Source organism: Aeromonas sp. R2-4 (genome assembly GCF_040908365.1).
Classification (GTDB): Bacteria; Pseudomonadota; Gammaproteobacteria; order Enterobacterales; family Aeromonadaceae; genus Aeromonas; species Aeromonas veronii.
Genome location: NZ_JBFODO010000018.1, coordinates 230687 through 285774, shown reverse-complemented (window position 1 = coordinate 285774; position 55088 = coordinate 230687). Strand labels below are relative to the sequence as shown.

Sequence of the window (55088 nt, the reverse complement as noted above, 5' to 3'; positions counted from 1 at the left end):
GACTGGACCATGCTGGCCAAGCAGTTTCAGACCCGCCTCTATGAGCTGGTGTTTCACGATGAAGATCCCAGCGGCTATGTGCGCACCATGGTGGATGAGACCCGCGCCGGTCGTCACGACGATCTGCTTATCTACCGCAAACGGCTGCGCCAGAAGCTCGAAGAGTATCAGAAGAATGTGCCGCCCCATGTGCGGGCGGCGCGGCTGGCCGATGAGGAGAACCTGCGCCGCGGGCTGCCCCAGCGCTATCAGCATCGGGGCGCCATCGCCTATCTGATGACCCTCAATGGCCCCGAGCCGCTGGAGTACCGGCGCAGTGCCATCGATTACGAACACTATATCGACAAGCAGTTGCGACCCATTGCCGATGCCATCCTGCCCTTTATCGGCGAGTCATTCGACCGGATCTGTGGTCAGCAGCTGGATCTTTTCTGATTGGTGCAAGTTGGCACTTTACTTCCCATGAATACTGGATAAAAATACAGTTATAAATCATGGAGAAGTTTCCTATGCGTCTTGAAATCATCATCGACAGAAAACATCAGATCCCGACCTCGACCATGGAGGCGCTGCGTCAGGAGCTGCTCAAGCAGCTTGGCGAAAAATTCCCCGACATCCATGTGCGGGTCGCGCCGGGCAGTGCCATGGCCCTGACCGTCAGCCGTGCCAGCAAGGAAGAGAAAGAGCTGGCTGAAGCCATGGTGCAGGAGGTGTGGGAGAACGCCGAGAGCTGGATGCCGGAAGAGAACGTCGCCTCCTGATCCCGCACTGTCAGTGGATAACTCGGGCGTTGGATAAATGGGCGGCGGATAAACAGGCATGCCCGCTAATGCACTGCTGATACCCATACAACGAAAAACGCAGCCAGGTGGCTGCGTTTTTTTGTGGGTGGTGAGAGGCTCGCGGTGGTTTTTCTAGCTTTGGGTTGAGCCTGGCCCGTTACAACCCCGCCCAGCTTTTCAGGCTCTGCTGCTGCACCCGGCGGTTGGCTTCGCGGATCTCCCCTTTGGCGCGCAGGTCGGCCAGCGCAATGGGCAGTGCGGTGCGGATCTCGTCACTGCTCATTCCGGCTTTGAGGGCCGGGTGATAGGCCATCTTGAGCAGCACATAGTCCAGCCCGGTCAAAAAGCTGTCGATGCTGTTGTCATTGAAGATGGAGGGAAACACCTTGTCCGAATCGTTGGGCAGCCCCATCACCTGGGTGAACTCCTCCACCACGCAGTCGAGAAAGCGCCCCTTGGCCCGGCTGTAGTCTACCGGAATGATGATGGTGGCACGGCTGATCTCGTGTTTCGCATTGGTTGCGAAATTGGCAAGGCAGAGCCCCTCCTTGAGCGCCATCTTGACCGATGGATCCCCCCCCATGGTGCGGTTGGCCCAGCTCTTCATCTTGCTGTAGTCGGTCATGATCAGGGTGAGGTTGGGCTTTGCGGCCACCATGCTGATGGAGTGGCCGGTGATGCGGGCCAGATGGGCCGCCTGTACCTTCACCACGTCGGCCTGCAGCGGCTTGTCACCCGACTCGTTGATAAGTTGCAGCCGGATCGGCTGCTGCCAGCGGGCAAAACGGGTCTGCCTGGCTTCGCCATACTCCCGCTCCATGGCGATGGCCATAAAGCTCTCGACCAGATAGCTGTCGCTCTGCCAGCGCTCATCGGCACGGGCGCCGTGGCCCGCGAGCAGAATCAGCAGCGCCAGCAGCTCGCGTGACGCGCGGCGGGGACGGGCAGCGCGGCCCAAGCTGGTCATTACCAAAGTGGCAATAAAGCGGGTGGCACCAAAGGGGGTTGCGGCGAATGACATGTTTCCTCCCTGAAACGGTTGTCAGCCTAGCGGTTGGCCTTGTCGATATCACGCCAGGTGAGCCAGAGCCTGAGATCAAACTCCAGTTGATGATAGTCGGGCTCCATGTGCTGGCAGAGCTGATAGAAGCTCTTGTTGTGATCCTTCTCTTTGATATGGGCCAGCTCGTGCACCACGATCATTTTCAGGAACGGGGGCGGCGCCTCCTTGAACAGGGCGGCGATGCGGATCTCGTTCTTGGCCTTGAGCTTGCTGCCCTGCACCCGGCTGATATAGGTGTGCAGGCCGAGGGCATCCTTGATCACGTTGATCTTGCCATCGAACACCACTTTTGACAGGGGGGCCGAGCTCTTGAGGAAGCGGTTCTTCAGCTCCATGGTGTAGGCGAGCAGCGCCTTGTCGCTCTGGATCTGGTGGCTTTCCGGGTAGCGTTTGGCCAGCATCTCCCCCAGCTTGCCTGCCGCAATCAGCTGCTGTACCTGTGCCTTGAGAGGGTCGGGATAGCCGCCCAGATAAGTCAGTTCCGCCATGGTGTCACTCGTTACATCAAAAAGAGCGTCATTGTAGTTATCTCGGGCGGGCTTGCCTACTGCGGGCCGCCGCTGCAAGGCGATCTGGCGCAATAAAAAGGGCGGCCATTGCAACAATGGCCGCCCTGCGGGGCGTATTGACGATCAGCGTCGGCGATAGAGACCCGGATCCACCTCTTCGTAGTGGCTGGTCAGGTATTGATAGAAGGCGAGATGGGAAGGGGAGCTCGGCTTTTTCAGCTCCTCGCTCACCCGATCCGGCTTGGCGATGATGAACTTCGGATTTTGGCGCTGGATATCGGCCAGCACCCGCTCGCGTACGTCATAGGGCGGATTGACGTTGGCAAAGAAGAGATAGGCGGACGCTGGCTGGCGATCGGTCCAGAGATAATATTGCGGCTGGATGCCATCGACCCAGATCTTGTCGCTCGGGACTGTCTCGGCTTTGATGCGATCGACCCGTACCTGCGCCGCCGGATTGAAAGGGCGACCCTTGAGGGTGCCTTCCCAGGCGTTGTTGATCATCAGCAGCAGCATGGCCAGCGTCGCCAGCCAGGGGGTGGCACTGCGCACATCCCAGGCGCGCCAGAGGGGGATGAGGATCAGCACCGGCAGCGCCCACAGCAGGCTGGTGCCGAGCACCTCGTTGACCCGCTCGAGGGACCACTCCTTGGTGCTCCAGCCAAAGGCGAGCTGCTGGGCCAGCAGCCAGCTGGCGGTGAGTACCACCAGCGAGATGCAGAGCAGGCCGATCGCATCAGCCTGCTGTTCGCTGCGATCCAGTAATACTGCCAGCGGTAGCACTGCCAGTTGCAGATAGAGTACGTCGTAGTGATCGAACACATGGCCGGAGACCGAGTTGGCGATCAGGGTAAACAGCACCCCAAACAGGGTCGCCAGCAGGGCGGGCAGATACCACTCCTGACGGCGGCTCAGCATCAGAATGATGAAGGCGGGCAGCAGCATGATAAGGCCGGTGCGCAGCAGGCCGACGGCGCCCACCATGGGAGAGAAGCCGTTGCCGTAGCTCCCCTCGAAGAAGATGTCGAAGGCGTAGTATTTGAAGGCCGCCAGCAGATCATGCTGCTGGAAGTAGGTGTAAAGCGGGCCGCCAATCAGCGCCAGTCCCAGCAGGCTGGAGATGAGCAGCAGAATGGCGTCACGCCACTTCTCATGCAGACACCAGTGGCAGAACAGCACCAGATACCAGGCGCCCCAGAAGGCGCCGTTGTTGGTGCGCATCCAGGCGACGATGGCGAAGGTGAGGGCCGCCACCAGCGCCGGCCACCAGCGAAATCCCTTGTCCAGCAGCAGGGTAATGAAGGCCCACTGGGCGATGAGGGCGAGGTGGAAGGTCCAGTCCTCGGTCATGTTGCCGTAATAGTAACGGGTACCGTAGAGAGCCAGCACCGCCAGCATGGCGCCGAGGCGCGCCTTGAACGAGAGTCCGAGCTGGGCAAAGGCCTGCCAGCTGGCCAGCAGCCCGAGCCAGCAGAGCACCCACTCCAGCGCCCAGATCCCGACAAAACCACCCAGTCCATAGCCCAGCGCGTCGAGGGCGAAGATCATCGGCCCCTTGATGTCGATCATGTCGCGATAGAGCACGCCCCCTTCGCTCCACATCTTGCCCATCACCGCGAACAGCGAGGCATCAAACCCCGGCGCCATGGCGTGGAAGAGCGGGTTGCGCAGACAGAAGAGCAGCGCCAGCAAGGCGGTTAGCAGCACGATGGCTGGCTTGATACCCGGGTTGACGCGAGGGGTAGTGAAACGGATGGAGTGATTCATGAAGTCGCCTGTTCCTGCAGCTGGTCTTGAAAGCGGGCCTATCTTGCCGAGCTAGTGAGTGCGATGCAATGGGGCAGGCTTGTGTGGGGCAAATATTCTCGAAAAAGCCCGGTTCTTGCAGGGAACCGGGCGCTGGCTGCGGCAATTTTGGCCGTCAGGGGATGTGGCAAAGGCATCCCCCCGATATCAACAGAAGTACTCAAGCAGGGGGGGCTGCGCCTCCAGTGTCGGCAGGTGACGGGCCCAGCGGATAAAAGCGTCGGCCAGGGTGATACCGAGCTCCTGATTGTGCTGGGTCAGGGTGCGCGCCAGTGCGGTGTAACCCTCCTTGCCGGAGGCGGTATAGGCGCTCGACACCCCGCGATAGACCTGTTCGGCATTGACCGCTTGCCACTGGCCGGGGGCGGCTTCCCACTCCAGTCGGGTGATGCGCTGGCCCTTGGGCCGATCGGCCTGATAGGTGAATCGCACCCCCGCGGTGTAGGGGAAGCTGCCATTGCCATTGCCGACCACGCCGTTGTTGGTGGCGTTGTCGATGGCATTTTCCAGCGCTTCCGCCAACTCATGACCGTGCACTCGATAGAGGGTGAGGGGAATGGCAAACGGCAGCAGGCGACCGGCGATATCCGCTTCGCTCAGGGGGCCCGGCTCCAGCGAGCAGCGCACGCCGCCAGCATTGTGCAGGGCAAAGTCCACCTCGCCTACCTGTTCACGGGCGGCGGTCAGCATGGCGCGGGCCACCAGCGGGGCGAGCTGGCTGCCGTGGGGCAGGGTGGCATCCGGCAGTCGCTGATGGGGTAGGGGGGCCGCCAGTCGGGTGACGATGCGCTGGCTCATGGTTTCAATCTCCGGCCGGTAGCGTTTGGCCAGATGTTGTTCAAGCTGTTGATCCGGCTCGCAGAAGGTGAGCCCGGCGGGTGGGGTGGAGGCAAATGGCCAGGGCTGCCAGGGGAGCCACTCCAGCTGACCCTCACTTTGCACGACGCGGCCCGCCTCATCGAAGGTGAGCTCGCAGACACCGAGGCAGAGGGCGCTGTGGCCAGCGTGCAAAATGGCCACCCCGTTGCTCATCAGGGGGTAGGTACCTTCGCTTGGCAGACCCAGCGGCGCGAGATCGCCGAGCAGGCTGTGGGTGTGGCCACCGATGATGAGGCTGAGCTCGGGGAAGCGCTCGGCCAGCAGCTTGTCCTGATCCAGCCCGAGGTGGCTCAGCAGCACGATATGCTGGATCCCTTCGCGCTTGATCTCCCGCAACACTTTAGTGAGGGTCTCGGCGACCGCGTGGAAACGGGTGTGGGGATCCGGGTTGGCGATGGCGGCCATCTGGGCGAGGGTGATGCCGAGCAGCGCAAAGGGAACTCCGTCGATCATCTGACGATGCCAGGGCTGATGGGCGTCGTAGAGATGGGGAATATCCCACAGCCCAAGCGGCGTGTCGGCAGGCTCCTGACTGTTGTCCAGATTGGCGGCCAGCACCGGAAAATCGAGCTGGCGCAAGAACTCCACCAGTGGGCCGTTGCCCAGATCGAATTCGTGGTTGCCAAGTACCATGGCATCGGGGGCCAGCATGGCGAGCAGGTCGGCGTTGGCGCGCCCTTTGAAGCGGTTGAAATAGAGAGAGCCCTGAAAGGAGTCGCCACCGTGCAGAAACAGAAAACGCTGACTGGCTGCTGCGGCGTTGGCACGCAGTTGGGTCAGTCGGGTCAGGATCCGGGCATAACCGCCGCACTGGGTGCGCCATTGGCCTTCACCGACAGGGGAGAAGCTCATGGGCGCGCCATCGAAGTGGGAGTGGCAATCACTGAAATGGGCAAGTTGAACCGTAATACTCATCTCGGTCCTCCTTAGGGGGAAAATGAGCACCGAGTCTACTGCAAAGGGGGGGGAGGATACCAGCCCGGCAGGGTGCCGGGCTGGTCAATGATCAGGCGGGTACCATGATCTGGGTGGCGACGATCACCACCAGCAGGCCGACGGCGACCGGCATACTGGTGCGCTTGACCACCTCGAACGGCGAGAGCTTGCCCATCCCGGCACAGGCGACCACCACCCCGGAGACTGGAGAAATGGTCCGACCCAGGTTGGAGGCTTGCAACATCGGGATCACCAGATAGGCCGGGTTGATGCCCAGGCTGCTGGCCAGATTGGGGATCAGCTCCACGAAGGCGTAGAAGGGGGCATTGCCCGAGCCGGTGGTGAAGGCGGCCAAGGTGGTGATCACCACCAGTGACAGCATCATGATCAGGCCGCCCGAGCCCAGATCCTGCGCGTGAGCCAGCAGGGTGTCGATAAAGCCGATGGTCATCAGGCCCTGGGCAAAGACACCGGCACCGACCAACAGCATGACCACACCGGCAAAGGCGTCAGCCATGTTGCGCCAGCAGACCTGCAGACCGTCCAGCAGCTCCTTGCCATTGCGGATCCGCACGAGTTCCAGCAGGCTGGCCAGCACCATGCACATGACGATGATGGTGACGATGTCCAGCTGTGGGCCCCATTTGCCGTCAAACACCAGCACCCCGATGATGGGGGTAAAGGGCAGGATGGCGTAGAAAGCGGGGGCGGTAGTCACCAGGTCACCCGGGGCGACCGGTTCGTTGTGTTCACCGGATTTCTGGTCAAGATAACGCTGCCAGAAGAAGTGGGTCACCGCCATACAGGCGATCGCCACCAGCGAGATGGGCAGGGTCAGCTTGAAGGCAAAATCCAGCAGCGGCATGTCGGCGGCCTGAGCGGCCATCACCACGTCACCGGAGGTTGGTGCCAGAATGATGGCGGCTGGCGAGGCGCACACGGCCGCCGCCGCGCCACGGGAGATCCCCATGTTGACCATCAGCGGGAACAGGGTTGCCATCAACAACACGCCGAGGCCGGTAGCGGAGCTGACCGCCAGCGACATGGCGCAGGCCACCAGATAGGCAGCCACCAGCAGGATATAGGGGGACTTGATGATGCCGAGCGGTTTGCTGGCCAGCTTGACCAGAATGGTGTTGGCGCCGATATGGCTCATGTAGCCGGCGAAGCCGCACAGCACCATGATCAGCATCCCCAGTCCACCGCCACGGTCATTGAGCAGGAAGCGGACGTATTCGAAGATATCGGTTGCAATGTAACCGGTGCTGACCACCTTGCTCGGCAGTACCGGCTTGCCCATCATGGCGGTGATGACCAGCAGCAGCAAGCCGCCGCTCAGCAGCACCCCGGTCGCGGAGTATCCTTTGAAAATGGCACGGCCCACCACCAGGGTGACCAGGGTGCCAACGATGAGTTCCAGCATATGTTGCCTTCTGATTGGATGAGAGTGGAGGGAGTCTATTCCGATAGGGGTAGAGTGGCGACTGGAAACAGGATGTTGTGTGAGCTAAATCAACGTTTAACCCCATGAACAGAATTAAAGAAAGGTAAAGGTACTTTACCCAGCGGGTTTGGCTACCTACCCTTGCCAGCCTTGGTTGTCTTTTGAGGCTTTTATATGGTGGTTGGTGATTTTTCAGGCATTAAACGCTCTCTTTTTCTGCTTGCGATGCTATTTTCACCTACTTGCGTGTTTGCGGTAACCAATGACGGTTTTCATCAAACCGGTCCTCATCAGGCGGTCGCCATGCGGCGTCTCATGGCTCCTCACTCTTACGGCGTACTGGTGGTTGCCGAGGGGAACAGACCCCGTTTTGCCGCGCTGGCATCCAAAACCACCGAAGCAAACTGCTTGGCCCGTCATGCCATCCGGGTAGATGGGGTCGCGCTGCTGGTCACTCCGAGATTCTATGCCAAAGAGGGAAAACGGGGACTTTGCGAGCTGTGGCTCAATGAGGGGGCAGATCAGGACTTTTTTGCTAACCGCCTTAAAAATGATCATTTTATTCAGATAGATGGTCATGACATCAATGTGAAAAACTATCACCTCGACTGGCAGCGCATCAGCCGTCATGCTCAATAAAAATACAGTTTTGCCCTTGTGCCATACTCTGCTCACGCAACCTGTGAGCGTGCTCTGATTTCTGGGCGCATCATTGTATTGCGCCGCCTCGTCGTCACACATAGGCTATACCCGTCATCTGTGTGGCGGTGGGGTTCACCAAGGTTGGTACTCCGCCCGTGCAATCAAGGAAGGTAGTCTGGCATGGTCAGCAAGGTTTATGGAGTAGTGGGGGTCGGGTTGTTGCTGTTGCCCCTGATGAGTAAGGCTCAGCAGAGCCGGCCGCAAGTGGTGCCAGAGTCCCGCATCAATGTCCGTTTTTATGAGGTCAATGCAACCAGTCCGGAGCAGCTTGCCCGGGCGATTGCCCAGAGTGCTCCCAAGGTGAATGGCAAGCCCGTGCTCGGCAAGGCGAGTTATCAGGTGGACTGGCAGCTGGATACCGAGCAGTTGCCGGGTCGCTGCCAGCTCAATCGGGTGACGGTGACCACCAACGCCACTGTGTTGCTGCCCCGCTGGCGTCAGAGCACGAACAGTAACGATCCTGCCCGCCAGCGCTGGGGGCGGCTGCTCTCCAGCATGTTTGACTACGAATCCCGCTTCAAGGAGATGGTGCTGCAGGGGGCAAATCAGGTGGGTGGCGCCATTGCGGGATTACCCGGTCATGCAGATTGTCAGGCGCTGCGCTATGCCGCGTGGGCAGCAGGTAGTGGCGAGCTGAACAAGATTAAGGGACGGCTCGACGGATTCCAGCGTCAGACAGGTTACGGCGAACAGCTTGGGGTGCACTGGCCCAAGTGAGCGCTATCTCAAGACGCAATATCCAGCATCGCACGATTTGATAAATAGAATGGCCGCCCGATGGGCGGCCATTCTATTTGTTTGCAGAGTCCGGTTCAGACTAGCGCTTTGCCCTTGAGCAGCTTGCGTACCCAGTAACGGGCAGGGTGGAGCGCTTCCAGCAGATCGGCGGCCAGCGGCAGGGGATCGCCGCAGATCTCGCTGGCGAGCAGCTCACCACAGAGCGGCGCCGAGCAGAGACCCCGAGAGCCGAGCGCACCCAGCACATAGAGACCGGGGTGAAGGGGGAGCGGCTGGGCGTTGTGCTGATCATGCTGCAACTGCGCATAGTGATCCGCCAGACCTTGCAATCTGGCCACTGGCCCCACCACCGGCAGGTGATCCCGACTGGCGCAACGCACCCCAACGCGCGCCTCGTTGCCGCTCACATCCACCTCGGCGGGCCAGGTTTGCTCCGGCAGGCAGGCTTGCAGCCGTGTCTGGTTCTGGAGCTGCTCCTCAGCGCGAAACGCAAGGTCTGTCTGGTTGCGGCCATAGCTGGCACCGATGCAGTGGTGATCCTTGTGGGCCGGAGTGAGGTAGCCATCGTAGCAGAGCACGGTCTTGAGCTGACGCAAGCTGGTCGTGGTCGGCACATGGCTCACCTGACCGCGCACCGGATAGAGCGGCAGCTCGGCAAAGGGGAGCAGTGATGGCAGCTGGTGACCGGCGGCGACCACCAGATTAGGGGCCTGCCAGCGGCGGCTATCCTGGCTCTCTATGTGCCAAGCATCTGTCTGCTCGGCAATGGCGCTTACTTGGGTGTGGTACTCCACCTGAAGCAGGCCGCTGGCTTGCGCCTCTTTCAGGGCGGCTCGGGTGAGATCGGCCGGACAGAGCCAGCCTCCCAGCGGATAGCTGACGCCGCTGTGGCCACAGGGCAGGCCAACCACCTGCTCTACCTCTGCTCTAGAGAGGGGATGCATCAGTTCGGACGGGAAGGGGCCCTGGTTCATTTTCGCCAACTTGGCTGCCGATTTGTCGTCATAACCGAGCTGGGTCACTCCGCATAATTCGAAAGCGATAGGATGGCGTTCGGCCAACGCCAGCAGCCGTTGGCGGGCATAGCCAAAAGCGAGCGAATAGAAGCGTGACAGGACATCGTGCTCGCCGTTAAGCAGTGGATAGAGGGCTCCTTGGCGGTTGCCCGAGGCGCCGGTGGCCGGTTCGCCATCTGCGCACAGCAACGTCACCTTGCGACCCCGCTCCACCAGAGAGAGCGCCGTCATGGCCGAGGCGATGCCGCCGCCGATGATCACTACCTCGCCAGTGCGTCCGGCAGGACGGGCATACCAGGGGGCGATGGTCTGCTGCGGCTGCTTGTCGGTGCGATCCCCCACCAGCATCTCCCGCTTGCTACCGTGGCCCTTCACCTTCTTCATGGCAAAACCGGCGGCAATCAGGCCGCGACGGACAAAACCGGCACAGGTAAAGGTGGCGATGGAGCAATCGGGACGGGCGAGGCGAGCGAGACCATCAAACAGATCCTGTGTCCACATCTCCGGGTTCTTGGCCGGGGAGAAACCATCCAGATACCAGGCATCCACCAGCCCCTCTGCCTGGTGCGGTACCAGCGGCAGCATATCCTTGATGTCGCCAAACCAGAGATCGAGACAAATGCGGCCGCCCGCAAAGTGCAGGCGGTGGCAACCGGAAACCGGCAGCGGCCATTGGGCGACAAGATCCTGACTCAAGTGGCCAAGTTCAGGCCAGGCGGCCAGCGCCTTGCGCAGATCGTCTTGGGTCAGGGGGTATTTCTCGAAACTGATGAAGTGCAGACGGGAGCCGTTGCCGGATTGAGGCGCCTGTTCCAGGAAGGCTTGCATTGTCGCCAGAAAGTTAAGGCCTGTGCCGAAACCTGTTTCCCCTATCACGAAACTGTCACTATCGTGGTGCGAAAATCGCGCAGGTAGCCGGTTTTGCTGCAAAAAGACGTAGCGGGTTTCACTTAGACCGTTATCATTGGAAAAGTACACATCCCCGAAGTCACTGGAGACAGGAGTTCCCGCTTCATTCCAGTCCAATCGGGCATGATGTAAGGATGTTTGACTCACGTTTTCCTCGGCTCGCGTCACAAAATCGCGGGCATTCTACGTGAAAGCAGACCAGTTTGGCAGCCGAAAGCGGGTAGACTTGGCGCCAGTTTTTCCAGACGAGATGAATTAATGAGAAGAGCAGTGATCACCGGTATCGGCGTCATCTCCAGTATCGGCAACAACAAGGAAGAAGTGCTGGCCTCCCTGAAAGCAGGTAAATCCGGCATCACCTATTCCGAGCAGTTCGAGCAGCACAACCTGCGCAGCCGTGTCTGGGGTAACATCAAACTCGATCCGTCTGAACTGATCGACCGTAAAGTCATGCGTTTCATGGGCGACGCTGCGGCCTACGCCTACCTCTCCATGCAGCAGGCCATTGAAGATGCCGGTCTGGCGGAAGATCAGGTCTCCAACGAGCGTACCGGCCTGGTGGTCGGTTCAGGTGGTGCCTCCGGCAAGAACACCTCGGAATCTGTGGACATCGCCCGTGAGAAAGGGGTCAAGCGTGTGGGCCCTTACATGGTGCCGCGCACCATGTCTTCCACCACCTCTGCTTGCCTCGCGACCCCGTTCCAGATCAAGGGTGTCAACTACTCCATCAGCTCAGCTTGCGCCACCTCTGCTCATTGCATCGGTCACGCGCTTGAGCTGATCCAGCTTGGCAAACAGGATGTGGTCTTCGCCGGTGGCGGTGAAGAGCTGGACTGGTCCTCTACCATCCAGTTTGATGCCATGGGCGCCCTCTCCACCAAGTACAACGACACGCCGGAAAAAGCGTCCCGTACCTATGATGCGAACCGCGACGGTTTCGTTATCTCCGGTGGCGGCGGCATTCTGGTGATCGAAGAGCTGGAACATGCGCTGGCCCGTGGTGCTCACATCTATGCCGAGCTGACCGGTTACGGTGCTACCTCCGATGGTTACGACATGGTCGCGCCGAGCGGTGAAGGCGCGGTGCGTTGCATGAAGATGGCGATGCAGGGTGTGGGCAAGGTTGATTACATCAACACCCACGGCACCTCCACTCCGGTGGGTGATACCAAAGAGCTGGAAGCTATTCAGACTCTGTTTGGCGCCAATGGTCCCAAGATCTCTGCCACCAAGGCGATGACCGGTCATGCGCTGGGCGCTGCGGGCGTGCACGAGGCTGTCTACTCCCTGCTGATGATGGAACACGGCTTTATCGCCCCCAGCATCAACATCGAGACTCTGGACGAGAAGGCCGAAGGTCTGCCCATCGTGCGTGAGTACGAAGCGGCCGAACTCAACACCGTCATGTCCAATAGCTTCGGCTTTGGCGGTACCAACGCCTCCCTGGTGTTCAGCAAGTTCAAAACCTGATATCCGGTTGATATGAAAAAAGCGCCTCAGGGCGCTTTTTTTGTCTTCGGGATTAGCTATCAATCGTTGCAGAGCAGAGCAGAGCAGAGCAGAGCAGAGCAGAGCAGAGCAGAGCAGAGCAGAGCAGAGCAGAGCAGAGCAGAGCAGAGCAAAGCATCGGTCATTGTGGAATAGGGGTGGGGGCAGATTTCAGTGCAGATGGTGGGGGGGAGGTGACGCCACACCAATGAGCCGGATCTACATCTCTCTAGCGGCGCAGATAGCAAGAAGGGAGCCTTAGGCTCCCTTCTTTGTTAGCGGTAATGTGATGGTACTGGCTAGAACCAGAAGCCTATGATAAAGGAGCCCGCCAGGGTCAGCATCACGTTGGCCACCGCATAGGTGCCGGCATAGCCGAGCGCCGGAATGGAGCTGTTGGCTGCCTCGTTGACCACATCCATCGCCGGGGCACAAGTACGGGCACCTGTGATGGCACCGAGCAGCAGCGCCGGGTTCATCTTGAGCACCCAGACCCCGAACAGATAGCCAACCAGCACCGGCAAGGTGGTCACCAGCATGCCGGAGAAGAGCACTACCGTACCCACCTCGCTGAGGTGGTCGAGGATGCCGCCACCGGCTTTCAGGCCCGTACTCACCATAAAGACCGCCAGACCGAGATCCTTGGCCAATCTGAGCGCGCCGGGCGGCACATAGCCGACCGTCGGGTGGTTGGCCCGCAGATACCCCATCAGAATGCCCGCCAGCAGTAGGCCGACGGCGTTGCCGAGACCAAACTCGATCTGACCGAACACCAGCGAAACGGAGCCGATCAGCAGGCCCAGCACGAAGAAGGTGGTGAAAGCCACCAGATCTGTGGTCTGGCTGTGGATGCTGATAAAGCCGATCTTGTTGGCCAGCAGTTTGACCCGCTGCTTCTCGCCGCTGATCTGCAACACGTCGCCCTTTTGCAGCATGATGTTGCGATCGAACGGCATCTCGATCTGGGAGCGCACTACCCGGTTGAGGAAGCACCCTTTCTCGGTGAGGTTGAGCTCGACCAGATGGCGGCCTACCACGGAGTCATTCTTTACCACTATCTCTTCGGTGACGATCTGCAGGTCAAGCAGGTTGCGGTCGAACACCTCTTTACCGTTGCGGTAGTTGACGTCCAGCTTCTCGTGGCTCTCGGGATAGCCCACCAGGGCGATCTCGTCCCCTTCCTGAATGACGGCATCGCCATCGGGACTGGCCAGAATGCCGTTGCGGCGGATCCGCTCTACATAGCAGCCGGTGTGGGGATAGATACCGGTCTCCCGCAGGGTACGGCCACCGATCCAGGCTGCCAGCTCGGGGCCGACCCGATAGGCGCGGATGATGGGCAGGTAGGTCTTGCGACTCTCGCTGTCGGAGAGACCCCGCTCGCGGGCGATTTTTTGTGCCTCGGTATTGAGGTCGAGGCGAGCCAGCGAGGGGAGGTAGCGCACCACCAGCATCAGACCCACCAGACCCACCAGATAGGTCAGGGCGTAGCCGATGCCCATATTGTCCAGCACCGCCTGCATATCAGTTTGATGGGGCAGGTTGAGCAGACCACTGCGCAAGGCATCCTGGGCACCCACCAGCGCCGGGGTCGAGGTGAGGGAACCCGCCAGGATCCCCGCCGCCATGCCCGGCCCCAGATTGAAGAATTTGGCCAGCCCCACCGTCAGCAGCAGGGCGGTCAGCAAGATCACCAGGGTCAGGGTGATGTAGTGGATGCCGTCGCGCAGGAAGACGCTGAAGAAGTGAGGGCCCGCCTCGATCCCCACACAGAAGATGAACAGCATAAAGCCGACGTTTTCAGTGGTGGCTGCAAATTCGAAGCCCATCTGGCCGAACAGCAGGGCGGTAAACAGCACACCTATGGTGTTGCCAATCTGAAAGTTGCCAATTCGCACCTTGCCCAGCAGCAGGCCGAAGGCCAATACCACGAACAGCAGCAGGGAGTCGCTTTGATGTAGCAGTGTCACGAAATCTATGGTCATGCCCGGAAAAACCGAGGAAAAAAGTGGGGTCGATATTGTGCCGGATCTATCCCCAATAAAGAAGCGCAAGGGAGCGATTAATCGGACGTTATCGGACGCTATTTGTGGAACCTGCGGCGTGATAGGGAGACAAGCGGATGAAATCTGGCAATTTTTGCTGTAACCGTCGTTGTCAATTAGTGAAATCTGCTGCCCGCGACCGAAGTGCTCTGGCGCAGGCCGATATTTTAGATTCTGCTGTTCAGCCGCTTGGTGGGGATCAGTTTCAGCAGATTCAACCGATGGCCGCCATGGTTGGCTGAGGGGCAAGTCAGCTTGATATTTGCCCGTTTGCCCACGGGAAAAGGGTTGGCAAAAAGATGCCTCTGAAAAGTGCCAATAGAGCCTGTCACCCCGCTGTTCCTGAGGGGGCTAAAAAACAGCATAAAATCAGGTTGGCCAGCAAAATGACTCTTTGCCGGGGGCCATCAAGGGCAATCCCGCGTCCTGACAGGGCTTGCTGCACTTACCCACAGAATCTGTGGATAACCCTGTTTATGAAACTTGTTCATCGCCCTGAAAGCCGCGCCAGTACTGGGATGCAAGGGCTGTTCAAAAAATACCGGAAGAAAAATGTTTGTATAAAAATCAAATAGTTAGATGCGACAGGAGAAAACTCTGTCGAGCCGGGACGGGTAACAAAAGGGAGCGTCAGCAGCAAGAAGGATCTTGTGCATTAAAATTGGCAGGAGAGGGCACTAAAGTGGATAACTTGCACCGAGATGGTGAGGAATTGGCTCCCCCGACTGGACTTGAACCAGTGACATACGGATTAACAGTCCGCCGTTCTACCGACTGAACTACGGGGGAACATCAGGCAAGGAGGAGCATCATACAGAAGGTGTCCTGGGTGGTCAAGCCATTCGCGGGATGATGGCACGGGTGTACCGCTGCCAAACCCTCGGTTACACTGCTCCTCTGCTGTTTTGTGTCGGGAGTGTTCATGAGCAAATTGTTCAAGTTAGCCAGCCAGTTTCAACCCGCCGGGGATCAGCCCACGGCGATTGCCCAACTGCTGGATGGCATCGAGTCGGGGCTGGCCCACCAGACCCTGCTCGGGGTGACCGGTTCGGGCAAGACCTTCACCATGGCCAACGTCATCGCCACCCTGAACCGCCCGACCATGATCCTGGCTCCCAACAAGACCCTGGCCGCCCAGCTCTATGGCGAGATGAAGGAGTTCTTCCCCGACAATGCGGTGGAGTATTTCGTCTCCTACTACGACTACTACCAGCCCGAAGCCTATGTGCCGACCACCGACACCTTTATAGAGAAGGATGCCTCGATCAACGATCACATCGAGCAGATGCGATTGTCCGCCACCAAGGCGCTGCTGGAGCGGCGCGACGTGGTGATCGTTGCTTCGGTGTCGGCCATCTATGGTCTGGGTGATCCCCAAGCTTATCTGAGCATGATGCTGCATCTCAAAGTGGGGGATGTGATTAACCAGCGGGATATTCTGCGTCGCCTTGCCGAGCTGCAGTACACCCGCAACGACATGGCGTTTCAACGCGGTACCTTCCGGGTGCGCGGTGAAGTCATCGATATTTACCCTGCCGAATCTGACAAGCTGGCGCTGCGGGTGGAGCTATTTGATGAAGAGGTGGAGCGCCTCTCCCAGTTTGATCCCCTGACCGGCGCTATCGAGCAGACGGTAGTGCGCTACACCATCTATCCCAAGACCCACTACGCCACCCCGCGCGAAACCATTCTGGGGGCTATCGAGCATATCAAGGAGGAGCTGCGCAGCCGCCGCGAGCAGCTGTTGTCCCTCAACAAGCTGGTGGAAGAGCAGCGCATCAGCCAGCGCACCCAGTTCGACATGGAGATGATGCAGGAGCTGGGTTACTGCTCCGGCATAGAGAACTACAGCCGCTACCTCTCCGGCCGTGCGCCGGGGGAGCCGCCGCCCACCCTGTTTGACTACCTGCCGGGGGATGGCCTGCTCATCATCGACGAGTCCCACGTCACGGTGCCGCAGATTGGCGCCATGTTCAAAGGGGACCGTTCCCGCAAGGAGACCCTGGTGGAGTACGGTTTCCGGCTCCCCTCGGCGCTGGACAACCGGCCGCTCAAGTTCGACGAATTTGAAGCGCTGATGCCGCAGACGGTGTTTGTCTCGGCGACTCCCGGCCCCTACGAGCTGGAGAAGTCCGGCGGCGATGTGGTGCAGCAGGTGGTGCGCCCAACCGGCCTGCTCGATCCGGAGATCGAGGTGCGTCCGGTGACCACTCAGGTGGACGATCTCCTCTCCGAGATCCGCAAGCGGGTCGCCGTCGAGGAGCGGGTGCTGGTTACTACCCTGACCAAGCGGATGGCGGAAGACTTGACCGAGTATCTGGCGGAGCACGACGTCAAGGTGCGCTACCTCCACTCCGACATCGATACTGTGGAGCGGGTGGAGATCATTCGCGATCTGCGCCTTGGCAAGTTCGATGTGCTGGTGGGCATCAACCTGCTGCGGGAAGGTCTCGACATGCCGGAGGTGTCGCTGGTGGCGATTCTGGATGCGGATAAAGAGGGCTTCCTGCGCTCCACTCGTTCGCTGATCCAGACCATCGGCCGTGCGGCGCGTAACCTCAACGGCAAGGTCATTCTCTACGGCGATACCATCACCAACTCGATGAAGGTAGCCATTGAGGAGACCGAGCGGCGCCGCGCCTTGCAGCATGCCCATAACCTCAAGCATGGGATCACCCCCAAAGGGCTCAACAAATCCATTGGCGATGTGATGGACATGGGGGGTAGCCGCACGACAGGTAAACCTGGCAAGGGGATGCGTAAGGCAGCCGAGCCGCAAGGGGAATACCATGTCCGCTCTGCCAGCGAGATTGCCAAAGAGATCAAGCGGATGGAGGAGCAGATGTTCCAACATGCCCGGGATCTGGAGTTCGAACAGGCGGCGGCACTGCGGGATCAGATCCAGCGGCTGCGCAGCGAGCTGATCGAGTCATGAGCCGCAAACGCTTGTTGATTTGGCAACGACTTCGTCGTCTCTATCAGGGCTTTCGCCATCCCGGTACCCCCTGGTGGGCGAGGGGACTGGTGATCCTTATCCTGCTCTATGGCATCAGTCCGGTGGATCTTATCCCTGACGTGGTGCCCTTGCTGGGTTGGTTCGATGATGTGACCCTGCTGCTGGTGTTGCTATGGGGCTGGGAGCGTTGTCTTCCCCCCGCAGTGCGCAGCGATCTGGAACAGGCCTCCTAGTTCACCTTTTCAACACCACGCTCGACATCACTCTGTGCGCTCCCACCCTCGAAGGAAGCGGAAAAACGGTTTCATTTGAAGGTGGGCTCTGCAGGATGAAAAAGAGGCTGGCCGGTGATTGTCGCCCGAATGGCATTGGCGTAGACTCCACGCCGTTCACTTTATGGGTATGGAAAAAATGGATCTGATCCTCTTTGCAATCGACTTTATCCTGCACGTTGACGTGCATTTGAAAGAGCTGTTCGAGAACTATGGCGTCTGGGTTTACGCCATCCTGTTTCTGATCATCTTCTGTGAAACCGGGTTGGTAGTGACGCCGTTCCTGCCGGGTGACTCCCTGCTGTTTGCCGCCGGTGCACTTACCGTGGGCAGCGTGCTGGACGTCCATACTCTGGCGGCCGTGCTGATCATCGCTGCCGTGCTGGGCAACGTGGTCAACTACACCATTGGTCACTTCTTCGGCGAGCAGCTGTTCCGCAACCCGGACTCCAAAATCTTCCGCCGCGATTATCTGGAGAAGACCCATGCTTTCTACGCCAAGCATGGCGGCAAGACCATCATCATCACCCGCTTCCTGCCCATCGTGCGTACCTTTGCGCCGTTCGTGGCAGGGATGGGGGCCATGACCTATCCGCGCTTCCTGGCGTTCAACCTGGTTGGCGGCCTGCTGTGGGTACTCTCCTTCGTTTATGCCGGTCACTTCTTTGGCAATCTGCCGGTGGTGCGTCACAACTTTACCCTGCTGATCTTCGGCATCATCGGTATCTCCCTGTTGCCCATGGTAATTGGCGCGGTCAAGGCCAAGATGAGTACAGCCAGGGCATAATCAGAAATACGGTCAACCAGAACGAGAAGGGGGAGCCATAATGGCTCCCCCTTTTTATCTTCACGCGGGCATGACACTCAGTTGCAGCAGCGCCCTTTCACCAGATTGCCGATGGCCACTACGGTGAAGACCAACAGGTAAGCGGCGAAGATGACGACCAGCCACTGGGGCATGGAGTAACCGAAGAACTGCCAGGTGATCTGGGCACAATCCCCTTCTGGCATAAAGAGCCAGGGGAGCCACTGATCGAGCGGAGCCCAGCTCGGGAAGTCGGCAAACGGGCTGCAGACGTTGAACGGGGAGGGGTTAACCTGATAGTCCACATGCTTGAGGGCCAGCTGGAAGCCGCGGAAGGCACTGTAGCCCCACAGCAACATGGCACTCCAGCGAACATACCACTTATCCGGCGCCACCATGCCGAGCAGACCAGCGGCCAGCACACCCAGGGTCGCCAACCGTTCGTAAACACACATCACGCACGGGGAGAGGCCCAGCACATGCTGGAAGAAGAGGGCGCACAACTCGAGGAACAGGGCTGATGCTGCCAACAGGCCCCAAGCCAGCCGATGGGCGGCAATACGGCGGAGAAACTCGATCATCTAATTGATCTCTCAGAAAAAACAGTGGCTGAATTAGAGCAGAGCGGAACCGAAAAGAAAAGGGCCCTGAAAGGGCCCTCGGAAACCATCTCAATTGATTAATGCAGCGCCGGTTGTACCGCTGGCAGCGCACTCTCCATCACCAGCCATCCGTGCTGATAGAACCACTCGGTGGCAGGACCAAGCAGCAATTCGACAGAGAAAAAGCCGATCAGCCCCAGCACCAGGGTGTAGGGCAGCGCCATCCAGACCATGCGGCCATAGGAGAGACGCAGCAGCGGCGCCAATGCCGAAGTGAGCATAAACAGGAAAGCGGCCTGACCATTGGGAGTGGCGACCGACGGCAGGTTGGTACCTGTGTTGATGGCTACCGCCAGCAGATCGAACTGGGCGCGGTCGATGGCACCATTGAGCATGGCCGTCTTCACCTCATTGATGTAGACGGTGCCGACAAAGACGTTGTCACTGACCATGGAGAGCACCCCGTTGGCCAGATAGAAGAGGGCCAGCTGGTTCTCCGGTTTGGCTGCCAGTACCAGCTGGATCACCGGCTTGAACAGCTGCTGATCGATGATGACGGCGACTACGCTGAAGAAGACCGCCAGCAGGGCGGTGAAGGGGAGTGCCTCCTGGAAGGCTTTACCCAGCGAGTGCTCCTCGGTGATCCCGGTCAGGGAGGTGGCCAGCACGATGACCGAGAGGCCAATCAGACCAACGGCTGCCAGGTGCATGGCCAGACCGACAATCAGCCAGACCGCAATCAATGCCTGAACGATCAGCTTGGCCTTGTCTTGCGGGCTGCGTTTTGCCTCTTCGTAGCGGTTGTACTCCTCCATGATGGCGCGCACCGTGTCCGGCAGGCGGGCGCCATAGCCAAACCAGCGGAACTGCTCCACCAGCACGCAGGTCAGCAGACCGCAGATAAAGACGGGGACGGTCACAGGGGACATACGAATGGCAAATTCGGCGAAGTTCCAGCTGGCCTGCTCGCCGATGATGAGGTTTTGCGGCTCGCCCACCAGGGTGCAGACACCACCCAGCGCGGTACCGATGGCTGCATGCATCATCAGGCTGCGCAGGAAGGCGCGAAAATCGTCGAGATCCTGGCGATTGAGCTCGGCGACTTCCTTATCATCGGTATGGTCATGGCTGTGACCAAACTCCTTGCCGGACGAGACCTTGTGGTAGATGGCGTAAAAGCCGGTGGCGACGCTGATCACCACGGCAATCACGGTCAGGGCATCGAGAAAAGCTGACAGGAAGGCGGACACCAGACAGAAGGAGAGGGAGAGCAGGATCTTGGAGCGTACGCCGATCAGCAGCTTGGTGAAGACATAAAGCAGCAGTTGCTTCATGAAATAGATGCCTGCCACCATGAACACCAGCAACAACAGCACTTCGATATTGGCGACCAGCTCGTGTTTGACCTGATCGGCGGAGGTCATGCCGATCAACACGGCTTCGATCGCGAGCAGACCACCCGGTTGCAGGGGGTAGCACTTGAGGGCCATGGCCAGGGTGAAGATAAACTCAACGACCAGTAACCAGCCCGCAATGAAAGGATCAAGGTGGAAGGCAATCGGATTGATCACCAGAAATAGCAAGATGGCGCTTTTATACCACTGTGGTGCATTGCCCAAGAAGTTCTTGGCGAATGCCTGCCCTAGGCTTATTGGCATGATAATGGGTCTCAACTTTGTTGTTAGGATCTGCTTCTATGCAGTCAAGGATGATTCGACCTGTGCCTCCCGATGTTGGCCTTTATCTGTCTGATTCCTCGTGATTTTAATCAAAAAGCGTGACGATTATAAATGATAGCCGATGGATCTCTGCCCATGTGTCTGTTTTATAACCACCTTGTCGGGGTTGGCTGGCTCCCCTGCGGCGATTAGATACATATTCCCAGCACTATATTTGCCATATGTGAGCAGAGGACTGACCTTATGCTTGCCAGCCATCATCGCTTTGATATCATTCGTCAGCCTTTTTACGCATTACAACAGAGTCAATTCATGGTTATAAAAGCGCAGAGCCCAGCTGGGTTTGCCGAGGAATACATCATCGAGTCCATCTGGAACAATCGCTTTCCTCCCGGATCTATTCTGCCCGCCGAGCGTGAATTATCCGAGTTGATCGGGGTGACGCGGACGACCTTGCGCGAAGTGCTGCAGCGACTGGCCCGTGATGGCTGGTTGACCATACAGCATGGCAAGCCGACCAAGGTGAACAATTTCTGGGAAACCTCCGGCCTCAATATTCTGGAGACGTTGGCCCGTCTGGATCAGGACAAGGTACCTGATCTGATAGCTCAGCTGCTCTCAGCCCGTACTCACATCTGCACCATCTTTATTCGCGGGGCGATCCGTCACAATCCGGAACAGGCCGCCGAGATCCTGCGTGGCGCCGATGGGGTCGAGAACAACGCCCAGGCTTATGCCGAGTTCGATTATCGCCTGCACCACCAGCTGGCGTTTGCTTCCGGCAATCCGATCTACGCTTTGATCCTGAACGGTTTCAAAGGGTTGTACAGCCGGGTTGGCAGCTACTACTTCTCCGACAAGCAGGCCCGCGAGACCGCAGATGCCTACTACAAGACCCTGCTCAATCTGGCCGAGACCAAGAACCACGAAGCCGTGTTCATGACGGTGCGTCAGTACGGTATCGAGTCCGGCAAGCTGTGGACACGCCTGCGTCAGGACATGCCAAGCGATCTGTGCGACAACTGATCCCTTGCCTGTGCTGTCCAAGAAACGCGCCATCCGGCGCGTTTTTTTATTCTGCCGTGTTTGTGTCTATCCTAGATTGGTGATGGTAATTGCTTGAACTGCATGGATATTTGGCCAAAAAGCTTGATCCAGCGCAAATGAACCCTGCATTTATCACTTTGGTGGCATAGGACCCAACCGCTGATTGAGGTCAAATGGAGGCATCAAGAGCGGAGCCAATATCCGCCAGAAGGAACACACCTTTCACCGGATGAAGGACACAACAATGAGTCTTCTTGAACACACCATCTGGACAGTACTGGGATACGGGGCCATGCCCTTTATCTTTCTGAGCGGATTCGTGGCGGTGGCAGTGACCTGTTGCATGCTGCTGAACGCGTTCGGGGTACAGTCCGCCGAGAAGTGAGTCGCTTCTCCATGCCGCCAAATGCCAGTCTTCGGACTGGCATTTGTTTTTTGTGTCTTTTAAAGCACTTATCCCGGCAGGGAAGGGGAAATCTTTGGTCAGGATGGTCGAACCTGCCGCCGATTTTGATTACACTGGCGCCCGTATTTCCCACTCACCCTTCTCTTATCAGGTGTTCAAGGTTTTCTATGGCTCTCAAGGCAACCGTATTCAAGGCCCAGATCAGTTTGTCTGATATGGATCGCAATCTGTATCAGGACTTCTCCCTCACGCTGGCGCGCCACCCCTCCGAAACCGATGAGCGGATGATGATCCGGCTGGCGGCTTTTGCCTGGCACGCCGCTGAGCGACTGGAGTTCACCAAGGGATTGAGCGCCGATGACGAACCCGAGCTCTGGTGCAAGAACTACTCGGACGAAATAGAGCTCTGGATCGAGCTGGGCCAACCCGATGAAAAACGGCTGAAAAAGGCCTGTAACCGTGCTCGTCAGGTGGTGCTCTACCTCTACGGCGGTCGTGGCACCAGCGTCTGGTGGAAGCAGAACCAGGGCAAGCTGAGCCAGCATGACAACCTCAGCATCATCGAACTCTCCGACAGCCAGACTCTGCCGCTCACCGCCATGGTCGAGCGCACCATGCAGCTCACCTGCACTATCTCCGATGGTCAGCTCTGGGTAAGTAACGGCGCACTGGAAGTGACGCTGGATCCGGTGGTGCTGATGGGCAAACCGGCCCGCGAACTGTAACGGACGCCGCCCATGTTCAGCGCCTTGCTCAATATCGTCATTCCGGTGTTCGGTGTGGTCGGGCTCGGCGCCCTCTACGGGCGATTGCGACCGGGGGCCGCGCTCGGTTACGTCAATCGGGCCAATATCGAGCTGTTTACCCCGGCGCTGGTCTTCTCAGCGTTGGTCAAGTATCCGCTGGCGCTGGCGGAGCATATGCCGCTGATTGCGGCGGGGGCGCTGGTTATTCTGTTACCCGGTCTGCTGCTTGCGTTGTTCAAACTCAAAGGGATTGAGCGGGCAGCCCTGATCTTGCCCGCCATGTTCCGAAATACCGGCAATCTCGGTATCCCCTTGATGGTGCTGGCATTCGGCGAGCAGCAACTGGGGGCCATTGTGATCCTTTTTGTGCTCTCCAATCTGCTGCACTTCTCGGTCGGTATGTTTATCCTCTCTGCCAATACCTCCCGCTGGCTGTGGCTGCGCAGCCCGGTGCTGTGGTCCGCGCTGGCCGGTTTGCTGGTGGCCAACCTGCATATCACGTTGCCGGAATATGTGGTGACCACGGCCTCGCTGCTTGGCCAGATCTCGGTGCCCCTGATGCTCTTTGCGCTGGGTATTCGCCTGATGGAGGGGGAGCTTGATCACCTTGGCCTCGCGCTCAAGTGCAACCTGCTCTATCTGCTGGCGGGGGGATTGTCGCTGCTGCTGGCGATCTGGCTGTTGCCCCTCAAGACGGAGTGGATCCCGCTGTTGATGTTGTCGGTTTCCTTGCCTCCTGCTGTGTTGAATTACATGCTCTGCGAGCAGTATCACTGCCAGCCGGACAAGGTGGCCAGTATCGTGCTCGGCGGTAATGCCCTCTCTGTGCTGGTGATCCCGCTGGCGGTCTGGTTGGCACTTCATCTGCCTGGCTAAGTCAGATTGCATCGGTGCGGCGGTGCAATTCACTGTGCAATGCTTGATCGAACCGAGTCACAGTCGTTCGCATCTCATCCTTGCAGGGGAAAGTTAGCCTATCAGGATCAGCAAGCTTTTCCATGCCATCTCTGTCCATCATTGCCTCCGTAATATATCTGTCGTCCCCGTATCCGGCCCCTGAGCCCCGAGCCTAAGGGTGACAGCTATAGTATGAAAAAGAGCTGACTGACACTGTTCAACCAATGCCAGTGAGGGAAACCGGATGAGCACAAGTGAGCAATCTGATCCTGTGGGGCAGGCAAAATCGCGCTATGACCCGGCATTGCCTACCGGTTATGACTGGCGCAGACACCGCCGTTTTATCCTCAGTGGCGGTGGTTACAAGGCAGAATGCAGCCGTCGCAACTGGTTTTTGGAGTTGCTCAACCCTGTGCCCTATGTGGTGGTGCGCGACATAGCCATCGGCGGCATTGGCATTCTGGGGGCCATACGGTTGAAAGAGGGTGATGAGCTGGTGATTGCCATTCCCTCTGGCGAGAAGCTGCGCGGTCTGGTCGTGAGATCCCAGCCAGACCCACTTTTTCCCAAACTCTATCGTACCGGTATTCGTCTGCATCGTTATCCGACGGCCGAGCTGTTTGCCCGCTGGCAAAGTTACATTCAGCCGCAAGATAAAGCGGATTTCGACCATGAGTGTCAAGTCTTGAAACAGGTACGTGGCGCGTGAGCCAAACGCCATTTCAGTGGCTGTTTTTCCCACCTTCAGCATGATTTGTCGATGGATTCCGCAGATCTGCAGGCTTGGCTGTCCCGAGTGGTTTATCTTGCTGCATGTGTTTTCATCTTTATGTTTTTATTGAATTTTATCTGTGCCTCTGAAGTCGCGGAGGATGCGGATCTTTTTCCCTTTTCGTGATCCCCCCCGAAGTAGTTCCCCCTGATATCCCTTAGTATCTGGCCAGCATGACTCCCTTTAGGGGGAGGATAACAAGAACAAAAAGGAATGATGGATGAGATCCGTGAGCAACCAGTGTCTGTTGATGCAGATCCAGCCGACCATCTTGCGCTTTGCCAAGATGCTGGCGAGTGTGCTGCAGCTTGAGGTCGAGATTGTGGATGCCGATATGGTTCGGGTGGCTGGCACCGGGCCCTATGGCAAGTTCTTCGGACGTCAGCTGGAGGGGGATTCCCGCCTGCTGCGCTATGTGATTGATAATCAGCGGGAGAAGATCGTTACCCACACCAGCGATGATCCCGTGTGTGACGGCTGTACCTGCAAGGAGAGCTGCCGTGAGCGCGCCTTCCTCGGGGTGCCCATCATGGTGGACGAGCGCTGCATAGGGGTGATCAGTCTGGTGGCCTTCAGCGACGAGCAGCAGGCGCGCCTCAACAACAATCTGCAGGATGTGTGCGACTATGTGCGCCACATTTCCACTATCTTTGTGGCCAAGTTGCTCGATTCACGCGGGCTGTCGGACGGGGTCAACAAGGTGTTCCTCAATCTGATGACCAATATGGATCAGGGTTGCCTGCTGCTCGATGACAAGAGTCAATTGCTCTACGCCAACGAGGCGGCACTCCATCATCTGGGTTGCCAGCAGGAACAGCTGCAGGGGCGCGAAGTGGGGATCCGCCCGCTCACCTTCTCCCAGCAGGGGCTGAGTGGTCATCTTCAGCACATCATCACTTTTGAAGGTCGTCAGGAGCTGATCATCGGCCAGCTACATCATGTGCAGGGCCAGCAGCTCTTTCTGATGGCGTTTCACCAGTCCCACTCCGGTCAGGTTCAGGAGCCGGATCCGGATGTGCGGATCGATCAGCTGATCGGCGAGAGCAAGCCGATGCGCACCCTCAAACGACTGCTGCACCGCATCGCCCAGAGTCCCTCCAGCGTGCTGATTTGTGGCGAGAGCGGCACCGGTAAAGAAGTGGTGGCCCGCGCCGTCCATCGCCTCAGTCCGCGTCAGGACAAGCCTTTTATTGCCATCAACTGTGCCGCCATTCCCGAACAACTGCTGGAGAGCGAGCTGTTTGGCTATGTGAAGGGCTCCTTTACCGGCGCTTCCAGCGGCGGCAAGCAGGGCCTTATTCAGGCGGCCCATCAGGGCACCCTGTTCCTCGACGAGATTGGCGACATGCCGCTCACCATGCAGGCCAAGCTGCTGCGAGTGCTGGAGCTGCGGGAGGTGACCCCCATCGGGGCCAGCCGACCGGTGCCGGTGGATATCCGCATCATCGCCGCCACTCACCAGCATCTCGATCAATACATCGCCGAAGGGAAGTTTCGCGAGGATCTCTACTACCGCATCAACGTCATCCCCCTCAACCTGCCGCCACTGCGGGAGCGGGAAGGGGACGTGGAGCTGCTGACCCACTACTTCCTCAACCTGCACACCAGCCGGATCGGCATCGTCTATCCCGGTCTGGCACCCGAGGTGATGGCGCTGCTCAAGGGGTATCGCTGGCCGGGCAACGTGCGCGAGCTCAGCAACCTCATCGAATATCTGGTCAACGTCAGCCAGGCGGGCGAGGTGATTGACGCCAGCCTGCTGCCCCCCAACATCATCCGCAATCAGGAGCCCCATCACGTCTCCGCCCAGTCGATCCCGGTGACCAATCTGGATGCGGCGTTCAATGTGCCTGCCACAGCGCCGCTCGCCGCCACGCCGGAGAAACTGCCTGAACCCGTCCCTGGTGAGAGCGGCCTTGAGAGCATGGAGAAACAGATGATAGAAGAGACCCTGCAGCGGCTCGGCAACAAGAAACTGGCCGCACAGGCGCTGGGGATTGGGATTGCTACCCTCTATCGCAAGATAAAGAAGTACGAGATTGCCGTGCAGAGCTGAGGCGCTGGCGACATCTATCCGGCCCGTGTCGTTTATCAGACGACACGGGTTTTTTATGGGAACAAGGTTCTGCGCCATTGCCCGGTCGGTGATGAACAGATTGGCGGGGAAGGGGGGGGCGGACAGAATGCAAAAAGCCCGCTCGATGAGCGGGCTTTTTTAATTTGGTGCGTCCTAGTGGATTCGAACCACCGACCCCCACCATGTCAAGGTGATGCTCTAACCAGCTGAGCTAAGGACGCAGGGTACGCAATGCGACTTTTATTTCTTTATGCAGAAGTGGTGGGTTTAATTGGATTCGAACCAACGACCCCTACCATGTCAAGGTAGTGCTCTAACCAACTGAGCTATAAACCCACATCTGGAATAACTGCAAAGTTTTGAAACTGAATGGTGCGTCCTAGTGGATTCGAACCACCGACCCCCACCATGTCAAGGTGATGCTCTAACCAGCTGAGCTAAGGACGCATAATCAGTGTTCTGTAATGGTGCGTCCTAGTGGATTCGAACCACCGACCCCCACCATGTCAAGGTGGTGCTCTAACCAGCTGAGCTAAGGACGCATCACAGAAAAAGTGGTGGGTTTAATTGGATTCGAACCAACGACCCCTACCATGTCAAGGTAGTGCTCTAACCAACTGAGCTATAAACCCACTTTCTCTTACTTCACTACGCCAGCGCTGCTGACGTGGTCGGCATACTACCCATGCCCCCCAAGGCTGTCAACAGGCCATATGCACAAAGGAGACTGTTTGCCCAGTTCTTGCGCAGCCTGTTGATTTTGCAGGCGAGTTGTCGCTTGCCAAGCCCTGTTACTGAGATCGCGACAGGGTAGTGCATGCCTCCGGAGTGGCAAAACGGCCATAGATGTAGCGCAATCTCGCCCCCAGCATCAGGGCCGCACTGGTGAGGCCGACGATAAAGCCGATCCAGAAACCCTGCGGCCCCATCCGCGGCACCAGCCAGTCGGTGAGACCCAGGATCATGCCGGTGGGCAGCCCCAGTCCCCAGTAGGCGACGATGGTGACGTAGAAGATCGCCTGGGTATCCTTGTAACCGCGCAGTGCGGCGGCCGCGACCACCTGCACCGAGTCGGAGATTTGATAGATGGCGGCGAAGAACAGCAAAATGGCAGCCAGGACGATCACCTGCTGATCATCGGTATAGATGGAGGCGATCTGCTCGCGCAGCAGCACCGTCATGGCGGCAGTGGCAGCGGCGATGGCCATCCCCAGCATCAAGCCGGTGCGAGCCGCTACCCGAGCATGATGGGGCTGCCCTTCACCTATGCTGTGGCCGACCCGGATGGTGACACCCACCCCGATGGAGAGGGGCAACATAAAGACCAGGCTGGAGAAGTTGAGGGCAATCTGGTGACTCGCCACCGTCTCGGCACCGAAGGGGGCCAGCATCAGGGCCACCACGGTAAACAGGGTCACCTCGCAGAAGATCGCCATGGCGATGGGGAAGCCCAAGCGGAACAAGCGCCAGATCCGGCTGCCGTTGGGGCGAGCCAGCTGGGAGAAGAGGCGGATCTCGGTGAAGTGACGGGAGAGCTTCACATAGAGGATCATCGCCAGCAGCATTGCCCACAGCACGATGGCCGTGGCCACGCCACAACCCACCCCGCCCAGTTTCGGCATGCCGAAGTGGCCGTGAATGAAGATGTAGTTGGCGGGAATATTGACCGCCAGCCCGACAAAGCCGATCACCATGGTAGGCATGGTGTGGGAGAGCCCCTCACTGAAGTTGCGCAGCACCTGGAACATCACGAAGGCGGGCAGGCCCCACAGGATTGCGTGCAGATAACCAGTGGTCTTGGCCGCCATCACCGGCTCCACATCCATGAACTGCAACGCCAGCGGGCTGTAATAAAGCGCAATCATCGCCAGCGGGGTGACGATCAGTGCCAGCCAGAAACCCTGATGAACGGCCGGGCGAATGGCTTCGCGTTTACGGGCGCCATTGAGCTGGGAGACGATGGGGGTGAGCGCCATGATGATCCCCTGCACCAGCAGGATCACCGGTAGCCAGAAGCTGGACGCCACCGACACGGCGGCCAGATCGACTGCACTCACCTGACCCGCCATCACGGTATCGACGAAGTTCATGGCGACCTGGGCCACCTGGGCGACCAGAATGGGGCTGGCTAGACGGACGAGCTGCTTCGCCTCGGACCAATAACGTTGCACTGACACCTCCGAGTGGATCAGATAAGAGTAAAAAAGAGCGGAAATCGGGAAGAGCCTTTGCACTTTCGGATGAAAGTGCAAAGGGTGGGGGAGGCATTCTAGCCTGAAATTCAGCCAAGACGAAATAGTTGCCACCCCAAGGGGCAGGATCAGGCGTCTTCGTGATCGCTGATCAGCAGGTTGGCTGCGGCATAGGCAGCCTGTTCGCGCAGTTCGGCGGGCACCCGCTCATCGGCGGCGACCGCGTTGAGGGCACGGATGGTGGCGGCGATGGCGTTTGGCACATAGCCCTGCTCGCCGGAGCCAATCTGGTTATAGGCGATACGGATCGCTTCACAGCACTCATAAACCATCATGATTTGCTTCCTTGAAAGTAAAAAGGCGAGCAAATATAGCGGTTTTGCTCCCATTTTGTCAGTCTCACGGTTGTAATTTACGGCAAGCCCGTTAGTTTGATTACCCCCTTTTCCTGTTTCGGCCTCTTTGATGCTGCTCTCTTCGCGCAACTCACTGGCGATCTTCCTGACGCTGTTTGCACTTCTCGCTCTGACGCTTAAGGATGGCGCGGACAAATATCTGGTACTCCATGGCTACTCCGTGATGGAGATGGTCTGGTTTCGCTTCTTTGTTCCTTTCCTCGGTCTGCTGCTGTTGTTGCCAAGGCGCACCATGTCGGCGCTGCTGGCGGTGGATCGCTGGCTATTGTTGCGCTCGCTGCTGTTTCTGGTCTGTGCGCTGGTCTCGGTGATTGCGCTGGCCCATGTACCGCTCAACGTCTACACCATCATCTGCCAGCTTGGTTCGCTGGCCTTCGTGGTGGCGGGCGTGATCTTTTTCAGGGAGCGTCTGACCCGGGCCAAGGTGGCGGCCGTGCTGTTGGGGTTGTTTGGCGTGCTGGTGGTGACCCATCCTGACGGGGGCGACGCGAACCTCTACTATCTGCTGCCACTGGTCATTGTACTGGCCAACACCGGCTACAACCTCATCACCAAGCTGGTGGATCCACGTCTGACCACCCTCGATATCCTGATCGTCACCTGCTTCATGCTGGGGATGGTGGCAATGGTCGCACTCTGCTGGCAGCCTGCACTGTGGCGCTTTCCGGCGCTTGCCGACTGGCCCTATCTGCTGGCGCTACCGGTGGTGACCCTGCTCTCCCAATATTGCCTTATCAAGGCGATGCAGTATGCGCAGGCCTCTACTCTGGCGCCCTTCTTCTATTTCCAGATCTTTTTTTCTACCCTCTGCGGCTATCTGATGTTTGGTGAAATGCCGACCGTCAGTAGTATGGCGGGGTGTCTACTCATCGTGCTGGCTGGCATAGTGGTCATCCATTCCCAGCGCCGGGCTCGTGTGCAGGCGCGGTCTGAGGCGGCGGAGCAGGTGTGACAGTTTGTACGAAACGAATTGTGTAAAAAACGGATTATGTAAAAGAAGCGGCCACAGGCCGCGATAAAAAACAGAGCGTGTTACCAGAAACAAAGAGGTGATGATGTTTACCGGAATTGTGCAAGGTGTGGCCGAACTGGTCGCCATCGAAGAGAGTGCTTCATTTCGTACCCACGTGATCCGCATGCCAAGCTTGGCGTGGGGGGAAGGGCTGGCCCTCGGCGCCTCGGTCGCTCACAACGGCTGCTGCCTGACCGTTACCCGGGTCGAGGGGGAGCTGGTCAGCTTCGATTTGATGCAGGAGACCCTGCGTCTCACCAACCTCGGCCTGTTAAAGGTGGGGGACAAGGTCAATGTGGAGCGGGCTGCCCGCTTTGGTGACGAGATCGGCGGTCATGCCATGTCTGGCCATATCATCGGCATGGCAGAGGTTACCTCGGTGATCGATACGCCCAACAACCGTCAGGTGTGGTATCGCCTCGCTTCCGAGCTGATGAAATATGTGCTGACCAAGGGGTACATCGGCATCGACGGTATCAGTCTGACCATCGGCGAGGTGCGCGAGCGGGAGTTCTGCGTCCACCTGATCCCCGAGACCCTGGCCCGCACCAACCTGGGTTGGGTCAAGGCTGGCTGGCAGACCAATATCGAGATCGATCCCCAGACTCAGGCCATCGTCGATACGGTGGAGCGGGTACTGGCGGCGCGCGGGGGTCACTGAAAGGAAACGGCTCGGTTTCAATCGCCTCATAAGCAAGGGCCTGCAGTGCGCAGGCCCTTGTTATTTACATGGTGAAAATATCCACTCAACTTTTTATGACTCGCAATCAAAACAGTTGCTCGTCATCCGCATCCACAAACAGCTGCAAGCAGTCGCGGGCTTCGTCGAGGTGAAGCCGCAGGTGGATCGGATTGCAACAGGCCATGCAATCTTCGTAAAACTCCTGATCACCCTGACTGGCATCCAGCTCGACCCGGGTATGGTGGCCACAGTGAGGGCAGACGATGCGCTTGCTGGTGTACTCGATCATGATAACCTCCTCGGGCCATGAGGCCGCCTATCTACCCTGATTCTAGTCGGGCTGCAGGGGGTTAACCGCGAGCAAACGCACGTTTATGACAGAGATCAAGCCTGAGGGATGGCAAGGTGAAACCGGCTGGAGTGGTCGTGTGCGAGAAGAACAATCTGGTTGTGAATGACGAGTGAAAAGAGGGGGATTGCCAATAGTTGTTTGGCAATCACAGGGGGCTGGAGCCCCCCGCGAGTATGAGAATGCGAGCGCAACAAGGCACCGATAGGCGCTATTTGACCCAGCTGGCCAACATGTCGGCATTGAGTTCGGCCAGCGAGCCGAGCTGGTAGTTGGCGATGGCCAAGCGTGAGTCACCCACTAAAGCTGGATCCGGCACGATCAGCGCGGTCATGGAGGCCGCCTTGGCCGCCAGCAGACCGGTAAAGCTATCTTCGATGGCCAGACAGTGTACCGGTTCCACTCCCAGCTTCTCGGCGGCGTGGATGTAGACATCCGGGTGCGGTTTGCCGAAACGCTCTACTTCAGCGGAGTGAACCACCATAAAGCGATCGCGAATGCCAAGTTTGCCGAGCACCGCTTCTACCATCGCAAAGGGGGAGGAGGTGGCCAGACCCACTTTCAGGCCGCGGGCTTCAATAAGGTCGAGCGCCTCCAGCACACCGGCTTTGGCCTGACCTTCGGAGAGGATCAGGGCGTTGACCTGATCCAGAATGCGCTGTACCACCTCTTCCTGAGTCGGGCCGCTCCATGGGCGCAGGCGATACCAGTGGGCAACCAGCTGATCGATGCGCACGCCGATGGTCGATTCACAATCCTCTACCGTGTGGGGGTGGCCCAGTTCGGAGAAAACGGCGATCTGGGCCCGTTGCCAAAAGGGTTCCGAGTCGATCAGAACACCATCCATATCGAAGATCACGGCAGCTAACATCTTGTACTCCTGACAAATTTGAAGAGGGGATTATAAGCCTGACGGGCAAATGCAAAAGGGGCATTGCCATGCCCCTTGCGCCCGATCACATCGGTAAACGTTTGTTTTGCTGTGGCAAACAAGCCCTTAGAACAGTACTTCGACCTTGGCGGCCACGGCTTTGGCTTTTTCCACCGCATCCTGGCAATCCGCTGCGCGGGCCAGCGCCACGCCAAGACGGCGGCGACCGGCGATCTCCGGCTTGCCAAACAGCCGCAGCTGGGCACCCGGCACCAGCGCCAATGCCTCACCAATCCCCTGATAGCGGATATTCTGGCTGTGCCCTTCGCGCAGTACCACGGCAGAGGCGCTCGGCCCGTACTGGGTGATGGTGCCGACCGGCAGCCCCAGAATGGCGCGCACGTGCAGGGCGAACTCGGAGAGATCCTGAGAGATCAGGGTCACCATGCCGGTATCGTGGGGGCGCGGCGAGACTTCGCTGAACCACACTTCATCGCTTTTTATAAAGAGCTCGACTCCGAACAGGCCGTAACCACCGAGGGCCTCGACCACCTTGGCCGCTACCTCTTTGGATCGGGCCAGAGCCAGCTCGCTCATCACCTGCGGCTGCCAGGATTCGCGGTAGTCGCCATCTTCCTGCCGGTGGCCGATCGGCTCGCAGAAGTGAATGCCATCGACGGCGCGTACCGTGAGCAGGGTGATCTCGTACTCGAAGGGAACGAAGCCCTCAACGATCACCTTGCCACGGCCAGCGCGGCCACCCTCCTGGGCGTAGGTCCAGCTCTCATCCAGCTTGGCGAGATCGCGCAGTACGCTCTGCCCCTTGCCGGACGAGCTCATCACAGGTTTCACCACGCAGGGCAGGCCGATGGCTTCAACTGCGGCAACAAACTCCTCCTTGCTCTGGGCAAAACGGTAGGGTGAGGTGGGCAGACCCAGGGTCTCGGCGGCGAGGCGGCGGATCCCTTCCCGGTTCATGGTGAGCTGGGTAGCGCGGGCGTTGGGCACTACCTTGACCCCCTCTTGCTCAAGGGCAGCAAGGGTATCGGTGGCAATCGCTTCAATCTCGGGGATGATGAGGTCGGGTTTAACCTTGGCAACCAGGGTACACAGGGCGTTGCCATCGAGCATGTCCAGCACGTGGGCAGTGTGGGCCACCTGCATGGCGGGGGCATTGGGGTAGCGGTCGGCGGCGATCACTTCGATCCCGAAGCGTTGCAACTCGATGGCGACCTCCTTGCCAAGTTCGCCGGAGCCCAGCAGCAGGGCACGGGTGGCGCCGGGGCGGGTTGCGGTTCCAAACATACGATCTCTCCTGATGTCGATGGTCATTGTTGATGATCGCTATTACACAAATAGCGGACAAAAAAAGAGGCACGCATGGCGTACCTCAGGAAACGGGTTTGTGAGCGCGCTGCTCCAGATGGGTCAGCAAGGTAATGGCGCCAATGATGATGGCGGCGCCAAGCCACAGACGGCCGGGAGGAGCCCAGCCAAAGACCAGCCAGCCCGCCAGCACGTTCATCGGCAGCTTGGCAAAATCGAAAGGCTGCACGAAGGAGGCCTCTGCCACGCTGTAAGCGCGCGCGATGGACATCTGGGCCAGTGCCGTCAGCACACCGGAGGCGGCTACCAGCAGCCACTGGCTCTCGCTCGGCCACTGCCACTCCGGCAGGGCCAGCATGACGTTGAACGGGGTACTGAAAATAAGCAGATAGACCACGATGGTGTGGGATGATTCGTTGGCTGCCTGATAGCGCACCATCAGGGAGTAACCTGCCCAGAATAGCGCCGCCGCCACCGGCAGCAGGGAGGCCCAGTTGAATTCGTCAGTCCAGGGGGCAAGGATCAGCATGGCGCCGGCAAAGCCCGCCAGGGTGGCCAGAATGCGGGCGCGGCTCACCTGCTCCTTGAGCAGCAGGGCGGAGCCTAGGGTGGCAAACAGCGGTGAGGTCATCAGCAGGGCGATCCCCTGCCAGATGGGGACGGGGTACGCCAGTGCCCAGAGCCAGAGCTGGATGCCGATCACTGCCAGCAGCACCCGCAACAGGTGCAACCGGAACTGATTGGTCATCAGGGATTGGCGCAAGCCATGACGAACCAGCCAGGGCAACAGGCAGATCAGGGCGATCAGGTATTGATGGAAGGCGACCTGGGTAGAGGCAAGGCCGAGTTTGAAGCTGACATACTGGCTCAGGCTGTTGACGGCGGCGAAGCAGAGTCCTGCCACCATCATCCAGACTGCACCGGCCAGAGGAGAGTGCCTGCGCGAGGGTACCATGGGATCCGGGTCGCTGGAAAAAGTGCGGCGGATCATAACGGCAATCGTTTGTTCTGCCAAGGGTTGAAGCGCGGTCGCGGGGCTGGCTGGCGAGGAAGTGGCCTTGCATCAAAAATTTTGAACAAGTTGAGCATCTATTTTTGCTATCAGCAAATAAGCACAATGTTTAGAGTGACCTCCATCGACAGCCAAGCTGTTCAACCGACAACCAAATGGAGTTTCACCATGGCCAATATCCTCGTACTCAAATCCAGCATCCTGGGTCAATATTCCCAATCCAACGCCCTGATCGACGGTTTCCTGGCTGATCATCAGGATGATGCCGTCACCGTGCGTGATCTGGCTGCCCTCAACCTGCCGGTGCTGGATGGCGAGTTGGCCTCCGGCCTGCGCGGTGGTGACAACCTCAATGAACGTCAACTGGCGGTGATCGCCCAGTCCGACGAGCTGATCGCCGAACTCAAAGCAAGCGACTTGGTGGTGATTGCGGCCCCCATGTACAACTTCAACATCCCGACCCAGCTGAAAAACTGGATCGATCTGGTAGCTCGTGCTGGCGTCACCTTCCGCTACACCGAGACCGGTCCGGTGGGTATGGTTGAAAATACCCGTGCGCTGGTGATCAGCCCCCGTGGCGGCATGCACGTTGGCAGCGCCACCGATCTGGTCACTCCCTACATGCGTACCGTGCTCGGTTTCATCGGTATCAAAGAGGTGGATTTCATCTACGCCGAGGGGATGGGTATGGGCCCGGATGCGCAGAGCAAGGGGATGGAAGCAGCCAAAGCGCAGCTTGAGGCTCTGGCTATCTAAGGGCTCTCTCTATAAGGGCTCTCTATCCCGTCAGGGGTTATCTCTTCAAGGGGTTGCCCCGCCAGATACAAGAACGCAGCCATCAGGCTGCGTTTGTTTTTTGGCTTGGTGTGATTGCGACAGACGTTATTGCGACAAGACCGTAATGCTACAGAGAGTATCGCGGTAAGCGGTCGGTACAGACGTTCCGGCGGAGTCACTACTCCATCATAAAGCGGCGACAACCGCGCACCAGCAGCAATGCCACCGCGACCAGCAGGCCAAGCAAGAGAGTGGTCAGCCACTGTTCGGTACTTTGCGGCATGTGGGGCGTGAAGAGGCTGATCATCAACAGGGTACAGAGCGTGATCAACAGGCTCTGTCGGGTCATCAATATCATGGGGTCATCCTTGGTTTGCTCACCTGAAACGATTTTAATGCCCTCTTGTGACAGGGTGATGTATCCGTGCATCACCCTGTTGGGGCTCTTCAGACCATATCAGGTTTTTACCGCAGAGCCAGCGCCATCACTGGCGCTGTGATCCCGATCCCGCTAGCTCTCTTTATCTGAACTGTTTCTGCGCTGGCTGGTAGTGAAAATCGCCGCTGGCGAGCCGAGCTTCCAGTGCAGTCTGATCGATCTCCTGCGCCTTGCAGAGATCCTCCAGATCGTCATAGCGATCACGCAGCTGCATATTGACGACGCTCAGCAGCATGTTGATGTCCATGGTGGCGAATTTTTTCAAATCCATGATTATTTCTCCCGATCCAGTGATTGCAGCTGCTCGATGGCGGCGCTGACGCTGTGCAGATGCTGGCGGATCGCCTCGCGGGATTCGCTAGGCAGATAGTCGGTCAGGGTATGTTGCCAGCTGCCCGCTTCACTTTTGAGCTGCAGGAAGAGGGCGAGCCCGGCATTGGTGAGGGAGACCAGGCTGATGCGTTTATCCTGCTCGCTGCTCTCGGTAAAGATGATCCCTTTTTCGACCAGACGGCGGATCTCGCGAGAGATGCGCACCTTGTCCATGCCGCTCGCCTCGACCAGCTCTTTCTGGCTGATGGGGTAGTTGGGGCCGAGCACCATCATCAGGCGCCATTGCGGCACGGTCAGCTGGTAACGCTGTTCATAAAACTGTTCGAAGGTATCCCGTAGCATCTCGGCGGCATGTACCAACTGATAGGGCGGGTAGTGAGCGAGTAACGCTATGATTTTTGACATATTACACCCTGCTGTGACGGCTGCATCAGATGCAGTTTCTTTTGATACTTTGACATTGATGATACGAAACTCAAGCTGATTTGTCTGACCCGGTTGCGATGAAATGTGCGGTGGCGCACGCCCTCAAGGAAAAACCGGGTCTGACCGACTGGATTTTAAGCCAACGCTGTTCAGCCTTTACGCAACCAGATGAGGGCGTTCTGCTTGAGCCAGGCCTCGCGAGTGTGGATAGCGTAGAGCGCGGCCTCGTCGCGGCTGCCCGCTTGCCAGCTTTGTGGCTCCTGTTTGGGCAGCTTGCGCTGACCCAGCAGGCAGGCCGGAATGTGCGGGTTGGCCTCGATGGCGACCAGCAGATGGGGCTTGGCTGCCTCGGCACCCTCGGTAGCAAAGACCATCAGCGCCTTGTTATAGAGCAACCAGCTGGAGGCTTCATCGAAGCGCACCAGCAGGGCGGCCAACGCCTGCCAATCCCCTTGCAGTGCATAGAGGGTGGAGAGGTTGTAGCGGCAACCCAGCTCATCGGCCACGCAGATTGTCAGCAGCGCCAGATACTCCGCTTTGGCCTCGCCCAGCTTGCCAAGGCGTAGCAGGCAGTCGGCGCGGCCGGCTCTGGCGGCCAGCAGAGGACGCAGCTCGGGGGCACTCCAGCCGTGGCCGGCGATTTGCTGCCAGAAGGTTTCATCAAACAGCGGAGTGGCATCGGCAATGATCTTCTCGAACCAGCCGAGGCGGGCCTGATGATCGCGGCAGCTGTCGGCCAGCTCGAACCAGGTCTGCCACTGTTGGGCCTGCTCGCCATTGAGGGCCACATCGGCACTGGGGGTGGCCTGATACTGGTCGAGGTTGAGCAACTGGTTGAGGGCGGTTTTCATGTTCTGGCGCTGTCGTTTGCAGAACTCGACAAAGGGGAGTTCGCTGGCGGCGGCGCTATAGAGCATCTGGGCCATCTGCTTGTCGCGAAACAGGCTCAGCTCTGCGGCCAGACTGAAGCGGTACTGGGTGGTCGGGTCGTTCAAATCCTTCGGCTTGGGCCAGGTGGCAAAACCCATGCTGAAGCCATAACACCATTGACCGAGGGGGTGGCTCTGTTCGAACACCTGCTCGGGGTTATCGCTGGGCAGGCGGCACTGGCTGGGCAGGGCCAGCTGGGCGTCGTCGGCTTGGGATTCCAGCTCGGCGATCAGGTGGTTGAGGGCTTCTGCGCTTTTTTCATCCAACTCGGCATCCTGTTCCAGCAGACCAACCAGCGGGCGTTGCCAGTCAGGGCTTTCCGGCCCCACCAGACGAGCACAGAGAAAACCGTGCAGGGCCGGGTAGGTCATGTCCTGATCGCTGTGGCTCTGGATCCATTGATTAAGATGGCGGGTACGAGTGGATGGGTTCATCGACAGTTCCTCTGGATTTGAACAGCCGCGAAGTCTACCTAAAAGTGGGGTTATTTGCAGCAAATGGCCGCCTGTTTGGCGATTTAATCACCATTGGCGGATAAGATAGGGGCGAAAGGGCGGCTCGTGGTGGCTTGGGGACTAGGCCGGATCACCGCTCTTGAGGTAACATGCGCGCCCATAGGGGCCATGTTCAGTTGGCCCATCCGGGTAATGAAAAAAGAGAGCACCATGATACAGATTGGCAAGATGAACACCCTCACCGTTGTTGAACTCGAAGACCGTGGCGCCTGGCTTGCGGCCGATGAGTACGGTGAACTGCTGCTGCCCAAGCGTCAACTGCCGGAAGGGGTGAAAGAGGGGGATAGCGTGCAGGTCTTCCTCTATCTGGATGCCGATTGCGAGCCGGTGATCACCACCGACAAGCCATTTGCCATGGTGGACGAATTTGCCGGTCTGAAAGTGGTCAATGCCAACAAGATTGGTGCCTTCCTCGACTGGGGCATGAAAAAGGATCTGTTTGTGCCCAGCCGCGAGCAGAACAAGCCGATGCAGGTGGGCCACGTTTATCTGGTGCGTCTGCAACTGGATAACGAAGGGCGCATGGTCGGCACCAGCCGCATCGAGCGTTTCCTGACCCCGGCCGGCAGCAACTTCAAGGTTGGTGACGAAGTGACCGCGCTACCGGGGGAGCACTCGCCCCTTGGCATCAAGGTGATCGTCAACGGTCAGTATCCCGGCATGCTGTTCAAGAACGAAGTGTTTGGCCGAGTGATGACCGGTCGGCCGCAAACCGCCTGGGTCAAGCAGGTGCGCGAGGATGGCAAGCTCGATCTGACCCTGCAAAAGCCGGGTCTGGCGCGGGTTGATGATGCCGGTGAGCGCATTCTGAGCCGGATGAAAAAGCAGGGCGGCAGTCTGGCGGTGGGTGACAAGAGCGAACCCGAGCTCATCTACAAGCTGTTCAGCATGAGCAAGGGTACCTTCAAGAAGGCGATCGGCGGCCTCTACAAGCAGGGCAAGATCGTCATCGAAGATAACGCCATCACTCTGGTGGCCACAGAGACCGACTCGGCCGTGGATAGCGAATAAGATGCCGAGTCCCTGTGTTGGCCTCTGCAAGGCGAAAGACGGGCTTTGCCTTGGTTGTGGCCGCACCCTGAGCGAGATCGGCCACTGGTCGGCGATGGATAGCAAGGCCCAGCTGGCGGTGATGGCCGAGCTGAATGGCTCGAAAAGCACCCACCGCTGCCCGGGTTGTGGTGAACCGGCCTATTGCGCCGTCTCTGCCGGTCAGACCATTGCGCAGTGCTGGTGCAGCCAGTTGCCGGTATTGCCGATGCAGGAGGCCAGCGCTTGCTGGTGCCGCCGCTGTCTGGCCAAAGCCATCGCGGCGCAGGATTAGCAGAGAACAGCAATAAGAGTGCACAGAAACAAGAAAGGCGCCGATGGCGCCTTTTTTATGCCTGCTGCTGGCGATGCCAGCGCACATGGACTTGATCTTCGGTCAGCAGACGGGGCAGCAGGAAGGTGGCGAAGATCACCTCAAACTCATCCTGATGATCCAGCAAACCGACCCACACTTCGACCCAGCGCTCCATATCGACCGGCTCACCCAGCTCGGTCGACCAGTCGGCATTGGGCAGGGTCGCCTCCACGGCGCCACGCTGCTCAAACTCCAGGGTGATGTCGACTATTTGTTCGGGGGCCAGCATATCGGCGGCCTGCTCAAGAAACTGATCATAGGCCCATTCGACCAGCTGATCCGGGGTACGCTGTTCCATGAAATCACTCCAGATACATCGAGGTTCGCTACTGTAACAATTATTGACTGTGGCGGCCAGACCAGTACGCCGGGCGTGGCTGGCCTGTCCAAGTTGCCGTTGGGGGAGTATGGTTAAGGCGCGGATCATCTGGCAGGGAGTAAGGGGATGAAGCAGCGGGGACGGCGGCAACAGATCAAGCGACGGCGCGAGGCCTGGTGGTGGCACTATCTGCCGCTTCACCGCGAGATGGTGGGCGGCCATCTGGGCCCACCGGAGAAACCCGATGAGCCCTGAGGATCAGTCGGCCTGATGCACCCGATTGAGGGTGATCTGGCCCAGTTGTCCCATCTGGCGGCGGATCCAGACCGAGCGCTTCTGCACATAGGGTGAAGGGGGCTTGACCCGATAACGCCACGGATTGGGCAGGGCGGCGGCCAGCAGGGATGACTCGTAGCGGGTCAAGCGGCTGGCCGGTTTGCCAAAGTAGGTGCGGGCAGCGGCTTCGGCGCCATAGATGCCGGGGCCGAACTCCACGATATTGAGATAGACCTCGAGAATGCGGGCCTTGTCCCAACCCAGCTCCATCAGCAGGGTAAACCAGGCCTCCAGCCCCTTGCGCAGGAAGCTGCGATCACTCCACATAAAGAGGTTCTTGGCGGTCTGCTGGCTGAGGGTGCTGGCGCCGCGCACCCGCTCGCTGTGCTGGTTGTGTTTGAGCGCGGCGTTGATGGCATCCATGTCAAAACCGTTATGGTCGGCAAAGCGCTGATCCTCGGCGGCGATCACCGCCAGCTGCAGCTCCTTGGAGATGGACGCCAGATCTACCCATTGATGGCGCACCTGGGTGATCTTGGCGGGCGGAAACAGAGCCCGCTCGATACGCCAGCTCCACATCGGCGGATCGATAAAACGCAGCAAGGCGACCGAGCCGACCGAGCAGAGCAGCCCGGCCAGCGCAATCTTGCCTGCCCACCTCAACACCCGGCGCCCAAGCGATACAGATGGACGTTCAGGGGCCACAGAGTCAGGGTCAGACTCCCACTGATAGTGGCTGGGATCATCGGGATCAGGAATTATTGGGGCAGCCATTCGATGTGGCAGAACTTCTCGTCAACACGGCGGGAGAGCAGCATGCGGGCAAACAAGTGCTCATACTCTTGTTCTTCATTGCCAAGGCCTACCCAGATCTCGGCATAGTCGGTGTCGCTCACCGCAAATCCCACGTCCGCTTCCCAGTCATCGGCCGGGTCGGTTTCGGCCAGCAGGCCGCGGTTGTTGAACTCCTGATTGAAGCGGGCGATCTCCTGCTCCGGCAGGTTGTCAGAGGCCAGCTCCATAAAGAGTTCGAGGGCGGTATCGAGCAGCTCCTCGACGCTGTGCATTTCGTCATTCATCGACATAAGCGGTCTGTTCCAGAAAAGAGAAAAAGGTGCCAGCGCAGATCACTGCCTGCGGGGCGGCGCTATTCTAGCGGTCGGCAGCCCCCTTGGCGAGATGAGGCGAACCGCTGTGACCTGTTTTTGTGCCAATAAAAAACCGGATCCAGTGACAGGATCCGGTCTTCATTGGGGGAAGGGGTCACGCATAGGGCGTCAGCTCATCCCTTCTTGTCATCGGCGAAGGTGATGTTGAGCTCCAGTACCGACAGCTCATCACTCTTCTGATCCAGTTGGACGGTTATCTTCTCCGGATCAATGTTGACGTATTTGCGGATCACATCGAGGATATCCTGCTTGAGTTGGGGCAGGTAATCCGGCCCCCCTCTGGATGAACGCTCGTGAGCAACAATGATCTGCAACCGCTCTTTGGCCAGTTGTGCGGTGTTCTGTTTCTTGTTGGAACGAAAATAATCCAATAATGACATGTTTAACTCCCGAACAGTCGGCTAAAGAAGCCCTTCTTCTCTTCTTCCAGAAAACGAAATTCCTTGGCATCGCCCAGCAGGCGGGACACCGCATCTTCGTAGGCCTGACCGGCATCGGACTCCTTGTCCAGAATGACCGGTTCGCCGGAGTTGGAGGCGCGCAGCACCGCCTGGGACTCCGGGATCACCCCGAGCAGCGGGATGGCCAGGATCTCCTGCACATCCTGCACGCTCAGCATGTCGCCGCGGTTGACGCGGGTCGGGCAGTAGCGGGTCAGCAGCAGGTGCTCCTTGATGGGGTCTTCGCCACGCTCGGCGCGACGGGACTTGGAGGCCAGGATGCCAAGGATGCGGTCGGAGTCACGCACGGAAGAGACTTCCGGGTTGGTGGTGACGATCGCTTCATCGGCAAAATAGAGCGCCATCAGCGCGCCCGCCTCGATCCCCGCCGGGGAGTCGCAGACGATGTAATCGAACTTCATCTCCGCCAGCTGATCCAGGATCTTCTCGACCCCCTCACGGGTGAGGGCATCTTTGTCCCGGGTCTGGGAGGCGGGCAGGATAAACAGATTTTCCGAGCGTTTGTCCTTGATCAGCGCCTGATTGAGGTTTGCTTCCCCATTGATGACGTTGACGAAGTCATACACCACGCGCCGCTCGCAGCCCATGATGAGATCCAGGTTTCTCAGACCGATGTCAAAGTCAATGACCACTGTCTTGTGACCACGCTGGGCTAAGCCGGTGCTCAGGGCCGCACTGGTTGTGGTCTTGCCAACGCCACCTTTACCCGATGTAACGACTATGATTCGCGCCATTCTCGCTTCCTTGTAACTCTATTTGATACGGTCTATTCGGAGTTGTTCGTTGTCCAGCCGGACGTGTACCGGTTGCTGGATCAGGCCTGCCGGCAATGCATCGCTCAGCTGGAATGTGCCCGCGATGGAGAGCAGCTCGGCCTGTAATTGCTGGCAATAGATCCGGGCCTGGGTGTTTCCCCGGGCACCGGCAATGGCTCTGCCACGCAGGGTGCCATAAATATGAATGCTGTCGTCGGCGAGCACTTCAGCTCCCGGACTGACGGACCCCAGCACCACCAGCGAGGTGCCGGCGGCGTAAATCTGCTGGCCGGAACGAACCGGTCCCACATGTACCTTGCTCGGGATCAAGGGGGCGGGTTCGGGCTCGGGAACCACCACAGGAGCGGCTGGCGCGGGGGCAGGCTCGGGTGCCGGTTCACTCTTGCGACTCTTGCCCGAGGCCATCACGGCCAGTCCCACCGCCTTGGCGGCTGTCTTCATCTCTTCACTGCGCGCGCCCGTGATGCCGACCAGCACAAACTCTTCGGACTCCACCAGCTCCTTGAGCTGTTCGAAATCGGGAATATGTTCCAGTCGGGAAACATTGATCACCAGCGGCGCACAATTAAAAAAGTAGGGTGCCTGGGCCACTTTTTCGGCCAACAACTGACGTATCCGCTCAGGCTCGCCATCGCTGATATGCAACACAGAAATAGTGAAGGTGGTCCCTTTCAATTCGTTATCGCGCTCAACCATGAATCTTCCCCGAGGCAGAGATGCTAATCCGTTATTGTTATTCAATTCCTGATGTTATAGTTTGCCCCCATCAGAGGCAATAAACTCGTCGGATTATATCAATTTCCATGTTGTGTGCAGTCTATAAAAGTCGCAAAAAAGCCGAGACCTACCTTTTTGTTGAAAAAAGAGAGGATTTCTCCCGCGTTCCCGAGCCACTGCTGAGCGCATTCGGGCGTCCCGAGCTGGTGTTGATGACCAAGCTGGATCCGGCCAAGCCCTTGGGTCTGGCTGATGTTGGCAAGGTGATGGCCGCGCTGACCAACCAGGGGTTCTACCTGCAGGTGCCACCGCCCCCTGAGAATTTGCTGGAGCAGCACAAGGCCAGCCTGAAAAAACCAGCCTGAATATCCAGCCCCGTGGTGCGTACTGCCAAGCGGGGCTAATTCTTTGTGACTCTGCATGACGCATTCCGGCCCCGGTGAGGTTGCTTGCGATAATCCCGTGACAAGATCTGGCCAAATTAAACCCTCCCTTTGGTGATATTCACTTTTCGCTGTTTAAATAGAAAGTCAATCTGCTCCCAACACCATATCCTCAACCTTTGCTGGCGCTCACAAAAATAGCGAGTGGCGCACGCTCATATCCTCCATTTCAACGGCTATTGGCCCATTCATCGATTATTTTCAGCCCCTTCTTTGGGCGCTTTTGACCTCCACTGCTCGATGCGTTTTACATCAAATAGGGAGTAAAGAGGGCGGTGATAACTGTGCTAAAACCAGTTTGCGCGATGCGCTGTGGCCAAAATGATGAGCTAACCCCCTGTTTGTGTACTTGATTGTTTGCCCTGATCACGAAAGTGCCACATAGGAGGCAATCAATGTGGCGGCGTGATAATCCGCAGGGTGAGCGGTAACCGCGTCTTGCCAAACAAGGGTATGCCCAAAGTGGAGGGGATTGAGCTGAGGGGCCATCTCGATATCGATTAGTTGTGAAACCGTGACCGGGGCAAGATAGCGGGTAAAGGTTTCATGTTGGGGCGTAATGTCCCTTTCAATGCATTGAGAAGAGTTAATCAAGGGATGTAATTAGAGAGGCATTTAGACAAGGCAATCCGCATTGTGGTGGCGTAGCAGGGGTATATCAGCAACGCCCTACAGTGAAATGGTCGGTATGCCGGTATAAGTGCCCTGCATCCCATTCGGGCAATAAAAAAGGCGGGATATCCCGCCTTTGTTCAGATGAGGGTCGCAACCCTTATTTATTCGCAAGCAACCTGCATCACCTTGATGGCCAGACCGCCACGGGAGGTTTCACGGTACTTGGAGTCCATGTCCTTGCCGGTGATGTACATGGTCTCGATCACCTTGTCCAGAGAGACGCGCGGCTTGGAGGTACGACGCAGGGCCATACGGGAGGCGTTGACTGCCTTCATGGCTGCGATGGCGTTACGCTCGATGCAAGGCACCTGTACCTGACCGGCAACCGGATCACAGGTCAGACCCAGGTTGTGCTCCATGCCGATTTCGGCGGCTTCGCAGACGTGCTCCGGGCTACCGCCCATCAGCTCGGTCAGACCGGCAGCGGCCATGGAGCAGGAGACACCCACTTCACCCTGACAGCCCACTTCGGCGCCGGAGATGGAGGCGTTCATCTTGTAGAGGATGCCGACGGCACCGGCAGCCAGATAGAAACGGGTATACTCGTCGCGGCCAACCGGCTGGATGAACTTGTCGTAGTAAGCCAGTACGGCCGGAATGATACCGGCAGCGCCGTTGGTCGGGGCTGTGACCACGCGGCCACCGGCAGCGTTCTCTTCACTCACCGCCAGAGCGAACATGTTGACCCAGTCAACGATGTTCATCGGGTCGCTCGAGAGGTTCTCGTTGGTGTTGAGCTGACGGTAGAGCGGTGCGGCACGACGGGGTACGCGCAGCGGGCCGGAGAGAACGCCTTCGGTACGGCAGCCGCGCTCGATACCTTCACGCATGGTGTTCCAGATCTTGCCGAACTTCTTGTAGATCTCTTCCGGAGTGTTGAAGCACTTCTCGTTTTCCATCATCAGGGCAGAGATGGAGAGACCGGTTTGGCTGCAATGGGCAACCAGCTCGGCAGCGCTCTTGAACGGATAGCGTACGGACATGTCGCCGCTGTCAGCCTTGCCGAAGTTCTCTTCGTCAACGATGAAACCGCCACCGATGGAGTAGTAGGTCTTGCTGTAAACCACTTCATCTTCGATCAGGGCGGTCAGCTTCATGCCGTTTTCGTGCAGCGGCAGGGCTTCGTCGTGGAATACCATGGCGTCACGCGGGAAGCTGACGGTGTGGCAGTGCAGGCCGATCGGCAGGCGCTCGGTCTGCTCAACACGGGAGATAAACTCGGGGATGGCATCGATATCGACATTTTCCGGCAGGTTGCCAGCCAGGCCCATGATGATGGCAGTGTCGGTATGGTGGCCTTTGCCGGTCCAGGAGAGGGAGCCGTAAACATCGACATTGATCCGGGTTACATCGCGGATCTTGCCGCCCGCGCGCAGCTCGTCAACAAACTGTTTGGCCGCTTTCATCGGGCCAACAGTGTGGGAAGAAGAGGGGCCTACACCGATTTTGAAGATATCAAAAACGCTGATCATGTCACTATTACCTCAGGGTAGAAGGGGGCGGCATGCCCACTCACAGAAATTTGGGAGATCCATGGAACGCGCTTGTCAGCGCAGGTCACAGAACCAGATAACCGTAGTGTAACGGCTCCAGACCTAAAAAAAGTTGAAATAGATCTATTTTTGTTGAATCTGAGGCGCGAGTATAAAATTTATTTTTGTGCTTATCCATTTTGTTAAGCGTTTGCCCATAAAAATACCCGGCGATGCCGGGCATTTCGGAACCAAATGGAGTCATTTGCCGTTTTTTAACATTCGGTAATGTTAACGGCGAGGCCGCCACGGGCCGTCTCCTTGTATTTGGTCTTCATGTCGTTGCCGGTCTCCCACATGGTCTTGATCACCTTGTCGAGCGACACCTTGTGCTCACCGGTGCCGCGCAGGGCGAGGCGAGCAGCATTAATCGCCTTGACCGCCCCCATGGCGTTGCGCTCGATACAGGGCACCTGCACCAGTCCGCCAATGGGATCGCAGGTGAGGCCGAGATTGTGCTCCATGCCTATTTCGGCGGCGTTCTCCACCATGGCCGGACTGCCCCCCAGCAGTTCGGTCAGCGCGCCGGCCGCCATGGAGCAGGCCACGCCCACTTCACCCTGACAGCCCACTTCTGCTCCGGAGAGGGAGGCGTTCTTCTTATATAAGATGCCGATCGCTGCCGCAGTGAGGAAGTAGCGGATCAGCGTCTCGTCATCCACCTTGTGAACGAAGCGATCGTAGTAGTGCAGCACGGCGGGGATGATGCCCGCAGCGCCATTGGTGGGGGCGGTGACCACCCGGCCACCGGCGGCGTTCTCTTCGTTGACCGCCAGCGCAAAGAGATCGACCCACTCCATCACCATCAGCGGATCCTTGTTGAAGTTGGTCTCGCAACTGAGCTGGCGGAACAGCCCCGGGGCGCGGCGCCGAACCTTGAGGCCGCCCGGCAGCACCCCTTCGCTTTTGCAGCCTCGCTCGACGCAGCCCTGCATCGCCTGCCAGATCTTGCGCAGCCCCGCTTTTATCTGCTCATCGCTGCGAAATACCCGCTCATTGGCGAGGATAAGCCCCGAGATGGATAGGCCGCTCTCCTGACAGTGGGCCAGCAGTTGGGCGCCGCTGTCGAACGGGTAGGGGACAGGATGTTCGGCATCAGACTTGGCGGCCTCTTCTTTGGCGGTGGCAAAGTGGCTCTCTTCAATGATGAAGCCGCCCCCGATGGAGTAGTAGGTCTGGCTGAAGCGCAGGTTTTCCTCTTTATCAAAGGCCCGCAGAGTCATGCCATTGGTGTGGGCCGGCAGGGTTTTACGGCGGTTGAAGATGATGGCACCGGTGCGGGGAAAATGGCTTGGTTGTTCGCCTGCCAGCTGCAGGTTCTGCTCCTTTTCCACTCGAGCCAGAATGGCGGGAATCGCATCGATATCGACCGATTCCGGTTCAAAGCCCGATAGCCCCAGAATGATTGCCTTGCCGGTACCGTGCCCTTTGCCGGTCTGGCCCAGCGAGCCGTAACACTCCACTTCGACCCGCGTGACTTGTTGCAGATGCCCTTGCAGTTTGAGCTGCTGGACGAAGGCGTAAGAGGCACGCATTGGGCCGACAGTATGGGAAGAGGAGGGGCCAATTCCGATGGAAAACAGGTCAAACACGCTGATCATGACATCAATCCGGTGATGGTTTATGTCTGTTTATTCTAGGATTTTTGACGTGGATGGAAAGCGGGGATGTGCGGTGCTGTGACATGGACACAGATAATGGGGCTGGGGATTGCCCAAGACGGTTGAAGGGGCTGATCCCCTTCAACCGGCCTGATCAGTCGAGAAATTCGCACAGATAGGCAGTGGGAGTTTTCACTTCCAGTTTGAAGGAGGAGTGACCGGCCACCAGGAAGGATTCACCCTGGTTGTAGGTGTGCCACTCATCTTCATCAGCCAGCTGAATGGTGAGGGCGCCCTTGATCACTGTCATCCGTTCGGGGGCGGCGGTGTTGAACAGGTAGTCACCGGCGTTCATCACCCCGACGGTTGATTTCTCGCCTTTTTGTTCGAAACCGATGGATTTTACATTTCCGTCGAAATACTCGTTAACTTTCAGCATCTTTACATCCCTGTGTGTACGTTTGTGCAGCCAAACTAGCACAATCTTTTGCCAGTTGTCATGGGGGATGAGGTAAAAATCGCCGAGACCGCTTTGAATCTTCACTTTTTCGCAAACTTATTAATAGCCAAGGTTAATGATTTGCTGATTTAAAACAGCAATTAAATGTGAGATAACACGCGCAAACAGGGGAATGGGCAGCCGCTCATTCCCCTGTTTGGTTAATTGCACTGGGAAAAGTGTGAATTTTGCTACATAAAGGAACATATTGTGTTAACTAAAGGACTCATTAAAAACATCGGCTTCCAGGTTGTGGTCGCCATGGTACTGGGCGCAGTGGTCGGCGCGTTCATGGGTGAACAAGCCACCGTGTTTGCACCGCTCGGTACCCTGTTTATCCAGCTGATCAAGATGCTGGTGATCCCGCTGGTGGCGGTAGCCATCCTCTCCGGCGCCGCCAATCTGGGCGCCAGCCCGGCTGCGGGCAAGATCGGGGCAGCGACGCTGGCCTTCTTCCTCGTGACCTCAGCGTTGGCCGTGTTGCTGGCGCTGGTGATGGGGCAGATCTTCAAACCGGGTGTCGGGGTCGATTTCGCTTCCGTCGCCTCCATGTTTGGCGGTGACTACGCCGATAAAGGGGCGCTGCCGGATGCAGTCGCCACCCTGCTTGGCATGATCCCCACCAACGTCTTCAACTCCCTCAACGAAGCGAACATCCTGCAGATCCTGGTGTTCTGCATGTTCCTCGGCATTGCGCTGGCCAAACAGCCGCGCGAGCGGGCCAAGCCACTGGTCGATGGGCTCAATACTCTGGTGGATGCCTTCGTCTGGATGATCAATAAGGTGATGATCATCGCGCCGCTCGGGGTGTTCGGTCTGATGGCGGAAGCCATCGGTACCTATGGCTTCGACGTGCTGACCCTGGTGCTCAAGCTGTTCGTGGTTTATGTGGCTGCCATCCTCATCTTCGGCTTCGTGGTCTATCCGCTGCTGGTGATGATGTTCTCCAACACGCCGGTGATGAAGTACCTCTCTGCCATGAAGAAGCCGCAGATCGTGGCCTTCTCCACCGCCTCTTCCATGGCGACCCTGCCGGTCAATATGGAGACCTGCGAGCATGATCTGAAAGTGACCAACGCGACCGCCTCCTTCGTGTTGCCGCTGGGTGCCACCATCAACATGAGCGGCAACGCCATCTATTACGGTCTGGTCGCCATCTTCTTCGCGCAGGTTTACAACATCGATCTGAGCGTTGGTGCCTGGGCGGCCATCATTGTGACCTCCACTCTGGGGGCGATCGGTCAGGCCGGTGTGCCGGGCCCAAGCTTCCTGGTGGTTGCCGTGCTGCTGGCGGCCGGGATCCCCATTGAAGGGTTGCCGCTGCTGTTCGCGCTGGATCGACTGTTCGATATGATCCGCACTTCCCTCAATATCACCGGCGATGCGGCCTGTGCTGTCATTGTTGACCGCTTCAGCCCGGAATATGACCCAGAGCGCTGGAACAAAGCATAACTGCTTTGAGCTGGGCTGAGATATAACAGCCTCAAGCTGACATTGCGTAAGCGAGCCCCTGCCATGATGGCGGGGGCTTTTTTATATCTGCCGGACAAGTATCAGAGCAAAGGTGTGCACAAGAGATTGCTGACGGATTTAGCTGTGTTGAATGGAGAGCACAGGAGGGGAAAGCATCAGTTGTGGGCATGGGCCGTATGGCGTCAACCGGCCTGTTGTAGATGCCGGGGTAGAGGATTGTCAAACGGCGGGTAACAAAAAGGGGAGCCTTGCTCCCCTCGGATATGATCTGCTGCTGGTTCTATTCCATCCAAACAGAGTGTGGTTAAACCATCCTGGTTACACCCTTGTGGCGAAAAAAAACAGCGTCAACGTGATGAAATCATATCTATGTTGACCATCTCGGCATTATTACTGAAAAGCGCCAGTTGGTGGCGATTAAACAGACATGGCAAAGAGGGTCGGTCCGGATTGATGCCTCTCTATCCGGCTCAGAACTGTGACAGTGAGGGCAGAGAGACAGCAACCAGGGTGAAAAACACCGTGAAAACGGCAGTAACGACAAACTCTTTCATTTTTCTCTCCCTAAGTTGTTGGTTGATGTAGTCAAGATACCATAACAAGGGGGTAAAACAAGGTGTAAATTGATAAAATAGCTTCTTTGTGTGTGTGGTTAGTTGAGATGGCTATTTTTGTCATATTGAGCTGATTTTATCACCTACTCTGGTATGTCAGGCATTCAAGATTCTGCCTTCATGATTATTTCATTTAAATTCAATTGGTTGTTGAGCTGCTGGTTGGTTTGGTGATGGGCTTTGTATGGAGCTCAAGTGGCATTTTATAAGTTTTCACCCTTGTAATAGTGTCATTGAGGCCATAAAAAGTGTGCAAGACCATAGTTTGACGATTCCTGACGTAGATAGCCCATCCAAAAGAAGTCTATGGAGAGAGTCTGGTTGCCAACCCTTGTCGCACCATCACTTTATCAGTCCAGAGTCTCCGCATTTTTACAGCAAAACACTGGGGGCATAGGGAGGAGAGCCGTGCATCGGGGGGATACAGAGTAGCAGCTGGCTGTTTTATCACCGCCAATTTCCCCGTTGGCCTCGGAATAGACATGGCCGCAGCAAGAGTGAGGTGGGCAATAGGCCAGAGGCGTATTCTCTGGCTGGGCTGGGCTGGGCTGGGCTGGGCGCGAGTAGCGATTTGCGTAGCCGGTGCATCTGCGTGAGTCATGTGAGTGCAATACGAGAGCTGCGCCGGAGCATGGTTGGGTAAGATATCTGCGTCCCTTCTACAAGATTGAGATATAAAAAGCGGCGTATGACGAGGAGGCTGAACAAACTGGTTTCAGGGGCGACAGAGCACAGGTCAACGCAATCCGGTTCGCAGTGATAAAACATCCACGACAATACCGGAACTCTGTTCGTAGGCTGAAGCCGGTTGCTGTGAGGAGGGGAAGGCTGGTGATCAGTCAGATGGCGCAAGGGTTGGAAATCAGGCAACCCGTATGGTGAGGGCCACACAGCGTGCCGATGCCCCCGTTTTTGCAAGATATTAAAAAACCCTCCGATGGAGGGTTTTTGTCATCAACAGCCGGTAAAAAGCCGCGAGGCTTAGAACAGGGTGGTGGAGAGGTTGTAAAGCTCCTGATCGAACGGACGCTTCATATTCTCGATGCAGTCGATGATGTCGTGGTGGACCAGCTCGTTGCGCTGGATACCGACGCAGCGACCACCGTGACCAGCCAGCAGCTGCTCAACGGCGTAAGCCCCCATACGGCTGGACATGATGCGGTCACGGGCAGTCGGGGCACCGCCACGCTGGATATGACCCAGGATGGTGGCGCGGGTTTCACGACCGGTCAGGGCTTCGATGTCCTTGGCCAGCGCGTTCACGTCGGTAACGTGCTCGCAGATGGTGATGATGGCGTGCTTCTTGCCTTTGGCTTCGCCTTCCTTGATCTGCTTGAGCAGCTTCTCTTTGTCGAAAGCCACTTCCGGTACGATCACATATTCGGCACCACCGGCAACGGCGGCGGACATGGCCAGATCGCCACAGTGGCGGCCCATGATCTCGACCACGGAGATACGGTGGTGGGAGCTGCAGGTGTCGCGCAGACGGTCGATGGCGTCAACCACCACGTTCAGAGCAGTATCAAAACCGATGGTGAAGTCGGTACCGGCGATGTCGTTGTCGATAGTGCCCGGCAGGCCGATGCAGGGGAAACCCTCTTCGGTCAGCTTCTTGGCACCCATGTAGGAGCCGTCACCACCGATGACGACCAGCGCATCGATACCGTGTTTTTTCAGGTTTTCGATCGCTTCGGCGCGCACTGCGGGGTCTTTGAAAGCAGGGAAACGGGCGGAGCCGAGGAAAGTACCACCACGGTTCACCACGTCGGAAACGCTGTGACGCTCCAGCTTGACGATGCGATCCTGGTGCAGGCCGAGGTAGCCATCATAAATACCGTAAACTTCCAGGCCATGATGCAAACCGGCGCGAACCACGGCGCGAATGGCTGCGTTCATACCGGGTGCGTCGCCACCACTGGTCAAAACACCAATACGTTTGATTTGTTTGGTCATGAGTGCCTCTGGATCTGAGTTGTCAAATACGAATGTTTAAATAGACAAGCCACTTTTACTATATCGGCTTTCATATGGGATGCGGGGGCCACCATAGGAAAAGCGATACAAGAGAGGGGACGAGCCCCTCTCTTTGCCGTAATCAGCGATTACTTGGCTGCGCCAGCGATGATCTGGGAGAAGTCATCCACTTTCAGGGACGCACCACCGACCAGGCCACCGTCGATGTCCGGCTGACCGAACAGGTCGGCTGCAGTGGCGCCAGTGACGGAACCGCCGTACAGGATCTGTACTTTGGCAGCAACGGCGCCATCAAAACCGGCCAGGTACTGACGGATGTGAGCGTGAACGGACTGAGCGATCTCCGGAGTGGCAGTCTTGCCAGTACCGATGGCCCATACCGGCTCGTAAGCGATAACGGCGTTGTTGAAGGAGGCGATGCCGCAACGGTCGATAACAGCTTTCAGCTGGGTCTCAACCACGTTCTTGGTCACGCCGGCTTCGAACTGCTCCAGAGTTTCACCGATGCACAGAACCGGCACCAGGCCGCCTTTCTGGATGGCTTCGTACTTGGCAGCAACCACGTCGTCGGTCTCTGCGTGCAGGGTACGACGCTCGCTGTGGCCGACCAGAGAGTAGGTGCAACCAAAGGCTTTCAGCATGGAGGGGGCGTTTTCGCCGGTGAAGGCACCAGACTCGTGAACGTCAGCGTTCTGGGCACCGTAGGCAATCTTGCTGCCAGCGGTCAGTTGCTCAACCAGACCCAAAAAGATAACCGGCGGGCAGACGGCGACTTGCACAGAAGGATGAGCGGCAGCAGCCGGGGTCAGTCCTTTGATCAGAGCTTCTACAGAAGCCTTGGTGCCGTTCAGTTTCCAGTTACCCATTACCAGGTGCTGTCTCATCTTGTATATCTCCTAGGCATTTGATTGCGCGACATTATATGAATTGAACCGAGCCCAAGATAGCTGACCCGGCGGCAAATGACGTAATTTTTTTTCGCTTTCCTGATCCAAATCAGGAATGAAACGCTTGATCGCTCATTCGTTAACCTGCCCCCGCAAGCGAGCCCACCATACCCCAATCCATTCGTGGATGGCAGCTTCGGAATACATCAAATAACGCCCTTTGGGTAAATAACTGTAGAGCGGCTGGGGTACCTGGCTCTGCTTGGCGGTGTAATCGGTGGGGGCCGGCACGGCCTTGAGTCCCTGACCCTGATAGAGGGCTATGGCACGTGGCAAATGAGTGGCCGAACTGACCAGCGCCACCTCTTTTCCTTTCAGATGGCGGCTGATACTGACCGCTTCATCATGAGTGTCTTTGTTGTTTTCAAACAACGTCATCCGCGAACGGGGAATGCCGAGGCTCTCTGCCATCCGGGCATTGACCTCGGCATTGGAGAGGGTATCCCCCGACACATAGCCGGAGAACACCAGCTCGGCGTCCGGATAGGCCTGGGCGAGGCGAACCCCTTCGAGGGTGCGGGCCAGGGCGATATTGTTCTGCCAACTGCGCATCGGCACCGCCGGGTCGCTGACATGACCATTGCCGAGCACCACGATGGCCTCGATGTTGGGATGCTGGCTCACCTCGAATGGCGGGTAGGTCTGCTCCAGCCCGCGGGCCAGTTCATAGCTCACCGGCCGCATCCCCATCAGCGCCACAATGAGCAGCGAGAGGGTGGCCAGCAGCTTGCCGGTTTTCTGAAAACGGGTGAACCAGAGCAGCAGCAGGGCGAGCAGCAGCAGGGAGAGGGAGAAGGGGAGCGGCATCAACAGCTGACCAAGCCACTTTTTGAGCACAAACACGGCAGACACTTCCTTGAGTTTTCAGCAAATTCGGGATGTGACAGAATACCTCTCTTTTTTGGGATGGCCACAACCCTGTGGCGCTAATGTTGAGTTTCTCCTTGAAGCACGATCAGAGTTTTGACGGGCGCGCCGACAAGTTCGCCCGCAACATTTACGACTCCACCAAGGGGCGCATCCGCACCACCATTGTCTGGAGCGACATCGAAGCCTGCCTGGCCCGCCTTGGCAATCGACCGCTGCGCATCCTCGATGCGGGGGGCGGTTTCGGCTATTTTGCCCAGAAGCTGGCGGCCATGGGCCATCTGGTGGAGCTGTGCGATCTATCAGCAGAAATGCTGGAACTGGCCCGCAGCCAGATCGCCGAGAAGGGGCTGGAAGACAAAATTCGTCTCATCCATTGCCCCATTCAGGATCTGAAGCAACACGTGACCGGTACCTTTGATCTGGTGCTCTGCCATGCGGTGCTGGAGTGGCTCGCCGAGCCGCGCCAGACCTTGCTGGGTCTGTTCCCTTTCGTCAATGCCGGGGGCATACTGTCGCTGCTTTTTTACAACCGTCATGGCTTGCTGTTCCAGAGCCTGGTGGTGGGCAATTTTGACTATGTGCGCCTTGGCCTTCGCAAGAAGCGCCAGACTGCGCTTACGCCCACCAATCCCCAGCTGCCGGAGCAGGTCTATGACTGGATTGGTCGCGGGGGGCTGCGCATCATCGGCAAGACCGGGGTGCGGGTGATCCACGACTATATGCGTCACAAGCAGGATCAGGTGGAGAAGTTCGACGATCTGCTGGCCATGGAGCAGCAATATTGCCGTCAGGAGCCTTTTGTCTCCCTCGGTCGCTATATCCATGTGATGGCCCAGAAGCCGGCCAGCTGATTGCTCGCGGTTCACGTCGATGTGAACCATGTTTTCGATGCTACCGGATGTAGCCGCGCGCACGATTTTGCGCCCAATACAACAACGAGATGACAACATCATGATGAGTACATCCCGTACCCTGCCCGAAATGGTGGGATGGGTCAGGCAGGAGGGGTTGGCGTTGAGCCTGCCAACCGACCGGCTGGCCTTTCTGATTGCAATCAAGACCCTGTCCGAAGATGAGTCGGACCTGTCGGAAGCAGCTCTGCACGATGCCTTCGGCTATGTCAGCAGCGCCTTCGGCCAGATGGACGAGACCCTCACCGGTCGCGCCAACAACGCCATCAACGATCTCATTCGCCAGCAGCTGCTGTCGCGTTTCAACACCGACATGGTGGCGGGGGAGAGCCTCTACCGCCTGTCACGCCTGGGTGTGAGCATCGTCGACTTCTTTATGGATCAGCGTCAGGTTGACTCCATCAAGCTCTCCATTCTGCTCGAACACCTGGCTGCCGAGCTCGATACCGCCCGCAAGGCGGCGCTCGAGACCAACACCCGCGAGCAGTGGGATGCCGAGGTGCTGCCGCGCCTCACCTTCTCGCTGGAAGAGACCTTGGGGCGGATCGATCTCACCCAGCGCGCCATGGA

56 protein-coding genes and 6 tRNA genes (2 of these 62 running past the window's edge) are annotated in these 55088 nt (G+C 58.1%); 25 read left to right on the top strand and 37 right to left on the bottom strand.

All coding sequences use genetic code 11. From position 1 onward, the window contains the following. Nucleotides 1-435, top strand: partial view of a DNA polymerase II gene (locus AB5Z05_RS09760; protein ID WP_368151258.1) — the 3' portion only. 1992 nt of this gene lie to the left of the window's left edge; 435 of the gene's 2427 nt are visible here — the last part of the coding sequence; its start codon lies off the left edge, out of view; it ends in the stop codon at nt 433-435. Between the two features lie 74 nt (nt 436-509). Further along, nucleotides 510-761 (top strand): DinI family protein, encoded by a 252-nt coding sequence (locus AB5Z05_RS09755; protein WP_368151256.1) that lies wholly within the window; start codon nt 510-512, stop codon nt 759-761. A gap of 178 nt (nt 762-939) precedes the next feature. On the opposite strand, the gene AB5Z05_RS09750 is transcribed toward AB5Z05_RS09755, so the two are convergent. From AB5Z05_RS09750 to dcuC, 5 genes are all read right to left on the bottom strand, one after another. After that, on the bottom strand, nt 940-1803 hold the full coding sequence (locus AB5Z05_RS09750) for a DUF2927 domain-containing protein (RefSeq protein WP_368151254.1): 864 nt from the start codon (nt 1801-1803) through the stop codon (nt 940-942). A gap of 26 nt (nt 1804-1829) precedes the next feature. Next, complete coding sequence (locus tag AB5Z05_RS09745; protein ID WP_201992114.1) at nt 1830-2333, bottom strand: M48 family metallopeptidase; 504 nt, start codon at nt 2331-2333, stop codon at nt 1830-1832. Between the two features lie 144 nt (nt 2334-2477). Further along, complete coding sequence (locus tag AB5Z05_RS09740; protein ID WP_368151251.1) at nt 2478-4121, bottom strand: hypothetical protein; 1644 nt, start codon at nt 4119-4121, stop codon at nt 2478-2480. 186 nt (nt 4122-4307) lie between these two features. Then, nucleotides 4308-5954, bottom strand: coding sequence for a bifunctional UDP-sugar hydrolase/5'-nucleotidase (locus tag AB5Z05_RS09735; RefSeq protein ID WP_368151249.1), 1647 nt, complete (start codon nt 5952-5954; stop codon nt 4308-4310). A 91-nt stretch (nt 5955-6045) separates the two neighbouring features. After that, the gene (gene dcuC / locus AB5Z05_RS09730; protein WP_159163704.1) at nt 6046-7398 is read right to left on the bottom strand and encodes an anaerobic C4-dicarboxylate transporter DcuC; all 1353 of its coding nucleotides are present in this window, start codon (nt 7396-7398) and stop codon (nt 6046-6048) included. 195 nt (nt 7399-7593) lie between these two features. On the opposite strand from dcuC, the gene AB5Z05_RS09725 reads away from it, so the two are divergent. Together AB5Z05_RS09725 and AB5Z05_RS09720 are read left to right on the top strand one after the other, a co-directional pair. Next, nucleotides 7594-8058, top strand: coding sequence for a hypothetical protein (locus tag AB5Z05_RS09725; RefSeq protein WP_139433042.1), 465 nt, complete (start codon nt 7594-7596; stop codon nt 8056-8058). Nucleotides 8059-8241: 183 nt separating this feature from the next. Further along, complete coding sequence (locus AB5Z05_RS09720; protein ID WP_236302496.1) at nt 8242-8838, top strand: DUF922 domain-containing protein; 597 nt, start codon at nt 8242-8244, stop codon at nt 8836-8838. 95 nt (nt 8839-8933) lie between these two features. Here the strand turns inward: AB5Z05_RS09720 and mnmC are convergent, their stop codons facing one another. Next, nucleotides 8934-10952, bottom strand: coding sequence for a bifunctional tRNA (5-methylaminomethyl-2-thiouridine)(34)-methyltransferase MnmD/FAD-dependent 5-carboxymethylaminomethyl-2-thiouridine(34) oxidoreductase MnmC (mnmC, locus tag AB5Z05_RS09715; RefSeq protein WP_368151246.1), 2019 nt, complete (start codon nt 10950-10952; stop codon nt 8934-8936). A gap of 90 nt (nt 10953-11042) precedes the next feature. On the opposite strand from mnmC, the gene fabB reads away from it, so the two are divergent. Continuing rightward, entirely contained in the window at nt 11043-12254 is a 1212-nt protein-coding gene (gene fabB / locus AB5Z05_RS09710; protein ID WP_323890142.1) for a beta-ketoacyl-ACP synthase I, read from the top strand. A 317-nt stretch (nt 12255-12571) separates the two neighbouring features. Here the strand turns inward: fabB and AB5Z05_RS09705 are convergent, their stop codons facing one another. Continuing rightward, nucleotides 12572-14257: an aspartate:alanine antiporter gene (locus tag AB5Z05_RS09705; protein ID WP_005336899.1), complete on the bottom strand. Its 1686-nt coding sequence runs from the start codon at nt 14255-14257 to the stop codon at nt 12572-12574. Between the two features lie 137 nt (nt 14258-14394). Here AB5Z05_RS09705 and AB5Z05_RS09700 point away from each other — a divergent pair, with 137 nt between their 5' ends. Then, a complete protein-coding gene (locus AB5Z05_RS09700; RefSeq protein ID WP_162628421.1) occupies nt 14395-14559 on the top strand; it encodes a hypothetical protein in 165 nt (54 codons plus the stop codon). A 471-nt stretch (nt 14560-15030) separates the two neighbouring features. Here AB5Z05_RS09700 and AB5Z05_RS09695 read toward each other — a convergent pair. Further along, nucleotides 15031-15106, bottom strand: a tRNA-Asn gene (locus AB5Z05_RS09695). Nucleotides 15107-15239: 133 nt separating this feature from the next. Here AB5Z05_RS09695 and uvrB point away from each other — a divergent pair. The 3 genes from uvrB (at nt 15240) to AB5Z05_RS09680 (ending at nt 18332) form a co-directional block, all read left to right on the top strand. Continuing rightward, nucleotides 15240-17252, top strand: coding sequence for an excinuclease ABC subunit UvrB (gene uvrB, locus AB5Z05_RS09690; protein WP_368151243.1), 2013 nt, complete (start codon nt 15240-15242; stop codon nt 17250-17252). Further along, the gene (locus AB5Z05_RS09685; protein ID WP_193859254.1) at nt 17249-17506 is read left to right on the top strand and encodes a YkvA family protein; all 258 of its coding nucleotides are present in this window, start codon (nt 17249-17251) and stop codon (nt 17504-17506) included. The genes uvrB and AB5Z05_RS09685 overlap by 4 nt, the downstream gene beginning before the upstream one ends. A gap of 178 nt (nt 17507-17684) precedes the next feature. After that, nucleotides 17685-18332, top strand: coding sequence for a DedA family protein (locus tag AB5Z05_RS09680; protein WP_040069761.1), 648 nt, complete (start codon nt 17685-17687; stop codon nt 18330-18332). 77 nt (nt 18333-18409) lie between these two features. Here the strand turns inward: AB5Z05_RS09680 and dsbB are convergent, their stop codons facing one another. Then, complete coding sequence (gene dsbB / locus AB5Z05_RS09675; RefSeq protein WP_005336895.1) at nt 18410-18931, bottom strand: disulfide bond formation protein DsbB; 522 nt, start codon at nt 18929-18931, stop codon at nt 18410-18412. Nucleotides 18932-19029: 98 nt separating this feature from the next. Next, entirely contained in the window at nt 19030-20610 is a 1581-nt protein-coding gene (gene nhaB / locus AB5Z05_RS09670; RefSeq protein WP_064338053.1) for a Na(+)/H(+) antiporter NhaB, read from the bottom strand. 333 nt (nt 20611-20943) lie between these two features. Between nhaB and fadR the strand changes: the two genes are divergently transcribed. The 6 genes from fadR (at nt 20944) to AB5Z05_RS09640 (ending at nt 26555) form a co-directional block, all read left to right on the top strand. Further along, nucleotides 20944-21657 (top strand): fatty acid metabolism transcriptional regulator FadR, encoded by a 714-nt coding sequence (gene fadR / locus AB5Z05_RS09665; RefSeq protein ID WP_026034983.1) that lies wholly within the window; start codon nt 20944-20946, stop codon nt 21655-21657. 265 nt (nt 21658-21922) lie between these two features. Further along, nucleotides 21923-22063 (top strand): TIGR02808 family protein, encoded by a 141-nt coding sequence (locus AB5Z05_RS09660; protein ID WP_005345965.1) that lies wholly within the window; start codon nt 21923-21925, stop codon nt 22061-22063. A gap of 188 nt (nt 22064-22251) precedes the next feature. After that, nucleotides 22252-22809 (top strand): YaeQ family protein, encoded by a 558-nt coding sequence (locus AB5Z05_RS09655; protein WP_005336887.1) that lies wholly within the window; start codon nt 22252-22254, stop codon nt 22807-22809. A gap of 12 nt (nt 22810-22821) precedes the next feature. After that, entirely contained in the window at nt 22822-23706 is an 885-nt protein-coding gene (locus tag AB5Z05_RS09650) for an AEC family transporter (protein ID WP_247822717.1), read from the top strand. A 265-nt stretch (nt 23707-23971) separates the two neighbouring features. Further along, complete coding sequence (locus AB5Z05_RS09645; protein ID WP_076491525.1) at nt 23972-24436, top strand: hypothetical protein; 465 nt, start codon at nt 23972-23974, stop codon at nt 24434-24436. Nucleotides 24437-24719: 283 nt separating this feature from the next. Then, nucleotides 24720-26555: a sigma 54-interacting transcriptional regulator gene (locus AB5Z05_RS09640; RefSeq protein ID WP_227096458.1), complete on the top strand. Its 1836-nt coding sequence runs from the start codon at nt 24720-24722 to the stop codon at nt 26553-26555. A 165-nt stretch (nt 26556-26720) separates the two neighbouring features. Here the strand turns inward: AB5Z05_RS09640 and AB5Z05_RS09635 are convergent. The 7 genes from AB5Z05_RS09635 to AB5Z05_RS09605 all read right to left on the bottom strand — a co-directional run bounded on the left by AB5Z05_RS09635 (nt 26721) and on the right by AB5Z05_RS09605 (nt 29103). Then, nucleotides 26721-26797: transfer RNA gene (locus tag AB5Z05_RS09635), tRNA-Val, on the bottom strand. 38 nt (nt 26798-26835) lie between these two features. Next, nucleotides 26836-26912, bottom strand: a tRNA-Val gene (locus tag AB5Z05_RS09630). A 34-nt stretch (nt 26913-26946) separates the two neighbouring features. Then, a tRNA-Val gene (locus tag AB5Z05_RS09625) sits at nt 26947-27023 on the bottom strand. Nucleotides 27024-27041: 18 nt separating this feature from the next. Further along, nucleotides 27042-27118: transfer RNA gene (locus tag AB5Z05_RS09620), tRNA-Val, on the bottom strand. Nucleotides 27119-27131: 13 nt separating this feature from the next. After that, a tRNA-Val gene (locus tag AB5Z05_RS09615) sits at nt 27132-27208 on the bottom strand. Between the two features lie 159 nt (nt 27209-27367). Next, a complete protein-coding gene (locus AB5Z05_RS09610; RefSeq protein WP_040069252.1) occupies nt 27368-28747 on the bottom strand; it encodes an MATE family efflux transporter in 1380 nt (459 codons plus the stop codon). A gap of 149 nt (nt 28748-28896) precedes the next feature. Next, the gene (locus tag AB5Z05_RS09605; RefSeq protein ID WP_005336882.1) at nt 28897-29103 is read right to left on the bottom strand and encodes a YaeP family protein; all 207 of its coding nucleotides are present in this window, start codon (nt 29101-29103) and stop codon (nt 28897-28899) included. Between the two features lie 130 nt (nt 29104-29233). Here AB5Z05_RS09605 and AB5Z05_RS09600 point away from each other — a divergent pair, with 130 nt between their 5' ends. Then, complete coding sequence (locus tag AB5Z05_RS09600; RefSeq protein WP_368151239.1) at nt 29234-30136, top strand: DMT family transporter; 903 nt, start codon at nt 29234-29236, stop codon at nt 30134-30136. A gap of 103 nt (nt 30137-30239) precedes the next feature. Next, nucleotides 30240-30857 (top strand): riboflavin synthase subunit alpha, encoded by a 618-nt coding sequence (locus AB5Z05_RS09595; protein ID WP_279497786.1) that lies wholly within the window; start codon nt 30240-30242, stop codon nt 30855-30857. 106 nt (nt 30858-30963) lie between these two features. Here the strand turns inward: AB5Z05_RS09595 and AB5Z05_RS09590 are convergent, their stop codons facing one another. The 4 genes from AB5Z05_RS09590 to AB5Z05_RS09575 all read right to left on the bottom strand — a co-directional run bounded on the left by AB5Z05_RS09590 (nt 30964) and on the right by AB5Z05_RS09575 (nt 34379). Further along, nucleotides 30964-31167, bottom strand: coding sequence for a CPXCG motif-containing cysteine-rich protein (locus AB5Z05_RS09590; protein WP_106843630.1), 204 nt, complete (start codon nt 31165-31167; stop codon nt 30964-30966). Nucleotides 31168-31438: 271 nt separating this feature from the next. Beyond that, the gene (gene hxpB, locus AB5Z05_RS09585) at nt 31439-32098 is read right to left on the bottom strand and encodes a hexitol phosphatase HxpB (RefSeq protein WP_368151237.1); all 660 of its coding nucleotides are present in this window, start codon (nt 32096-32098) and stop codon (nt 31439-31441) included. Nucleotides 32099-32224: 126 nt separating this feature from the next. Then, nucleotides 32225-33403, bottom strand: a complete 1179-nt coding sequence (gene purT, locus AB5Z05_RS09580; RefSeq protein ID WP_368151235.1) for a formate-dependent phosphoribosylglycinamide formyltransferase — start codon at nt 33401-33403, stop codon at nt 32225-32227. A gap of 85 nt (nt 33404-33488) precedes the next feature. Further along, complete coding sequence (locus tag AB5Z05_RS09575; protein ID WP_368151353.1) at nt 33489-34379, bottom strand: DMT family transporter; 891 nt, start codon at nt 34377-34379, stop codon at nt 33489-33491. A 225-nt stretch (nt 34380-34604) separates the two neighbouring features. On the opposite strand from AB5Z05_RS09575, the gene AB5Z05_RS09570 reads away from it, so the two are divergent. Next, nucleotides 34605-35192 (top strand): FMN-dependent NADH-azoreductase, encoded by a 588-nt coding sequence (locus AB5Z05_RS09570; RefSeq protein WP_005352326.1) that lies wholly within the window; start codon nt 34605-34607, stop codon nt 35190-35192. Between the two features lie 199 nt (nt 35193-35391). Here the strand turns inward: AB5Z05_RS09570 and AB5Z05_RS09565 are convergent, their stop codons facing one another. From AB5Z05_RS09565 to AB5Z05_RS09550, 4 genes are all read right to left on the bottom strand, one after another. Beyond that, a complete protein-coding gene (locus AB5Z05_RS09565; protein ID WP_075115065.1) occupies nt 35392-35571 on the bottom strand; it encodes a hypothetical protein in 180 nt (59 codons plus the stop codon). A gap of 163 nt (nt 35572-35734) precedes the next feature. Continuing rightward, nucleotides 35735-35923 (bottom strand): DUF4250 domain-containing protein, encoded by a 189-nt coding sequence (locus AB5Z05_RS09560; protein WP_139747334.1) that lies wholly within the window; start codon nt 35921-35923, stop codon nt 35735-35737. 2 nt (nt 35924-35925) lie between these two features. Then, nucleotides 35926-36390 carry a MarR family winged helix-turn-helix transcriptional regulator gene (locus AB5Z05_RS09555; protein WP_005336856.1) on the bottom strand — a complete coding sequence of 155 codons (465 nt, stop codon included), beginning with the start codon at nt 36388-36390 and terminating at the stop codon, nt 35926-35928. Nucleotides 36391-36560: 170 nt separating this feature from the next. Beyond that, nucleotides 36561-37775: a UPF0149 family protein gene (locus AB5Z05_RS09550; RefSeq protein WP_320545018.1), complete on the bottom strand. Its 1215-nt coding sequence runs from the start codon at nt 37773-37775 to the stop codon at nt 36561-36563. 231 nt (nt 37776-38006) lie between these two features. Between AB5Z05_RS09550 and AB5Z05_RS09545 the strand changes: the two genes are divergently transcribed. Both AB5Z05_RS09545 and AB5Z05_RS09540 read left to right on the top strand, forming a co-directional pair. Next, the gene (locus tag AB5Z05_RS09545; protein WP_005336853.1) at nt 38007-38867 is read left to right on the top strand and encodes a S1 RNA-binding domain-containing protein; all 861 of its coding nucleotides are present in this window, start codon (nt 38007-38009) and stop codon (nt 38865-38867) included. Between the two features lies 1 nt (nt 38868). Next, nucleotides 38869-39180, top strand: coding sequence for a DUF1289 domain-containing protein (locus AB5Z05_RS09540; RefSeq protein ID WP_021229998.1), 312 nt, complete (start codon nt 38869-38871; stop codon nt 39178-39180). Nucleotides 39181-39235: 55 nt separating this feature from the next. On the opposite strand, the gene AB5Z05_RS09535 is transcribed toward AB5Z05_RS09540, so the two are convergent. Next, nucleotides 39236-39559 (bottom strand): HI1450 family dsDNA-mimic protein, encoded by a 324-nt coding sequence (locus AB5Z05_RS09535; protein WP_005336851.1) that lies wholly within the window; start codon nt 39557-39559, stop codon nt 39236-39238. A gap of 147 nt (nt 39560-39706) precedes the next feature. On the opposite strand from AB5Z05_RS09535, the gene AB5Z05_RS09530 reads away from it, so the two are divergent. Next, nucleotides 39707-39835: a hypothetical protein gene (locus tag AB5Z05_RS09530; RefSeq protein ID WP_256689486.1), complete on the top strand. Its 129-nt coding sequence runs from the start codon at nt 39707-39709 to the stop codon at nt 39833-39835. Nucleotides 39836-39838: 3 nt separating this feature from the next. Here AB5Z05_RS09530 and mtgA read toward each other — a convergent pair whose 3' ends face one another. The 5 genes from mtgA to minC all read right to left on the bottom strand — a co-directional run bounded on the left by mtgA (nt 39839) and on the right by minC (nt 42958). Next, nucleotides 39839-40630 carry a monofunctional biosynthetic peptidoglycan transglycosylase gene (gene mtgA / locus AB5Z05_RS09525; protein ID WP_302245995.1) on the bottom strand — a complete coding sequence of 264 codons (792 nt, stop codon included), beginning with the start codon at nt 40628-40630 and terminating at the stop codon, nt 39839-39841. After that, a complete protein-coding gene (locus AB5Z05_RS09520; protein ID WP_320545017.1) occupies nt 40615-40941 on the bottom strand; it encodes an HI1450 family dsDNA-mimic protein in 327 nt (108 codons plus the stop codon). The genes mtgA and AB5Z05_RS09520 overlap by 16 nt, the downstream gene beginning before the upstream one ends. Nucleotides 40942-41138: 197 nt before the next feature. Further along, nucleotides 41139-41405 carry a cell division topological specificity factor MinE gene (minE, locus tag AB5Z05_RS09515; RefSeq protein ID WP_005336848.1) on the bottom strand — a complete coding sequence of 89 codons (267 nt, stop codon included), beginning with the start codon at nt 41403-41405 and terminating at the stop codon, nt 41139-41141. A gap of 2 nt (nt 41406-41407) precedes the next feature. Next, nucleotides 41408-42220 carry a septum site-determining protein MinD gene (minD, locus tag AB5Z05_RS09510; RefSeq protein ID WP_005336847.1) on the bottom strand — a complete coding sequence of 271 codons (813 nt, stop codon included), beginning with the start codon at nt 42218-42220 and terminating at the stop codon, nt 41408-41410. Between the two features lie 18 nt (nt 42221-42238). After that, entirely contained in the window at nt 42239-42958 is a 720-nt protein-coding gene (gene minC / locus AB5Z05_RS09505; protein WP_204379835.1) for a septum site-determining protein MinC, read from the bottom strand. A 107-nt stretch (nt 42959-43065) separates the two neighbouring features. Between minC and AB5Z05_RS09500 the strand changes: the two genes are divergently transcribed. Further along, the gene (locus tag AB5Z05_RS09500; RefSeq protein WP_270904862.1) at nt 43066-43344 is read left to right on the top strand and encodes a YcgL domain-containing protein; all 279 of its coding nucleotides are present in this window, start codon (nt 43066-43068) and stop codon (nt 43342-43344) included. An 854-nt stretch (nt 43345-44198) separates the two neighbouring features. On the opposite strand, the gene AB5Z05_RS09495 is transcribed toward AB5Z05_RS09500, so the two are convergent. From AB5Z05_RS09495 to AB5Z05_RS09485, 3 genes are all read right to left on the bottom strand, one after another. Continuing rightward, nucleotides 44199-45569: an L-serine ammonia-lyase gene (locus AB5Z05_RS09495; protein ID WP_005336844.1), complete on the bottom strand. Its 1371-nt coding sequence runs from the start codon at nt 45567-45569 to the stop codon at nt 44199-44201. Between the two features lie 275 nt (nt 45570-45844). Next, the gene (locus tag AB5Z05_RS09490) at nt 45845-47230 is read right to left on the bottom strand and encodes an L-serine ammonia-lyase (protein ID WP_139474292.1); all 1386 of its coding nucleotides are present in this window, start codon (nt 47228-47230) and stop codon (nt 45845-45847) included. A gap of 154 nt (nt 47231-47384) precedes the next feature. Next, a complete protein-coding gene (locus AB5Z05_RS09485; RefSeq protein WP_042055930.1) occupies nt 47385-47669 on the bottom strand; it encodes a pyrimidine/purine nucleoside phosphorylase in 285 nt (94 codons plus the stop codon). A 270-nt stretch (nt 47670-47939) separates the two neighbouring features. Here AB5Z05_RS09485 and AB5Z05_RS09480 point away from each other — a divergent pair, with 270 nt between their 5' ends. Next, on the top strand, nt 47940-49181 hold the full coding sequence (locus AB5Z05_RS09480; protein WP_005360943.1) for a dicarboxylate/amino acid:cation symporter: 1242 nt from the start codon (nt 47940-47942) through the stop codon (nt 49179-49181). A 1616-nt stretch (nt 49182-50797) separates the two neighbouring features. Here AB5Z05_RS09480 and pfkA read toward each other — a convergent pair. The 3 genes from pfkA to elyC form a co-directional block, all read right to left on the bottom strand. Next, complete coding sequence (pfkA, locus tag AB5Z05_RS09475) at nt 50798-51769, bottom strand: 6-phosphofructokinase (RefSeq protein WP_005336840.1); 972 nt, start codon at nt 51767-51769, stop codon at nt 50798-50800. Between the two features lie 149 nt (nt 51770-51918). Continuing rightward, nucleotides 51919-52674 (bottom strand): triose-phosphate isomerase, encoded by a 756-nt coding sequence (tpiA, locus tag AB5Z05_RS09470; RefSeq protein WP_179903827.1) that lies wholly within the window; start codon nt 52672-52674, stop codon nt 51919-51921. Nucleotides 52675-52809: 135 nt separating this feature from the next. Further along, complete coding sequence (gene elyC, locus AB5Z05_RS09465) at nt 52810-53580, bottom strand: envelope biogenesis factor ElyC (RefSeq protein ID WP_368151229.1); 771 nt, start codon at nt 53578-53580, stop codon at nt 52810-52812. Nucleotides 53581-53681: 101 nt separating this feature from the next. Here elyC and cmoM point away from each other — a divergent pair, with 101 nt between their 5' ends. Beyond that, complete coding sequence (gene cmoM / locus AB5Z05_RS09460; RefSeq protein WP_319920503.1) at nt 53682-54458, top strand: tRNA uridine 5-oxyacetic acid(34) methyltransferase CmoM; 777 nt, start codon at nt 53682-53684, stop codon at nt 54456-54458. Nucleotides 54459-54558: 100 nt separating this feature from the next. Next, nucleotides 54559-55088 carry the 5' portion of a chromosome partition protein MukF gene (gene mukF, locus AB5Z05_RS09455; RefSeq protein WP_120414339.1) on the top strand. 790 nt of this gene lie beyond the right edge of the window, so only the first 530 of its 1320 coding nucleotides appear in the window; its start codon is at nt 54559-54561; the stop codon falls past the right edge of the window.

Coding starts and splice junctions, on each gene's coding strand:
- AB5Z05_RS09655 (WP_005336887.1), top strand. CDS start 22,252: ATGGCTCTCAAGGCAACCGTATTCAAGGCCCAGATCAGTTTGTCTGAT.
- AB5Z05_RS09605 (WP_005336882.1), bottom strand. CDS start 29,103: ATGATGGTTTATGAGTGCTGTGAAGCGATCCGTATCGCCTATAACCAG.
- AB5Z05_RS09545 (WP_005336853.1), top strand. CDS start 38,007: ATGATACAGATTGGCAAGATGAACACCCTCACCGTTGTTGAACTCGAA.
- AB5Z05_RS09750 (WP_368151254.1), bottom strand. CDS start 1,803: ATGTCATTCGCCGCAACCCCCTTTGGTGCCACCCGCTTTATTGCCACT.
- AB5Z05_RS09735 (WP_368151249.1), bottom strand. CDS start 5,954: ATGAGTATTACGGTTCAACTTGCCCATTTCAGTGATTGCCACTCCCAC.
- AB5Z05_RS09490 (WP_139474292.1), bottom strand. CDS start 47,230: ATGATCAGCGTGTTTGACCTGTTTTCCATCGGAATTGGCCCCTCCTCT.
- AB5Z05_RS09600 (WP_368151239.1), top strand. CDS start 29,234: ATGCTGCTCTCTTCGCGCAACTCACTGGCGATCTTCCTGACGCTGTTT.
- dcuC (WP_159163704.1), bottom strand. CDS start 7,398: ATGCTGGAACTCATCGTTGGCACCCTGGTCACCCTGGTGGTGGGCCGT.
- AB5Z05_RS09575 (WP_368151353.1), bottom strand. CDS start 34,379: ATGGTACCCTCGCGCAGGCACTCTCCTCTGGCCGGTGCAGTCTGGATG.
- AB5Z05_RS09565 (WP_075115065.1), bottom strand. CDS start 35,571: ATGATATTGATGACCCGACAGAGCCTGTTGATCACGCTCTGTACCCTG.
- AB5Z05_RS09640 (WP_227096458.1), top strand. CDS start 24,720: ATGAGATCCGTGAGCAACCAGTGTCTGTTGATGCAGATCCAGCCGACC.
- minE (WP_005336848.1), bottom strand. CDS start 41,405: ATGTCATTATTGGATTATTTTCGTTCCAACAAGAAACAGAACACCGCA.
- AB5Z05_RS09540 (WP_021229998.1), top strand. CDS start 38,869: ATGCCGAGTCCCTGTGTTGGCCTCTGCAAGGCGAAAGACGGGCTTTGC.
- uvrB (WP_368151243.1), top strand. CDS start 15,240: ATGAGCAAATTGTTCAAGTTAGCCAGCCAGTTTCAACCCGCCGGGGAT.
- purT (WP_368151235.1), bottom strand. CDS start 33,403: ATGTTTGGAACCGCAACCCGCCCCGGCGCCACCCGTGCCCTGCTGCTG.
- AB5Z05_RS09740 (WP_368151251.1), bottom strand. CDS start 4,121: ATGAATCACTCCATCCGTTTCACTACCCCTCGCGTCAACCCGGGTATC.
- AB5Z05_RS09720 (WP_236302496.1), top strand. CDS start 8,242: ATGGTCAGCAAGGTTTATGGAGTAGTGGGGGTCGGGTTGTTGCTGTTG.
- tpiA (WP_179903827.1), bottom strand. CDS start 52,674: ATGAGACAGCACCTGGTAATGGGTAACTGGAAACTGAACGGCACCAAG.
- AB5Z05_RS09560 (WP_139747334.1), bottom strand. CDS start 35,923: ATGGATTTGAAAAAATTCGCCACCATGGACATCAACATGCTGCTGAGC.
- AB5Z05_RS09535 (WP_005336851.1), bottom strand. CDS start 39,559: ATGGAACAGCGTACCCCGGATCAGCTGGTCGAATGGGCCTATGATCAG.
- AB5Z05_RS09550 (WP_320545018.1), bottom strand. CDS start 37,775: ATGAACCCATCCACTCGTACCCGCCATCTTAATCAATGGATCCAGAGC.
- AB5Z05_RS09705 (WP_005336899.1), bottom strand. CDS start 14,257: ATGACCATAGATTTCGTGACACTGCTACATCAAAGCGACTCCCTGCTG.
- AB5Z05_RS09725 (WP_139433042.1), top strand. CDS start 7,594: ATGGTGGTTGGTGATTTTTCAGGCATTAAACGCTCTCTTTTTCTGCTT.
- AB5Z05_RS09745 (WP_201992114.1), bottom strand. CDS start 2,333: ATGGCGGAACTGACTTATCTGGGCGGCTATCCCGACCCTCTCAAGGCA.
- AB5Z05_RS09660 (WP_005345965.1), top strand. CDS start 21,923: ATGAGTCTTCTTGAACACACCATCTGGACAGTACTGGGATACGGGGCC.
- AB5Z05_RS09530 (WP_256689486.1), top strand. CDS start 39,707: ATGAAGCAGCGGGGACGGCGGCAACAGATCAAGCGACGGCGCGAGGCC.
- AB5Z05_RS09700 (WP_162628421.1), top strand. CDS start 14,395: ATGAAATCTGGCAATTTTTGCTGTAACCGTCGTTGTCAATTAGTGAAA.
- AB5Z05_RS09520 (WP_320545017.1), bottom strand. CDS start 40,941: ATGTCGATGAATGACGAAATGCACAGCGTCGAGGAGCTGCTCGATACC.
- mtgA (WP_302245995.1), bottom strand. CDS start 40,630: ATGGCTGCCCCAATAATTCCTGATCCCGATGATCCCAGCCACTATCAG.
- AB5Z05_RS09500 (WP_270904862.1), top strand. CDS start 43,066: ATGTTGTGTGCAGTCTATAAAAGTCGCAAAAAAGCCGAGACCTACCTT.
- minC (WP_204379835.1), bottom strand. CDS start 42,958: ATGGTTGAGCGCGATAACGAATTGAAAGGGACCACCTTCACTATTTCT.
- AB5Z05_RS09755 (WP_368151256.1), top strand. CDS start 510: ATGCGTCTTGAAATCATCATCGACAGAAAACATCAGATCCCGACCTCG.
- AB5Z05_RS09495 (WP_005336844.1), bottom strand. CDS start 45,569: ATGATCAGCGTTTTTGATATCTTCAAAATCGGTGTAGGCCCCTCTTCT.
- AB5Z05_RS09590 (WP_106843630.1), bottom strand. CDS start 31,167: ATGATCGAGTACACCAGCAAGCGCATCGTCTGCCCTCACTGTGGCCAC.
- fadR (WP_026034983.1), top strand. CDS start 20,944: ATGGTTATAAAAGCGCAGAGCCCAGCTGGGTTTGCCGAGGAATACATC.
- pfkA (WP_005336840.1), bottom strand. CDS start 51,769: ATGACCAAACAAATCAAACGTATTGGTGTTTTGACCAGTGGTGGCGAC.
- AB5Z05_RS09645 (WP_076491525.1), top strand. CDS start 23,972: ATGAGCACAAGTGAGCAATCTGATCCTGTGGGGCAGGCAAAATCGCGC.
- AB5Z05_RS09685 (WP_193859254.1), top strand. CDS start 17,249: ATGAGCCGCAAACGCTTGTTGATTTGGCAACGACTTCGTCGTCTCTAT.
- AB5Z05_RS09680 (WP_040069761.1), top strand. CDS start 17,685: ATGGATCTGATCCTCTTTGCAATCGACTTTATCCTGCACGTTGACGTG.
- fabB (WP_323890142.1), top strand. CDS start 11,043: ATGAGAAGAGCAGTGATCACCGGTATCGGCGTCATCTCCAGTATCGGC.
- dsbB (WP_005336895.1), bottom strand. CDS start 18,931: ATGATCGAGTTTCTCCGCCGTATTGCCGCCCATCGGCTGGCTTGGGGC.
- AB5Z05_RS09595 (WP_279497786.1), top strand. CDS start 30,240: ATGTTTACCGGAATTGTGCAAGGTGTGGCCGAACTGGTCGCCATCGAA.
- AB5Z05_RS09570 (WP_005352326.1), top strand. CDS start 34,605: ATGGCCAATATCCTCGTACTCAAATCCAGCATCCTGGGTCAATATTCC.
- AB5Z05_RS09650 (WP_247822717.1), top strand. CDS start 22,822: ATGTTCAGCGCCTTGCTCAATATCGTCATTCCGGTGTTCGGTGTGGTC.
- minD (WP_005336847.1), bottom strand. CDS start 42,220: ATGGCGCGAATCATAGTCGTTACATCGGGTAAAGGTGGCGTTGGCAAG.
- AB5Z05_RS09555 (WP_005336856.1), bottom strand. CDS start 36,390: ATGTCAAAAATCATAGCGTTACTCGCTCACTACCCGCCCTATCAGTTG.
- hxpB (WP_368151237.1), bottom strand. CDS start 32,098: ATGTTAGCTGCCGTGATCTTCGATATGGATGGTGTTCTGATCGACTCG.
- AB5Z05_RS09485 (WP_042055930.1), bottom strand. CDS start 47,669: ATGCTGAAAGTTAACGAGTATTTCGACGGAAATGTAAAATCCATCGGT.
- nhaB (WP_064338053.1), bottom strand. CDS start 20,610: ATGCCAATAAGCCTAGGGCAGGCATTCGCCAAGAACTTCTTGGGCAAT.